Annotated in this window: 65 protein-coding genes (2 of these 65 cut by a window edge); 22 read left to right on the top strand and 43 right to left on the bottom strand. The window is 61.7% G+C overall.

The window, feature by feature from the left end; translation table 11 throughout:
* Together ACP7B7_RS09680 and ACP7B7_RS09675 are read left to right on the top strand one after the other, a co-directional pair.
* A protein-coding gene (locus ACP7B7_RS09680; protein ID WP_308922451.1) for a LytR/AlgR family response regulator transcription factor crosses the window boundary here: on the top strand, positions 1 to 653 show its 3' portion. The gene continues 106 nt to the left of window position 1, outside the view; the window shows 653 of its 759 coding nt (coding positions 107-759); its start codon lies off the left edge, out of view; the stop codon is at positions 651 to 653.
* Between the two features lie 150 nt (positions 654 to 803).
* Complete coding sequence (locus ACP7B7_RS09675; protein ID WP_426076532.1) at positions 804 to 1952, top strand: ATP-binding protein; 1149 nt, start codon at positions 804 to 806, stop codon at positions 1950 to 1952.
* Positions 1953 to 2004: 52 nt separating this feature from the next.
* Here ACP7B7_RS09675 and ACP7B7_RS09670 read toward each other — a convergent pair whose 3' ends face one another.
* The 3 genes from ACP7B7_RS09670 to ACP7B7_RS09660 form a co-directional block, all read right to left on the bottom strand.
* Positions 2005 to 2997, bottom strand: a complete 993-nt coding sequence (locus tag ACP7B7_RS09670) for a porin (protein WP_308922453.1) — start codon at positions 2995 to 2997, stop codon at positions 2005 to 2007.
* Between the two features lie 172 nt (positions 2998 to 3169).
* Positions 3170 to 3820 carry a class I SAM-dependent methyltransferase gene (locus ACP7B7_RS09665; protein WP_308922454.1) on the bottom strand — a complete coding sequence of 217 codons (651 nt, stop codon included), beginning with the start codon at positions 3818 to 3820 and terminating at the stop codon, positions 3170 to 3172.
* Between the two features lie 55 nt (positions 3821 to 3875).
* Positions 3876 to 4817, bottom strand: coding sequence for a CysB family HTH-type transcriptional regulator (locus ACP7B7_RS09660; RefSeq protein ID WP_065306706.1), 942 nt, complete (start codon positions 4815 to 4817; stop codon positions 3876 to 3878).
* A gap of 153 nt (positions 4818 to 4970) precedes the next feature.
* Between ACP7B7_RS09660 and ACP7B7_RS09655 the strand changes: the two genes are divergently transcribed.
* The 8 genes from ACP7B7_RS09655 (at position 4971) to ACP7B7_RS09620 (ending at position 12558) form a co-directional block, all read left to right on the top strand.
* Positions 4971 to 5744, top strand: coding sequence for a sulfite exporter TauE/SafE family protein (locus ACP7B7_RS09655; protein WP_308922455.1), 774 nt, complete (start codon positions 4971 to 4973; stop codon positions 5742 to 5744).
* 54 nt (positions 5745 to 5798) lie between these two features.
* Positions 5799 to 7487, top strand: coding sequence for a nitrite/sulfite reductase (locus ACP7B7_RS09650; RefSeq protein WP_308922456.1), 1689 nt, complete (start codon positions 5799 to 5801; stop codon positions 7485 to 7487).
* A complete protein-coding gene (locus tag ACP7B7_RS09645; protein WP_308922457.1) occupies positions 7480 to 8040 on the top strand; it encodes a DUF934 domain-containing protein in 561 nt (186 codons plus the stop codon). The genes ACP7B7_RS09650 and ACP7B7_RS09645 overlap by 8 nt, the downstream gene beginning before the upstream one ends.
* Positions 8041 to 8061: 21 nt before the next feature.
* Entirely contained in the window at positions 8062 to 8778 is a 717-nt protein-coding gene (locus ACP7B7_RS09640) for a phosphoadenylyl-sulfate reductase (protein ID WP_308922458.1), read from the top strand.
* Between the two features lie 32 nt (positions 8779 to 8810).
* A complete protein-coding gene (gene cysD / locus ACP7B7_RS09635; protein ID WP_133993663.1) occupies positions 8811 to 9722 on the top strand; it encodes a sulfate adenylyltransferase subunit CysD in 912 nt (303 codons plus the stop codon).
* A complete protein-coding gene (locus ACP7B7_RS09630) occupies positions 9722 to 11041 on the top strand; it encodes a sulfate adenylyltransferase subunit 1 (protein ID WP_308922459.1) in 1320 nt (439 codons plus the stop codon). Before cysD ends, ACP7B7_RS09630 begins: the two co-directional genes overlap by 1 nt.
* Positions 11042 to 11052: 11 nt before the next feature.
* Positions 11053 to 11835 carry a uroporphyrinogen-III C-methyltransferase gene (gene cobA, locus ACP7B7_RS09625; RefSeq protein ID WP_308922460.1) on the top strand — a complete coding sequence of 261 codons (783 nt, stop codon included), beginning with the start codon at positions 11053 to 11055 and terminating at the stop codon, positions 11833 to 11835.
* A 75-nt stretch (positions 11836 to 11910) separates the two neighbouring features.
* Complete coding sequence (locus tag ACP7B7_RS09620; protein ID WP_308922461.1) at positions 11911 to 12558, top strand: hypothetical protein; 648 nt, start codon at positions 11911 to 11913, stop codon at positions 12556 to 12558.
* Here ACP7B7_RS09620 and ACP7B7_RS09615 read toward each other — a convergent pair.
* Genes ACP7B7_RS09615 through lptF form a run of 4 tightly spaced genes read right to left on the bottom strand, consistent with a single transcriptional unit; the run spans position 12542 to position 16225 of the window.
* On the bottom strand, positions 12542 to 13516 hold the full coding sequence (locus ACP7B7_RS09615) for a Stealth CR1 domain-containing protein (RefSeq protein WP_308922462.1): 975 nt from the start codon (positions 13514 to 13516) through the stop codon (positions 12542 to 12544). The genes ACP7B7_RS09620 and ACP7B7_RS09615 overlap by 17 nt on opposite strands.
* On the bottom strand, positions 13513 to 13914 hold the full coding sequence (locus ACP7B7_RS09610; protein WP_308922463.1) for a sirohydrochlorin chelatase: 402 nt from the start codon (positions 13912 to 13914) through the stop codon (positions 13513 to 13515). The genes ACP7B7_RS09615 and ACP7B7_RS09610 overlap by 4 nt, the downstream gene beginning before the upstream one ends.
* Positions 13914 to 15083: an LPS export ABC transporter permease LptG gene (gene lptG / locus ACP7B7_RS09605; protein WP_308922464.1), complete on the bottom strand. Its 1170-nt coding sequence runs from the start codon at positions 15081 to 15083 to the stop codon at positions 13914 to 13916. The genes ACP7B7_RS09610 and lptG overlap by 1 nt, the downstream gene beginning before the upstream one ends.
* Complete coding sequence (lptF, locus tag ACP7B7_RS09600; RefSeq protein WP_308922465.1) at positions 15080 to 16225, bottom strand: LPS export ABC transporter permease LptF; 1146 nt, start codon at positions 16223 to 16225, stop codon at positions 15080 to 15082. The genes lptG and lptF overlap by 4 nt, the downstream gene beginning before the upstream one ends.
* Positions 16226 to 16292: 67 nt before the next feature.
* Between lptF and ACP7B7_RS09595 the strand changes: the two genes are divergently transcribed.
* Complete coding sequence (locus ACP7B7_RS09595) at positions 16293 to 17789, top strand: leucyl aminopeptidase (RefSeq protein WP_308922466.1); 1497 nt, start codon at positions 16293 to 16295, stop codon at positions 17787 to 17789.
* A 148-nt stretch (positions 17790 to 17937) separates the two neighbouring features.
* Here the strand turns inward: ACP7B7_RS09595 and ACP7B7_RS09590 are convergent, their stop codons facing one another.
* The 4 genes from ACP7B7_RS09590 to ACP7B7_RS09575 are packed head-to-tail and all read right to left on the bottom strand — an operon-like array spanning position 17938 to position 19587.
* Complete coding sequence (locus ACP7B7_RS09590; RefSeq protein WP_308922467.1) at positions 17938 to 18474, bottom strand: hypothetical protein; 537 nt, start codon at positions 18472 to 18474, stop codon at positions 17938 to 17940.
* An 11-nt stretch (positions 18475 to 18485) separates the two neighbouring features.
* Positions 18486 to 18971 (bottom strand): CreA family protein, encoded by a 486-nt coding sequence (locus ACP7B7_RS09585; RefSeq protein WP_374694211.1) that lies wholly within the window; start codon positions 18969 to 18971, stop codon positions 18486 to 18488.
* Positions 18972 to 19016: 45 nt separating this feature from the next.
* On the bottom strand, positions 19017 to 19205 hold the full coding sequence (locus ACP7B7_RS09580) for a DUF1653 domain-containing protein (RefSeq protein WP_065306721.1): 189 nt from the start codon (positions 19203 to 19205) through the stop codon (positions 19017 to 19019).
* 10 nt (positions 19206 to 19215) lie between these two features.
* Positions 19216 to 19587, bottom strand: coding sequence for a hypothetical protein (locus tag ACP7B7_RS09575; protein ID WP_308922468.1), 372 nt, complete (start codon positions 19585 to 19587; stop codon positions 19216 to 19218).
* 748 nt (positions 19588 to 20335) lie between these two features.
* On the opposite strand from ACP7B7_RS09575, the gene ACP7B7_RS09570 reads away from it, so the two are divergent.
* On the top strand, positions 20336 to 21586 hold the full coding sequence (locus tag ACP7B7_RS09570; protein WP_426076531.1) for a tyrosine-type recombinase/integrase: 1251 nt from the start codon (positions 20336 to 20338) through the stop codon (positions 21584 to 21586).
* A 9-nt stretch (positions 21587 to 21595) separates the two neighbouring features.
* Here ACP7B7_RS09570 and ACP7B7_RS09565 read toward each other — a convergent pair whose 3' ends face one another.
* From ACP7B7_RS09565 to ACP7B7_RS09415, 31 genes are all read right to left on the bottom strand, one after another.
* Positions 21596 to 21880 carry a hypothetical protein gene (locus ACP7B7_RS09565; protein WP_426076530.1) on the bottom strand — a complete coding sequence of 95 codons (285 nt, stop codon included), beginning with the start codon at positions 21878 to 21880 and terminating at the stop codon, positions 21596 to 21598.
* On the bottom strand, positions 21877 to 22272 hold the full coding sequence (locus ACP7B7_RS09560; protein WP_426076529.1) for a hypothetical protein: 396 nt from the start codon (positions 22270 to 22272) through the stop codon (positions 21877 to 21879). Before ACP7B7_RS09560 ends, ACP7B7_RS09565 begins: the two co-directional genes overlap by 4 nt.
* The gene (locus tag ACP7B7_RS09555; protein ID WP_426076528.1) at positions 22269 to 22640 is read right to left on the bottom strand and encodes a DUF6527 family protein; all 372 of its coding nucleotides are present in this window, start codon (positions 22638 to 22640) and stop codon (positions 22269 to 22271) included. The genes ACP7B7_RS09560 and ACP7B7_RS09555 overlap by 4 nt, the downstream gene beginning before the upstream one ends.
* Complete coding sequence (locus ACP7B7_RS09550; RefSeq protein WP_426076527.1) at positions 22637 to 23161, bottom strand: glycoside hydrolase family 19 protein; 525 nt, start codon at positions 23159 to 23161, stop codon at positions 22637 to 22639. Before ACP7B7_RS09550 ends, ACP7B7_RS09555 begins: the two co-directional genes overlap by 4 nt.
* Entirely contained in the window at positions 23158 to 23586 is a 429-nt protein-coding gene (locus tag ACP7B7_RS09545; protein ID WP_426076526.1) for a hypothetical protein, read from the bottom strand. The genes ACP7B7_RS09550 and ACP7B7_RS09545 overlap by 4 nt, the downstream gene beginning before the upstream one ends.
* Before the next feature lie 56 nt (positions 23587 to 23642).
* A complete protein-coding gene (locus ACP7B7_RS09540; protein WP_426076525.1) occupies positions 23643 to 25466 on the bottom strand; it encodes a hypothetical protein in 1824 nt (607 codons plus the stop codon).
* Positions 25467 to 25561: 95 nt separating this feature from the next.
* Positions 25562 to 27766 carry a hypothetical protein gene (locus ACP7B7_RS09535; protein ID WP_426076524.1) on the bottom strand — a complete coding sequence of 735 codons (2205 nt, stop codon included), beginning with the start codon at positions 27764 to 27766 and terminating at the stop codon, positions 25562 to 25564.
* A 3-nt stretch (positions 27767 to 27769) separates the two neighbouring features.
* Complete coding sequence (locus ACP7B7_RS09530; protein ID WP_426076523.1) at positions 27770 to 28942, bottom strand: hypothetical protein; 1173 nt, start codon at positions 28940 to 28942, stop codon at positions 27770 to 27772.
* 116 nt (positions 28943 to 29058) lie between these two features.
* Positions 29059 to 29754: a hypothetical protein gene (locus ACP7B7_RS09525; protein ID WP_426076522.1), complete on the bottom strand. Its 696-nt coding sequence runs from the start codon at positions 29752 to 29754 to the stop codon at positions 29059 to 29061.
* Complete coding sequence (locus ACP7B7_RS09520; RefSeq protein ID WP_426076521.1) at positions 29742 to 30206, bottom strand: hypothetical protein; 465 nt, start codon at positions 30204 to 30206, stop codon at positions 29742 to 29744. Before ACP7B7_RS09520 ends, ACP7B7_RS09525 begins: the two co-directional genes overlap by 13 nt.
* A complete protein-coding gene (locus ACP7B7_RS09515) occupies positions 30206 to 30577 on the bottom strand; it encodes a hypothetical protein (RefSeq protein ID WP_426076520.1) in 372 nt (123 codons plus the stop codon). The genes ACP7B7_RS09520 and ACP7B7_RS09515 overlap by 1 nt, the downstream gene beginning before the upstream one ends.
* Before the next feature lie 9 nt (positions 30578 to 30586).
* Entirely contained in the window at positions 30587 to 30991 is a 405-nt protein-coding gene (locus ACP7B7_RS09510) for a hypothetical protein (RefSeq protein ID WP_426076519.1), read from the bottom strand.
* A gap of 1 nt (position 30992) precedes the next feature.
* Positions 30993 to 32375 (bottom strand): hypothetical protein, encoded by a 1383-nt coding sequence (locus tag ACP7B7_RS09505; protein WP_426076518.1) that lies wholly within the window; start codon positions 32373 to 32375, stop codon positions 30993 to 30995.
* The gene (locus ACP7B7_RS09500) at positions 32375 to 33037 is read right to left on the bottom strand and encodes a hypothetical protein (protein WP_426076517.1); all 663 of its coding nucleotides are present in this window, start codon (positions 33035 to 33037) and stop codon (positions 32375 to 32377) included. Before ACP7B7_RS09500 ends, ACP7B7_RS09505 begins: the two co-directional genes overlap by 1 nt.
* Positions 33038 to 33045: 8 nt before the next feature.
* Positions 33046 to 33456: a Gp49 family protein gene (locus ACP7B7_RS09495; protein ID WP_426076516.1), complete on the bottom strand. Its 411-nt coding sequence runs from the start codon at positions 33454 to 33456 to the stop codon at positions 33046 to 33048.
* A 55-nt stretch (positions 33457 to 33511) separates the two neighbouring features.
* Entirely contained in the window at positions 33512 to 34726 is a 1215-nt protein-coding gene (locus ACP7B7_RS09490; RefSeq protein WP_426076515.1) for a P22 phage major capsid protein family protein, read from the bottom strand.
* 12 nt (positions 34727 to 34738) lie between these two features.
* Positions 34739 to 35572 carry a hypothetical protein gene (locus ACP7B7_RS09485; RefSeq protein WP_426076514.1) on the bottom strand — a complete coding sequence of 278 codons (834 nt, stop codon included), beginning with the start codon at positions 35570 to 35572 and terminating at the stop codon, positions 34739 to 34741.
* A gap of 2 nt (positions 35573 to 35574) precedes the next feature.
* A complete protein-coding gene (locus ACP7B7_RS09480; RefSeq protein ID WP_426076513.1) occupies positions 35575 to 37851 on the bottom strand; it encodes a portal protein in 2277 nt (758 codons plus the stop codon).
* Positions 37851 to 39356 (bottom strand): terminase large subunit domain-containing protein, encoded by a 1506-nt coding sequence (locus tag ACP7B7_RS09475; protein WP_426076512.1) that lies wholly within the window; start codon positions 39354 to 39356, stop codon positions 37851 to 37853. The genes ACP7B7_RS09480 and ACP7B7_RS09475 overlap by 1 nt, the downstream gene beginning before the upstream one ends.
* On the bottom strand, positions 39343 to 39954 hold the full coding sequence (locus ACP7B7_RS09470) for a hypothetical protein (RefSeq protein ID WP_426076511.1): 612 nt from the start codon (positions 39952 to 39954) through the stop codon (positions 39343 to 39345). Before ACP7B7_RS09470 ends, ACP7B7_RS09475 begins: the two co-directional genes overlap by 14 nt.
* Positions 39955 to 40137: 183 nt before the next feature.
* A complete protein-coding gene (locus tag ACP7B7_RS09465; protein WP_426076510.1) occupies positions 40138 to 40629 on the bottom strand; it encodes a hypothetical protein in 492 nt (163 codons plus the stop codon).
* Positions 40630 to 40748: 119 nt separating this feature from the next.
* Complete coding sequence (locus ACP7B7_RS09460; RefSeq protein WP_314607347.1) at positions 40749 to 41000, bottom strand: DUF7220 family protein; 252 nt, start codon at positions 40998 to 41000, stop codon at positions 40749 to 40751.
* The gene (locus tag ACP7B7_RS09455; protein WP_426076509.1) at positions 40997 to 41368 is read right to left on the bottom strand and encodes a dATP/dGTP diphosphohydrolase domain-containing protein; all 372 of its coding nucleotides are present in this window, start codon (positions 41366 to 41368) and stop codon (positions 40997 to 40999) included. Before ACP7B7_RS09455 ends, ACP7B7_RS09460 begins: the two co-directional genes overlap by 4 nt.
* Positions 41368 to 42213: a hypothetical protein gene (locus ACP7B7_RS09450; RefSeq protein WP_426076508.1), complete on the bottom strand. Its 846-nt coding sequence runs from the start codon at positions 42211 to 42213 to the stop codon at positions 41368 to 41370. Before ACP7B7_RS09450 ends, ACP7B7_RS09455 begins: the two co-directional genes overlap by 1 nt.
* Positions 42210 to 42452 carry a hypothetical protein gene (locus ACP7B7_RS09445; RefSeq protein ID WP_426076507.1) on the bottom strand — a complete coding sequence of 81 codons (243 nt, stop codon included), beginning with the start codon at positions 42450 to 42452 and terminating at the stop codon, positions 42210 to 42212. Before ACP7B7_RS09445 ends, ACP7B7_RS09450 begins: the two co-directional genes overlap by 4 nt.
* A complete protein-coding gene (locus ACP7B7_RS09440; protein WP_426076506.1) occupies positions 42449 to 42964 on the bottom strand; it encodes a hypothetical protein in 516 nt (171 codons plus the stop codon). Before ACP7B7_RS09440 ends, ACP7B7_RS09445 begins: the two co-directional genes overlap by 4 nt.
* 1 nt (position 42965) lies before the next feature.
* Positions 42966 to 44123: a tyrosine-type recombinase/integrase gene (locus ACP7B7_RS09435; protein WP_426076505.1), complete on the bottom strand. Its 1158-nt coding sequence runs from the start codon at positions 44121 to 44123 to the stop codon at positions 42966 to 42968.
* 30 nt (positions 44124 to 44153) lie between these two features.
* A complete protein-coding gene (locus ACP7B7_RS09430) occupies positions 44154 to 44795 on the bottom strand; it encodes a DUF6475 domain-containing protein (RefSeq protein WP_426076504.1) in 642 nt (213 codons plus the stop codon).
* Positions 44792 to 45721: a hypothetical protein gene (locus tag ACP7B7_RS09425; RefSeq protein WP_426076503.1), complete on the bottom strand. Its 930-nt coding sequence runs from the start codon at positions 45719 to 45721 to the stop codon at positions 44792 to 44794. The genes ACP7B7_RS09430 and ACP7B7_RS09425 overlap by 4 nt, the downstream gene beginning before the upstream one ends.
* A gap of 157 nt (positions 45722 to 45878) precedes the next feature.
* Positions 45879 to 46085 (bottom strand): hypothetical protein, encoded by a 207-nt coding sequence (locus ACP7B7_RS09420; RefSeq protein WP_426076502.1) that lies wholly within the window; start codon positions 46083 to 46085, stop codon positions 45879 to 45881.
* A gap of 74 nt (positions 46086 to 46159) precedes the next feature.
* The gene (locus tag ACP7B7_RS09415; protein ID WP_426076501.1) at positions 46160 to 46420 is read right to left on the bottom strand and encodes a hypothetical protein; all 261 of its coding nucleotides are present in this window, start codon (positions 46418 to 46420) and stop codon (positions 46160 to 46162) included.
* Between the two features lie 110 nt (positions 46421 to 46530).
* On the opposite strand from ACP7B7_RS09415, the gene ACP7B7_RS09410 reads away from it, so the two are divergent.
* Complete coding sequence (locus ACP7B7_RS09410) at positions 46531 to 46989, top strand: hypothetical protein (protein ID WP_426076500.1); 459 nt, start codon at positions 46531 to 46533, stop codon at positions 46987 to 46989.
* Between the two features lie 116 nt (positions 46990 to 47105).
* Here ACP7B7_RS09410 and ACP7B7_RS09405 read toward each other — a convergent pair whose 3' ends face one another.
* Entirely contained in the window at positions 47106 to 47378 is a 273-nt protein-coding gene (locus tag ACP7B7_RS09405) for a Cro/CI family transcriptional regulator (protein ID WP_426076499.1), read from the bottom strand.
* A 70-nt stretch (positions 47379 to 47448) separates the two neighbouring features.
* On the opposite strand from ACP7B7_RS09405, the gene ACP7B7_RS09400 reads away from it, so the two are divergent.
* The 9 genes from ACP7B7_RS09400 to ACP7B7_RS09360 all read left to right on the top strand — a co-directional run.
* The gene (locus ACP7B7_RS09400) at positions 47449 to 48147 is read left to right on the top strand and encodes a LexA family transcriptional regulator (RefSeq protein ID WP_426076498.1); all 699 of its coding nucleotides are present in this window, start codon (positions 47449 to 47451) and stop codon (positions 48145 to 48147) included.
* Positions 48148 to 48205: 58 nt separating this feature from the next.
* Positions 48206 to 48676: a hypothetical protein gene (locus tag ACP7B7_RS09395; protein ID WP_426076497.1), complete on the top strand. Its 471-nt coding sequence runs from the start codon at positions 48206 to 48208 to the stop codon at positions 48674 to 48676.
* Positions 48677 to 48852: 176 nt separating this feature from the next.
* The gene (locus ACP7B7_RS09390; protein WP_426076496.1) at positions 48853 to 49467 is read left to right on the top strand and encodes a hypothetical protein; all 615 of its coding nucleotides are present in this window, start codon (positions 48853 to 48855) and stop codon (positions 49465 to 49467) included.
* Positions 49464 to 49790, top strand: a complete 327-nt coding sequence (locus ACP7B7_RS09385; protein ID WP_426076495.1) for a hypothetical protein — start codon at positions 49464 to 49466, stop codon at positions 49788 to 49790. The genes ACP7B7_RS09390 and ACP7B7_RS09385 overlap by 4 nt, the downstream gene beginning before the upstream one ends.
* Positions 49780 to 50049, top strand: a complete 270-nt coding sequence (locus ACP7B7_RS09380; RefSeq protein ID WP_426076494.1) for a hypothetical protein — start codon at positions 49780 to 49782, stop codon at positions 50047 to 50049. Before ACP7B7_RS09385 ends, ACP7B7_RS09380 begins: the two co-directional genes overlap by 11 nt.
* Positions 50046 to 50393 (top strand): hypothetical protein, encoded by a 348-nt coding sequence (locus ACP7B7_RS09375; protein WP_426076493.1) that lies wholly within the window; start codon positions 50046 to 50048, stop codon positions 50391 to 50393. The genes ACP7B7_RS09380 and ACP7B7_RS09375 overlap by 4 nt, the downstream gene beginning before the upstream one ends.
* The gene (locus ACP7B7_RS09370) at positions 50390 to 51463 is read left to right on the top strand and encodes a UvrB/UvrC motif-containing protein (RefSeq protein WP_426076492.1); all 1074 of its coding nucleotides are present in this window, start codon (positions 50390 to 50392) and stop codon (positions 51461 to 51463) included. The genes ACP7B7_RS09375 and ACP7B7_RS09370 overlap by 4 nt, the downstream gene beginning before the upstream one ends.
* Positions 51464 to 51617: 154 nt before the next feature.
* Positions 51618 to 52472 carry a DNA adenine methylase gene (locus ACP7B7_RS09365; RefSeq protein WP_426076491.1) on the top strand — a complete coding sequence of 285 codons (855 nt, stop codon included), beginning with the start codon at positions 51618 to 51620 and terminating at the stop codon, positions 52470 to 52472.
* Positions 52469 to 53741: the 5' portion of a DNA cytosine methyltransferase gene (locus ACP7B7_RS09360; protein ID WP_426076490.1), read on the top strand. 275 nt of this gene lie beyond the right edge of the window; 1273 of the gene's 1548 nt are visible here — the first part of the coding sequence; the start codon lies at positions 52469 to 52471; its stop codon lies off the right edge, out of view. The genes ACP7B7_RS09365 and ACP7B7_RS09360 overlap by 4 nt, the downstream gene beginning before the upstream one ends.

Genomic DNA, 53741 nt, shown 5'->3' with positions numbered 1-53741 from the left:
ATGGCGACGAGGCGATCGAACTGGTCGACCAGCTGAAACCGGACTTTACTTTCCTCGATATCCGCATGCCGGGCAAGACCGGCATGGAAGCGGCGCAAGTGATCGGCAACAAGAGCCGCATCGTGTTCGTCACCGCCTATGACAGCCACGCCGTCGAAGCGTTCGAGCGCGGCGCCGTCGATTATGTGCTGAAGCCGCCCGAGCACGAGCGCCTGTTGATCACGGTCGACCGCCTGAAGACGCACCTGAGCAAACCCGCGCTGGACGTCAACAGCAGCGTGACGGCCATGCTGTCGCAGCTGGCCGAGAAGATCACCGCCAAGCCGACCTACCTGCAATGGATACAGGCCAGCATCGGCCAGGACTTGCGCATGATCCCGGTCGAAGAAATCCTGTTCTTCCGCTCGGACGAGAAATATACCTGCGTGCAGACGGCCAAATATGAGGCGCTGATCCGCAAACCCGTGCGCGACCTGGCCGAAGAGCTCGACCCTTCGCTGTTCTGGCAGATCCACCGCGCCACGCTGGTCAATGTCAACGCCATCGAAGGCGTGACGCGCGATATCCGCGGCCGCCACCTGGTACTGATCAAAGGCAAGACCGACAAGCTGGAAGTGAGCCGCAGCTTCTTGCACCTGTTCAAGCAGATGTAAGCGGGCCGCGCAGGCCGGGCCACGCAGGCCCGGTGTGCGCAAGATCAAGCCCCTCCGCCTCAATCAGCCTACGCTGCATGAAGTCCCGCCCGCTCTTCCCCCTGCTCGCCTTTCTTTGATCTGCCGTTGATCCATCCGCAAGGAGCGCCCATGCCCGGCCGTGCAAAAACAGGATTGTTGCGCATGCTGCCGCTGGGCATGGCGGCCGCCGCTACTTATTATCTGTGGCGGCCCTTCAAGGTCAGGCGCAAAGCCGCGCCCACTGCGCCGGCCAGCGAAGCCATGCTGGCGATCGACAGCGAGCAGTCCATCGTGCATGCCAATGCGGCAGCCGCGGCCCTGTTCGGCAGCACGCCGGAGGCCATGCGCGGCATGCCGCTGGGCCACTTCATCTTGCGCGATTTACGCAGCCTGGACAGTAACTTGCCTTTCCTTGACATCGGCCAGCAACTGCGCCTGACAGGCCGGCGCGCCACCGACGCCACCCTGATGGGCCGCAAGGTCGACGGCGCCATGTTTCCGCTGGAGGGTTCATTAACGGCGAGCACCGGGCACGAGGGCGCCGTCGATACCGTCCTGGTGCGCGACATCAGTGCGCGCAAGCAAGTCCACGAACAACTGGCGCGCTCGTTTGCGCAGCTGCGTGAACTGTCGAGTGCGCTGCAAACCATCCGCGAGGAAGAGCGCAAGCATATCGCGCGCGAGTTGCATGATGACCTGGGCCAGTTGCTGGCCACCTTGCGCGTCGACCTGACATTGGCGCGCCAGCATGCCGACATGACGGCGCCGTTGCTGCGCCTGCTGCACGAAATGGATGGCTTGCTGGTGACGGCGATTTCCTCGCTGCGCCGCATCGCCAGCAATCTGCGCCCGCGCGCCCTCGATGAAGGGGGGCTGTATTTTGCGCTGCAAACCTTGCGCCACGACTTCCTGCTGCGCCAGGCCGTGCATTTCGAACTGATGGCTGACGAGGGCGACCTGGTGCTCGACGACGAGCGCAGCACGGCCATTTACCGCATCGTGCAGGAGGCGCTGACCAACATCGCCCGTCATGCCGAAGCCAGCCATATCACGATCGCCCTGCACCGCATCGATTCCATGCTGTCGATCACGATACAGGATGACGGCAAGGGCATTACCGACCGCGACCTGGAAAAAGCGGCGTCGCTGGGATTGCTGGGCATGCGCGAACGGGTATGGGGCTTGAACGGCAGCATACAGATCGGCGCCGACAGCGAACTGGGCGGCACCCGCATCGACATCATGCTGCCCATGCATGCAATCACATCCTCACCATAAAAAAAAGGCGCTCCACGGAGCGCCTTGCTTCACACCACCATGCTGGTGTTGCTTAGAACTTGTGGGTCATGCCCAGCTGGTACATCGATTTGTCGCTGAACTGGTCGCGGCCGGCGTAGCCGTAGACGGCGGTACGCTTCGACAGCGGATAGTCATAGCCCAGGCCGAAGGCCTTGGCGGTTTCCTTGCCGCTGACCAGGCTGCTGTCCTGTTTCTGTTTCACATAGCTGGCCTTGATCGCGCCACCGCCGATGTCATACGCCAGGCCGATCAGGAAGCTCTTGAATTCGCCGTTGACAGCAACGTCGGTGTCGGCCTTCGAGTAGTCGAACGTGACTTTGGCAGGACCGAATTTGTAGCCGCCGCCCACCAGCCACAGAGTTGGTTCGGCAGTGGCGTTGGCCACCGTCTGCACTTTTTTCTGGTAGCCGGCGTGGGCGCTGGCTGGGCCCATGTCATAGGTGGCGACCACGCTGTAACCCGAATCGGCATCCTTGATTTCGCTGGCGACGACCTGGCCGCTGATGACGAAACCGCTGAAGGTCGGGCTGTTGTAGGTCACGGAATTGCTGACGCGCGAAGCGCCCACCACCGAACCGCCGGCGGCAGGGCCGTTTGGCGACTGGCCGCCGCGCATGACTGGCTCATTGATCTTGCCGATCACGCCGTAGGTGTTGAACGGGTCGACGCGGGCCAGGGTGCCGTCCAGCAGATCCTTGGTACGACCCAGGTACACGGTACCGAAGTTGCCGGTCAAGCCTACCCATGCCTGGCGGTCAAACAGGGTGTTGGCCGTGGCTTGCGCGCCGGTGTCAGCCTTGAATTCGCTTTCCAGGTTGAAAATGGCTTTCAGGCCGTTGCCCAGATCTTCCGTACCCTTGAAGCCGATGCGCGAAGCCTGATTCTCACGTTCCACGATGGACGAACCGCTGGTCTTGGCCAGGCCCAGATCGACCACGCCGTAGACGACGACGTTCGATTGCGCCTGCGCCGTAGCGGCTGCGAAAGAAGCGACGATCAATGCTGCCAGAGTAATTTTTTTCACTTGAGATTCTCTACATTAGGTTGGACAAAATTTGGTGCTGCTCAGCTGCTGAACCGAATCATGCCAAGCAAATGCTTCAACAATATGACATCGGCAATCTGTTGTTTTTTGGCACTCTTTTCCTCAAGACGAAAAAAAACCGCCCGCAGGCGGTTGTATGGCGTGGTGCCGCTTACTTCAGGCGGCAGCTCAGCAGCCAGTAATATTCGAGGCGCTTCATGCGGATCTCGCGCGCGGAATGGGCGAACTTCTTGCGCAGGTGGCTGTCCGATGGGAAATTTTTCAGCACTTCATAGCGCTCGCCCGCGTCCGTCGTGCGGAACTGGTGGGTGTTGCCTTCCAGGTCGGTACGGGCGATGACGGTGCTGCTGCCGTCGACATAGGAATTGTCGATCAGCACCAGCATAATGTCCTTGCCCAGCTTGCTGCGCAACTGTTTCAGGTATTTGTCCTGGTCTTCGCGCTTGACATGCGACCACCAGAAACCGGCGAACACGGCAGTGAATTTGCCCGCCAGGTCGTCCGGCAAGTTGAATGCGTCCAGCTTGGCGAAGGTCACGTTGTCGGGCAAGCCACGGGCCTGGGCCAGCGCCAGCATTTCATCGTTGATGTCGGTCGCCAGCACCGATTCGGCCGCGTCGGCAACCACCTCGGTCCAGTAGCCGGTGCCGCAGGCCAGTTCCAGCACGGTATGGCCTTCCAGCACGTCGGCGACCTTGTCGCGCAACACTTCCAGGTCCTCCTGGCGTTCGGGCTTGTCATAGACGCGCTCGTACTGCTGCGCGATGGTGGCGTAATATTGGGCAAGCTGATCGGTAATCATGTTTCTTCTCTTATCTAGTCAGAACCGGGCACTCGCCCGGCTTGGTGCTGCATTGTTATAGTTCGTAGTGCTCTTTATCGCCGCTCATCGCCTGTTCGATCAATTTCCGGTTCAGGGTGGGGGTCAGCAACTCGATAAAGGTGTAAATGTAGCTGCGCAGATAGGCGCCCTGCTTGACGGCCACGCGCGACACATTCATGCCGAACAGGTGGCCGACAGGGATGGCGCGCAAGCCCCGGTCGCGCTCGGCGTCGAAGGCCATGCCCGCTATGATACCAATCCCCATGCCCAACTCGACATAAGTCTTGATCACGTCGGCGTCGATGGCCTCCAGCAGGATGTCCGGTTTCAGGCCGCGCAGCACGAAAGCGTGGTCGATCTTGTTGCGGCCGGCAAACGCGCTGTCATAGGTAATCAGGGGAAACGCGGCGATTTCCTCCAGCGTGACCGACTTCGATTTGAGCAGCGGATGATCGACCGGCACCACCACCACATGCTCCCATTGATAGCAGGGCAAGGTGATCAGGCCGTCGATGGCGGCGATCGATTCGGTGGCAATGGCGAGATCGGCCTGGTCGCGCTGTACCATCTCGGCGATCTGGCGCGGGTTGCCTTGCAACAAGGACAATCTTACCTTCGGGAACTTGATCATGAACGCCTGCACCACCTTGGGCAAGGTGTAGCGCGCCTGCGTGTGCGTGGTGGCAATGGTAAAACTGCCGCTGTCCTGTGCCGCGTATTCCTTGCCGATGCGCTTCATGCTGTCGATTTCCTGCATCACCAGCTCGACCGATTCGAGCACCAGGCGGCCCGGCTCCGTCAGGCCGCGGATGCGCTTGCCGTGGCGCGTGAAGATGTCGACGCCCAGCTCTTCTTCCAGCTCGATGATGGCTTTCGACACGCCCGGTTGCGAAGTGAACAAGGCCTTGGCCGCGTCCGTCAGATTATAGTTCTGCCGAACCGCTTCGCGCACGAAGCGCAGTTGATGGAGATTCATTGCTGGTTTTGCCTTAAAATGTGCCGCGCTTCCGCCCTACCGATGATTTTACATTCATGCTTATACACATATCGCATATAAGCAAATGCATACTTAGTAGTTTGGAATAAACACTAAGTTTATTACTATTGCGGGTACTTTGGGGGTGCAAGCATGACTTTGTCTTATATAGTCTCAGGATTTGCCGTCGGTTTGCTGGTCGGCATGACCGGTGTCGGTGGCGGCTCGCTGATGACTCCGTTGTTAACATTGCTGTTTGGCGTCTCGCCATCGGTTGCCGTCGGCACCGACCTGGCCTTTGCCTCGATTACCAAGAGCGCCGGCACCCTGACGCACCGCCTGCGTGGCACCGTGCGCTGGGATATCGTCAAGCGCCTGTGCATCGGCGCCTTGCCCGCTGCGGTCGTTTCCACCCTGGCCCTGAAGTCGTTCGGTACCCTGTCGCCGGAAATCGGCCAGATCATCCGCTACTCGATCGCCGGCTCGGTGCTGCTGACCGTGGTTGCCCTGATCTTCAAGGGCCGCATGCTGAACTGGATCAACGCCCATCCTGAAAAACAACTGCAAGGCAACAAACTTGCCGCCGCGACCATTATTTCCGGCGCCGTGCTGGGCGTGCTGGTTACCGTCTCGTCGATCGGCGCCGGCGCCATCGGCGCGACCTTGCTGGTGATGCTGTATCCAAGCATGAGCTCGGCCGAAGTGGCCGGCACCGACATCGCCTATGCCGTGCCCCTGACGGCGATTGCCGCGCTGGGCCACTGGTGGCTCGGTTCCATCCACTGGGAACTGCTGATCTCGCTCTTGATCGGCTCCCTGCCCGGCATCACGCTCGGCTCGTGGGTGGCGCGCTCGGTACCGGAAAAATTCTTGCGCGTACTGCTGGCGATGACCTTGACCACCGTGGCAGTAAAGCTAATCTACTAATTCACATACAATCCCAGGCAATCTTCCAGTACCCCGGCTTATTTAGGACTCGATATGTACCACTACGATCAGTACGACCATCTTATCGTCAAAGAACGCATTGCGCAGTACCGCGACCAGGTTGCGCGCCGGCTCGCCAATGAATTGACGGAAGAAGAATTCATTCCGCTGCGCCTGCAAAACGGCCTGTACATGCAGCGCCACGCCTACATGCTGCGCATCGCCGTGCCGTACGGCCTGCTGTCGTCGAAGCAGATGCGCATGTTTGCCCATATCGCGCGCAAGTACGACCGCGGCTATGGCCACTTCACCACGCGCCAGAACATCCAGTTCAACTGGGTCGAACTGGAACAGACGCCCGATATCCTGACCGACCTGGCCTCGGTGGAGATGCACGCGATCCAGACTTCCGGTAACTGTATCCGGAATACAACGTCGGACCCGTACGCCGGCGTGGCCGCCGATGAAATCATCGATCCGCGCCCGTATGCGGAAGTGTTGCGCCAGTGGAGCACTTTCCACCCCGAGTTCATCGCCCTGCCGCGCAAGTTCAAGGTCGCCATCAATGGCGCCGAACAGGACCGCGCCGCGATCGCCGTGCACGATATCGGCCTGACGGCCGTGCGCAACGAAGCGGGCGAAGTGGGCTTCAAGGTGATGGCCGGTGGCGGCATGGGCCGCACGCCGATCCTGGGCAGCGTGGTGCGCGAATTCCTGCCATGGCAACATCTGCTGACCTACACGCAAGCCATCATGCGCGTGTACAACCTGCACGGCCGCCGCGACAACAAGTACAAGGCGCGCATCAAGATTTTATTGAAAGCCATCGGCGTGGAAGAATTCACGCGCCAGGTGGAAGCGGAATGGGTCGACCTGAAGGACGGCGCGGAAACCCTGACGACCGAGGAAATGCAGCGCGTGGCGGACTTCTTCAATCCGCCGGCCTACCTGGAACTGACGGACGTCGATTACGCCGGCGAACACGCGGACAACAAGGCCTATGCCAACTGGATCCTGCGCAACGTCAAACCGCACCAGCGCCCAGGCTATGTGGCGGTGGTGCTGTCGCTGAAGAAAACTGGCGTGCCGCCGGGCGACGCGACGGCCGAGCAGATCGATTTCGTGGCCGATCTGGCCGACCGCTACAGCTTTGGCGAACTGCGCGTCACGCACGAGCAGAACCTGGTGCTGGCCGACGTCGAGCAGTCGAAACTGTTCAAACTGTGGCAGGAAGCCAAGGCGCATGGCCTGGCCACGCCGAATATCGGCTTGCTGACCGACATGATCTGCTGCCCTGGCGGCGATTTCTGCTCGCTGGCCAATGCGAAATCGCTGCCGATCGCGGCCGCGATTGCCGAGCGGTTCGACAATATCGACTTCCAGCACGATATCGGCGAAATTGAACTCAATATTTCCGGCTGCATCAACGCCTGCGGCCACCATCATGTGGGCAGCATCGGCGTGCTCGGTGTCGACAAGGATGGCAGCGAATGGTATCAGGTGTCGATCGGCGGCGCGCAAGGCAACAACGCCGCCATCGGCAAGATCATCGGACCATCGTTCTCCGCCTTGCAGATGCCGGAAGTTATCGCCCGCCTGCTGCATGTGTATGTACGCGAACGCCATGAAGGCGAACGCTTTGTCGACACGGCACAGCGCCTGGGCCTGCCGCCCTTCAAGGAACATGTGTATGCAACGCCGATCACCGTCGGCAACCTGGTCGGAGAAGACGAATATGTTTGAAGTACGCGAAGAAATCATCAAGAACGCCGCAGTAGTGCCGAATGACTGGGGCCTGCTGCGCCTGGACGAGGGCGACACGCCGGAGTCCGTGGTTGTGCCTGAAGGCAAGGCCATCGTGCCGCTGCTGGTGTGGCAAGCCCAGCGCGAGGCGCTCGCCGCCCGCCTGCCGGACATCGGCGTGTGGCTGGCCGGCGACGAGCGTCCGGAAGAACTCGCCGATGTGATCGCCCAACTGGCCGTGATCGCGATCGACTTTCCGAAATTTACCGATGGCCGCGGCTATTCGATCGCTTTTAATCTGCGCGCCCGCCTCGGCTACAAAGGCGAGCTGCGCGCCATCGGCGACGTGCTGCGCGACCAGCTGTTCTCGATGCACCGCGTGGGCTTTGACGCCTATGCGACGCGACCGGACCGCAGCATCCATGACGCACTGAAAGGACTGTCCGTGTTTTCGGAAACCTACCAGGCCTCGTGGGACCAGAAATCGCCGCTGTTCCGCCGCCACCACCGCGAAGGCCAGAATCCCGACCTCGACAACGCGGCCGGCATCTGAATAAAGGCAACGAAGATCACCATGAGCGACCTCTCTACTTTAATTGACGCCACCCAGCAAACGCTGACACGCATCGCCGCGGATTTTTCGCCGGCCGTGTTCGCCTCTAGCCTGGCAGCCGAAGACATGGTGCTGACCGACATGATCCTCAAAGCGAAGCTGCCGATCGGCATCTTTTCGCTGGAAACGGGCCGGTTGCACCAGGAAACCCTGGCCGTGCTCGGCAAGGTCAAGGACCGTTACGAGCATGACATCACGCTGTACCGTCCGCAGCCGGAAGCCGTGGCGCAGTATGTGGAACAGAACGGCCTGAACGCCTTCTACAACAGCGTCGAGATGCGCCGCGAATGCTGCCGTATCCGCAAGGTCGAGCCCTTGGGCCGCGCCCTGGCCGGCAACAAGGCCTGGGTCACGGGACAGCGCCGTGCACAATCGACCACGCGCGCCGAACTGCATGTGCAGGAAGAGGACGCGGCGCACGCGATGACCAAATTCAACCCGCTGGCCGACTGGTCGGAAGAGGATGTATGGGCGTATATCCGCGCCAACGACGTGCCCTACAATGCGCTGCACGACCAGGGCTATCCGTCGATCGGCTGCGAACCGTGCACCCGCGCGGTCCAGCCCGGCGAAGACGTGCGGGCCGGCCGCTGGTGGTGGGAAAACCCCGATTCCAAGGAATGCGGCCTGCACATGGTGGACGGCAAGTTGATCCGCATTAAATCCGTGGCCGCCTGAACCAGCTAACAGAGAACAAGAAAGCATCCAATATGAGCAATATTTTGAACCAGCGCCATCTCGACAGCCTTGAGTCGGAAGCCATCCACATCATGCGGGAAGTGGCGGCCGAGTCGGCCAACCCCGCGCTGCTGTTTTCGGGCGGCAAGGATTCCGTGGTCCTGCTGCGTTTGGCGGAAAAAGCTTTCCGTCCAGGCAAATTCCCGTTCCCGCTGGTGCATATCGACACCGGCCATAACTTCCCGGAAGTCATTACCTTCCGTGACAAGAAAGTGGCGGAACTGGGCGAACGCCTGATCGTCGGCTCGGTGGAAGATTCCATCCAGCGCGGCACGGTGCGCCTGCGCAACCCGGCGACGGACTCGCGCAATGCGGCGCAAGCCGTGACCCTGCTGGAAACCATCGCCGAACACAAGTTTGACGCCTGCATCGGCGGCGCCCGCCGCGACGAGGAAAAAGCCCGCGCCAAGGAACGCATCTTCTCGTTCCGCGACGAATTCGGCGCCTGGGACCCGAAAGCCCAGCGTCCGGAACTGTGGGATCTGTATAACACCCGCGTCCATCCCGGCGAAAACATGCGCGTGTTCCCGATCTCGAACTGGACCGAGTTGGACGTGTGGCAATATATCGCCCGCGAAAAACTGGAACTGCCGCCGATCTACTTTGCGCACGAGCGCCAGGTGATCCCGCGCAATGGCCTGCTGGTGCCGCTGACCGACCTGACGCCGCCGCGCGAAGGCGAAACGGTGGAAACGCAAGTGGTGCGCTTCCGTACCGTCGGCGATATCTCGTGCACCTGCCCCGTGTCGTCCGATGCGGCCACGGTGGACGCCATCATCGCCGAAACGGCAATCACGCAAATCACGGAGCGCGGCGCCACCCGCATGGACGACCAGACCTCCGAAGCCTCGATGGAAAAACGCAAGAAAGCAGGGTATTTCTGATGAACGCAGCAGTTTTGAACACCACTTCCTCCGACAGCCTGGAGCGCGGCATGCTGCGCTTTATCACGGCCGGTTCCGTCGATGACGGCAAGAGCACCCTGATCGGCCGTTTGCTGTTCGACAGCAAGGGCATCTTCGCCGACCAGCTCGACGCCATGTCGCGCTCCAAGCACAAGCGCACGGTCGGCGACACGGTCGACCTGTCCTTGCTGACGGACGGCCTGGAAGCCGAGCGCGAACAAGGCATCACGATCGACGTCGCCTACCGTTACTTCGCCACCCCGAAACGCAAGTTCATCATCGCCGACACGCCGGGCCACGAGCAATACACGCGCAACATGGTTACCGGCGCTTCGACCGCCGACGCCGTCATCATCCTGATCGACGTGTCGAAAGTCAAACTCGGCGACGACGGCAGCGTGGAATTGCTGATCCAGACCAAGCGCCATTCGACGATTGCCCACCTGCTGCAGATCGAGCACGTGGTGGTCGCCGTCAACAAGATGGACCTGGTCGATTACGACGAAACGGTGTACAACCGCATCGTCGCCGCCTACCGCGAATTCGCCCAGTCGCTGGGCCTGAAGGACATCACGCCGATTCCATTGTCGGCATTGACCGGCGACAACGTGGTCGAGCGCGGCGACAAGCTGGGCTGGTACACCGGCCCGACCCTGATCGAGCTGCTGGAGTCCCTGTCCGTCTACGACGAATCGCACGACGCGCCGTTCCGCTTCCCGGTGCAACTGGTGGCGCGCCACAACGGCCACGAAGCGAACGACTTCCGCGGCTACATGGGCCGCATCGAAGCGGGCAAGGTCAGCATCGGCGACACGCTGGTGGTGCAGCCTTCGGGCCAGACGGCCACCGTCAAGGATATCGTCACCCTGGACGGCTCCTTGCAAAGCGCCGTGGTGGGCCAGTCGGTGACCTTGCTGCTGAACGAATACCTCGATATTTCGCGCGGCGACCTGCTGGCCGGCGCCGACCGTCCTGCCACCTTGCTCAAGCAGGTAGTGGCCGACGTCTGCTGGCTGTCGGAAGACGCGCTCGACCTGCGCCGCAAATACTGGATCAAGCACGGCACGCGCCAGACGGCCGCCAAGGTGACGGCGATCGACACCCTGCTCGACATCAATACGCAGCAGCGCCATCCGGCCGAAGGCCTGAAGCTGAACGATATCGCCCGCATCAGCCTGAACGTGCAGCAGCCGCTGGCGGCCGACGCGTATGCCGATATCCGCGCCACCGGCGCCTTTATCCTGATCGATGAAGTCACCCACCAAACCGTTGCTGCCGGAATGATCCGCATCGACTGAGGAAGGCAAGCATGAACCACTCCACATCTCTCCCGGGCAAGGTCTACCTGATCGGCGCCGGCCCCGGCGCGCAAGACCTGATGACCTTGCGCGGCGCGCGCCTGCTGGCGCAAGCCGACGTGGTGCTGCACGACGCACTCGTGACCAGTGAGATGCTGGAGCTGTGTCCGCAGGCGAAAAAGATCCTGGTCGGCAAGCGCTGCGGCCAGCTGTCGACGGCGCAGGCGTTCATCAACAAGCAGCTGGTCGACCATGCGCGCAAATACGCGGTCGTCGTGCGGCTGAAAGGCGGCGACCCGATGCTGTTCGGCCGTGCCGACGAGGAATTGCGCGCGCTGGAAGAAGCCGGTATCGCCGTGGAAGTGGTGCCCGGCATTACCACCGCGCTGGCCGCCGCCGCCGCCACCCAGCAACCGCTGACCAAACGGGGCGTGTCGCGCAGCGTGGCGTTTTTTACATCCAGCACGGCGCCCGGCGAATCCGAGCAGACGGCGGTGCCGGACTGCGACACCCTGGTGCAATACATGGGCGGACGCGAAGCGATCGCCACCGCGCAACGTTTGCTGGCGCAGGGCCGCAGTGCGACGACACCTGTGGTGGTGATTGAAAACTGCAGCCGGCCGGAACAGCGCATCGCGCGCATGACCCTGTCGCAGCTGGCGCTGGGCCTGGGCGACAAGCACGGCCCCGTGCTGGTGATGCTGGGCGAGGCGATGGCGATGCGCGCGCACCAGGCCAGTGCCCCGGATCTGGGTAGCGCCGTTTTTACCGACTTTAAAGTCAGTAACTATTGATCTGATGCAAAACATGGTAGGATGCTCGGGCCGCAATACCGCGCCACCCCTGCATTCTCTACCCTGTCATCACTCATGAATTTTTCTTCCCTGCGCGAAGCGCTGCAGTCACTCAGCCGCAGCAATGGCGGCCTGTTCGCCACGATTTTGCTGGTCACCGTGGGCCAGATCGGCCTGTGGCTGGTGTTTCCCGCCATCGACAATGAAAACCATCTGCTCGAATGCCTGCAGGCGCTGTGCCTGGCGCTCGCTTGCGTGGTGCACGGGCAAAAGGCGTGGACCGAATCGGACCGCGATTCGCTGCGCTTCCTGATCCACGCCGGCCTGTCGGCGCTGATGTTCGGCTTTTTGCTGCGCGAGCTGGAAATTCGCGAGATGGGCGAGTCGTATGCGTGGAACGTGCTGGAAAAAACCCTGCGCGTGCTGGAACTGCTGGTGTTGCTGCGCCTGCTGGTGTTTTTCGTGCCGCGCGCGCGCGCCGTGTTTGCGAATGTGCGCGCCATCTTCGGCATGCGCGTGACCATCATCACCCTGATCGGCGGCCTGTTCATGGTGGCCGGCTGGCCGTTCGACAAGAAAGTGATCCACGCCTTGCCGGAGATGTATTCGGAGCTGCTGGAAGAGGTATTTGAACTGGACGGCTACCTGCTGCTGTTCCTGGCCGCCATGGCCGATACCAGTGCGGCTGCCCGCATCAAGCTGCGTTTCAGGAAGGCTGGCTGACAGCCTGTTCGAAGCGCGACGGCTGCGGCAGCAACTGCCGCAAGGTCGCCGCCACCCGCGCCAGGCGCGGGTCATCATCCTCTGCCTCGTCGCAGGTATCGTTAATGCAGAAAAACGGCAAGCTGCCGAACCGTTCGCGCAGCTGCGCCAGCCGCGCCGGTGCATCCGCGTCGCCACTGGCGATATGCAGCGGATCGAGCACGTCGCTGCGCGCCAGGCCCTGCTCCACCATCCAGCGCGGCACCAGGTCGGGCAGCAGGGCCGGCGCGCGCCAGGAACGGAACACGGTGGAACGCACCTGGGCAAACAGTTCGGGAGCCTGCCGCTCCAGCGTCTGCATGGCACTTTTCAGCATCGGCCGCGGCGCATGCGCAAACAGGCGCGGCTCGTGGCGATAACCAGGGTCGCGCGCACCCAGCCAGTCGCGCGACAGCACCGCGCAATTGACGGGCGCCGCCACGTCAGCGCGCACTTGCGCCGGCAAACACACCACCGCTTCTTCCAGGTACACGCGCAGGCCGTCGCCAAACCAGTATCCGGCGTCGAACGGCTGGCCCAGGAACACATCGTCATTCAGATATAAAAACCGCTCGGCCAGGCCGGGAATATGATGCAGATACGATTCGATATGGGCCGAGTCGAACACGGGCAAGGCGAACGCCGGCATCAGCTGGCGGTGGTCGATCACGGTCAAGCCAGCGCCGGCGCGCAGCCATGATGGCACTTGCCGGTCGGTCACCAGATACACATGGCCATGATCGGGAAAGAAGCGCTCGAGTGCGCGCAGGTTGTAGCGCAGCTCGCCGTTGTCGCGGTAGCGCCCCGCCACATTGCCATGCAGGGCCAGCTGGCCAGGGTGTTGTATCGCCCACTGCGCATAAGCGGCGCGGTGGCGCGCGCGCCAGGCCGGGTCCTGCCCGTCCACCCACAGGTAGACGATATCGACCGGCCCGTTCAAGATTGGCCGGGGGCGGCCACGCAGTAATCGGCAATCGCCGCCAGCACGCTGGCGTTTTCGCCGACCGCCTCGACCACCTTCAGGCGCAGTTGCGGGTGCGCCTGGCGCAATTCGTCCACCAGCAGCGGCAGGTCGCGCAGCACATGGCCGCCCTGGCCCAGGAACACCGGCACCACGGTGGCGTCCAGTACCGCGCCGTCAGGCAGCTCGGCCAGCAAGGTGGCAATCAGTTCCGGCAGGCGCGGCGTCATCAGTTCAAGAAAGGCCAGCTGCACGGCGGTGCCGGGCATGCGTGCCTGGGTCAGCTCGCGCAGGCGTTCGAACGGTGCGGCCCAGGAAGCGGCGCGCGCGCCATGGGCGAACAGGATCAGCGCCTGCCGTGTCGTTGTCGTCGTCATCAGTGCCGCTCCACCCACCACAGCATGATCAAGGCCGCAAACAGATACAGCACGCTCGGTGCGGCCGCCGTCAGCAGGGCCGGCCAGGTACTGAGCAGGCCCAGGTGCGAGAACAGGGTATTGACCAGCATGAAGCTCACGCCGATCATGATGCCGATGAAAATCTTCAGGCTGACGCCGCCGCTGCGCGTATGCATGTAGGCGAACGGCAGCGCCAGCGCCATCAGCACGAAAATGGCCAGCGGGTCGATCAGCTTTTTCCAGAAGGCGATGCGGAAACGCTCGGTCTCCTGCTTGTTCTCGGCCAGGTGGCGCGTGTACACCGCCAGTTCGCTGGCCGACATGCGCTCGGGGTCCGAGGCCGACACCGTCAGGATCTTCGGCGTCACTTCCGACACCATGTCCTTGGTGGCGCTTTTCACGGTGCGCACCAGGCTGGTTTCCTGGCCATAGTAGTTCTGCAGCTTCGGCTCGTAGCCGGGCGTGGTGGCGGCACTGTTCGAGAACGCCGTTTCCGTCACGTCGGACAAACGCCAGACGTTGTTGCCCTGGTAAATCGCGCTGGCGGCCACCGTCATGGTGCGCAGGCGCATGGTGGTGTCGAATTCGTACAGCTTGACGTTTTTCAGCTGGCCGTCGGGACGCGCTTCGCCGACGTTGAAGAAGCGCGAACCGGTGACGGTGCCCGTCAAGCCGTCGCTCTTGATCATGTCCTTGGTCCACAGGCCCGAGCGGAACTCGCTCGACACGGAAGTGCCGCGCGAAGTCAGTTTCAGGCGCTCGGCCAGCGGCTCGGTATAGGGCGTGACGAATTCGCCGAACAAAAAGGTGATCACCACGAACACCACGCCGATGCGCAGCAGGAAGCCGGCCGCCATCGCGGTCGACATGCTCGACGCGCGCATGATGGTAAATTCCGAGCTGGCGGCAAACTGCGCCATCGTGTAGATGGTGCCGATCAGGGCGGCGATCGGCATCACTTCATACACGTGGCCGGGCACCAGCACCAGCACATAGAAAAAGGCGTACTGGATGGTATAGCCATTGCGGCCGACCTTGGGCAGCTCGCCCGTCAGGTCGATGAAGGCCTGCAGCGCCAGAAAGGCGAGCAGCACGAAGAACACCGCCTGGAATATCGAAACCGCAAAATAGCGCTGCAGGATCTTCATTTGGTGTCCGCCTTACTCTGTTTGCCGGCGCAGCGCGCGCGCTTGAAGGACGCCAGCAGGACCAGCGGATGATAGCGGTGATTCACATTCAGGCGCCAGGCGAACAGCGCCACCACGGCCAGCAGCGCCAGCAGGTGCAGCGGCCACCAGGCCATGCCGAAGCTCAGACGGCCCTGCTTCACGCTTGCCTCGATGACCTTGGTCAGGTTGCTGTAGCTGAAGAAGATCAACAGCGCCACGATCAGGTTGGCCGAACTGCCGGCGCGCGGATTGACGAAGCCCAGCGGAATGGCCAGCAGGATCAGCAGCAGCGCGATCAGCGGCGCGCTGACGCGCCACATCAGTTCGGCCATGGTGAACTGGTTGTTGGCGGCGATCAGCGCCATGGTGCTCATGGCGCGCACGCCCAGGTCGGCGCCCAGTTCCTGCTGCTTGCTTTCGATGCGCATGATGTACTGTTCGAATTCCATGGTCTGGAAGTCGGCCTGGGTCGGGATGCCCTGGTAGCGGCGCCCTTCCTTCAGCACCAGGAAGCGGCTGCCGGCGGCGTCGGTATTGATCACGCCTTCCTTGGCGACCACCACCACCGCGCTGCCCTTGGCGTCGACGGTGTTGACGAACACGTTCTGCACCACGTTTTTCTCGCCGCTGACGCCTTCGACAAAGAAGATGCGGTTGCTGCCGGCCGATTCGCGGAACTGGCCGGGCGTGACTTTCTGCAGGTCTTCGCGCTTTTCAAAGCGCGCCACGTAGGCATCGCTTTTCTGCTGCGCCCACGGCGTGGCGTACAGGCTCAGGGCGCCGATGGCCACCACCAGCGGCAGGCCGAAGCTGAGCACCGGCGCGATCCAGCGCGACAGGCTCAGGCCCGAGGCGAACCACACCACCATTTCGGATTCCTTGTAGCTGCGCGTGACGACCATCAGCACCGAGATGAAACCGGTCAGTATCAAAATGGTGGGCAGCTGCATCAGCGAGGAAAACAGCATCAGCGACATGACGTCGGCCGACGCGACTTTGCCGCCGGCGGCCTTGCCGAGGATACCGATCAGCATCCAGGTGAGCAGGATACTGAATAAAACAGTGAAGGTGGCCCCGGCGGCACTAGCCAATTCACGTCGAAGGGCACGTTGAAAGATCATTCGGAGTTTATAATTCGGGTCAGTTAGTTGAGTAACACGTTACTAGTAAATGAAAACGGAGAACCAAATGGACTTTAGCATAAAAGCATTCGATACCAAGAGCACCCTCGGCACGGCCAAAAGCGGATGCATCGCGGTTGCGGTATTCGAAAACAAAAAACTGTCGCCAGCGGCACAAGCGCTGGACAGCAAGGGTGCCATTTCGGCTGCGCTGAAGTCCGGCGACATCACCGGCAAGCCTGGCAGCACCCTGCTGCTGCGCGCCGTTGACGGCGTCAGCGCCGAGCGCGTGCTGCTGGTCGGCATGGGCGGCGATGAAACCGTCAGCGAAAAAAGCTTCGCCACCGGCGTGCAGGCTGCCTTGAAGGCTTTCGGCGCGCTGGGCGCGGCGGACGCCATTATCGCATTACCGCTGGCCGAAGTGAAAGAGCGCGATGTAAATTGGGCCATCCGTTGCGTGGTGCAAGCGGCGCACGACGGCGAATACCGCTGCGACTCGCAAAAAAGCAAGAAAGATCCGGCCCCTGCCGGCGTGCGCAAGATCGTGCTGTCGGCGCCGGCCACGGCCGCCACGCGCGGCGCGCTGGCGCAAGCCATCGCAATTGCCAACGGCTCGAACTTCACCCGCAACCTGGGCGACCTGCCGGCCAATATCGCCACCCCGACCTACCTGGCCAACACCGCCAAGCAGCTGGCCAAGGACTACAAATTTGAAGTCGAAGTACTGGACCGCAAACAGCTCGAAGCGCTGAAAATGGGCAGCTTCCTGTCGGTCACCAACGGCAGCGAACAGCCACCGAAGTTCATCGTCCTGAAACACATGGGCGGCAAGGCCAAGGATGCGCCGGTGGTCCTGGTCGGCAAGGGCATCACTTTCGACACGGGCGGCATTTCACTCAAGGCCGGCCCCGGCATGGATGAAATGAAGTTCGACATGTGCGGCGCCGCTTCGGTACTGGGCACCTTCCGCGCCATCGGCGAAATGAACCTGAAGCTGAACGTGATCGGCGTGATCGCCGCCTGCGAAAACATGCCGTCGGGCCGCGCCACCAAGCCGGGCGACATCGTCACCTCGATGAACGGTTTGACGATCGAAGTGCTCAACACCGACGCCGAAGGCCGACTGGTGTTGTGCGATGCGCTGACCTACACCGAGCGCTTCAAGCCGGCGGCGGTGGTCGATATCGCCACCCTGACCGGCGCTTGCGTGGTCGCGCTGGGCCACCACAACACCGGCCTGTTCACGCGTTCCGACGCGGCGCATGACCAGCTGGCCAACGAGCTGCTGGCCGCCGGCAAGCAGGCATCGGATACCGCATGGCGCATGCCGATCGAGGAAGCGTACAACGAGCAGCTGAAATCGAACTTCGCCGACCTGGGCAATATCGGTTCGCCAGGCGGCGGCGCCGTCACGGCGGCAGCGTTCCTGGAAAACTTCACCAGGAAGTACACCTGGGCCCACCTCGATATCGCCGGCACGGCCTGGAAATCGGGCGCGGCCAAGGGCGCGACCGGCCGTCCGGTGCCCCTCTTGACCACGTTCCTGCTGAATCGCGTGCAGTAATGCATTCTTTTTAACCCAACCGCGAGGACTGGGGTCGGACGGGGACGCCGAGTCCCTGCGGGTCCGACCCCGGCATTTCGAGGTTGGGGTTAAATAAAAAAAGCCGCCACGGTCATCGACCCTGGCGGCTTTTTTCATGCACGGCCGTTTAATAGACGACCGGATCGGGTATCGGTGATGGCACGGGCTTCGGTGGTGCGGGCGCGGTCGGCGGCATGGTGACGGTGGCGGGCTGCGCGGCGACCGGTGCCACTGCCGGCGCAGGCGGTGCGGGCGGCGCCAGGCGCGCCGGGTCCTGCATGATGACGGTCAGGGTGGACGGGTAGTCATAGGCGGCGCCCGTGTCGCGGTCGACGAAATAGCCGACGCCCAGGGTAAAGATGACATTGCTCCAGGCGCTGCCGCCATTGACGGTGGCGTCAAATTGATTGTCCATCACGACGGCCGGCGAGCCGCTCTTCTTGCAGTCGACCTTGAGCGGGGCCTGGCTCTTGCGGATCATGATGCGGCCCGGCGTGGTGACGAACCACTTGCCCATGTCGTTGCTGAGGATGCAGCCGGCGCCCGCCAGCTGGCGGTTGTCGAAAATGGTTTGCACCAGCACCATCTGCTCGGTCGAACCGGTCATGGTGGCGCAGCCGGCCAGGCCGGAGAACAGCATCATGGCGGCGAGAGGACGGCGCATGGCGGACTCGTTTAACGCAGGGGAATCGGCTGGCTGGCGGGAACCGGCACGGCGGTCACGCTGTTTTTCGGACTGCCATCGATCAGGCGGTCGGAATACACCAGGTAGATCAGCGCATTGCGCTTGGGATCGACCATGCGCACCACGCGCACATGCTTGAAGAAGATCGAGGCGCGCTCGCTGAACACTTCCTCCTGGCGCGGCAGCTTGCCGTTGAATTGCAGCGGCCCCACCTGGCGGCAGGCCACCGAGGCGTCGGCCTTGTCTTCGGCCAGGCCGACGGCGCCCTTGATGCCGCCCGTCTTGGCGCGCGACAGATAGCAGGACACGCCGGTGACACGCGGATCGTCATAGGCTTCGACGACGATCTTGTGGTCGGGGCCGATCAGCTTGAAAACAGTGTCGACCGAGCCGACGGTTTCAGCCCGCGCCGAAGCGCAGGCAAGGGCCAGCAGCGTGGCCGATGCCAGCAGATGACGCATGATGTTACTTGGCATGAAGGTTTCCTGGGCACGTGAGGACACGGCCATCAGTGATCAGTATCAGTTAATGGGAGCAAAGCGCTGCACCATGACGCCCTCGACCTCGATCAGCTGAAAGAACACGTCTTTCGGCCGGGTCCAGATCGAGCCGTCGGCGGCGCGGTAGACGATCATCGGGGTCAGGTCCGATTCCAGCGTGGCTTCGCACACCAGTTCATAGATCCCGCCCTTGTAGTGCCGGTAACGCATCGCCGTCTCCTCAGGCCGTCGAATCTTCGCTCTTGTCGCCGGCCAGCACCTTCTGCTTCTGTTTCAGGCCCTGGATCACTTTCAGGATGCCTTCCATGCCGGCGGCGCCGTCGGCGCTGCTGAAAGCGTCGAGCACCTCATTGAGCACCTTGTTGCGCACGGCCGCCTCGTCGGACGACATTTCCAGCGCACGCTGCGCCTTCGCGGCTTTTTCGGCCGCGCTCACGCGCGGTTTCGGCGTCGTCTTGCCATGAGTCAAGGCCGCCTGCCAGATCACCCAGCGCCGCTGGGTTTCGAAAATCAGATATTCGTCCGGCTTGTCTTCTCGTCGCCGAACAATGTGGCCGTCACGCTGCGCCCACGCTTCAAATGCAGTTCGCATTTTCTTCCTTTGCAAATGCTACGCGCAAGTCTCACTATTAAAACTGCAACATTTCCAGATGGTACCATTTCTTAATGAAAAAAAACAATGTTCCCGGAACAGTAACGCAGTTATACAGCAAGACCAGCGGCGCCGAAAACGGAGCTTGTGGTCCGCCTCAGGCGCAATGGTCTGTAATTCAGAATCACGCACGGTGAATTCCGATTATTTCATCTCACGGCTGCCACAGCCTGTATGACATGGCTGTCACAATATGCCATTTTAGTAGTGTTTATCGCGTTTTAGCGAGAAACTTTACACCTTTATCGTGTTTAGCTGCTCTTAAATAACATCAACACAATCAAATTTGGCAAATCAACCATGTGGCTTGATCAATCATACACAAAAACCGAAACCGCATGCGCCACGATTGGTTAAAACTATAGTCTTTTTTGAACCTTATCTTCCCGTAGGGCAAATAAACCACACCCGTCATCTTGCCATGCCGGTACGCCGGCTGGCGCCATGCGGTAAGATTCGCCGCTATCGCCCCCTTAAGGAACCTCTCCCATGAAATTAGCCACCTGCTAGTTTCATTGATGAATCATGGCCGCTCTACCTGTGGCGCGCTCCCCTACGGATGCCCGGCGGAGGTGAAATTTCCGTATCCATCTGTCGCACGTTAACGCATACTGGCGCAATGATAATTTGTAGCCAGATTTGTAGCTAGGGGCGCTTGGCTACAAATTGGGTGAATGGAGGGTGGGTAATGGCAAAGCGGGGCAACAACCAGTTAGATGACATGCAGATCCGCAGATGGGTAGCGGATGGCAGGCCTATCGCCAAAACGGATGGCGGAGGCTTGACATTCACCCTCTCGAAGGCCGGGACGGCGGCCTGGGTGCTGCGGTACATGCGCGACGGCAAGGCCAAAGAGCTGACCATCGGAAACTATCCCGATATCACCTTGGCGGCCGCGCGCAAGATCGCCAGCAGGCGCCGCGTGGAGATCGATGGTGGACTGGACCCGGTGGCGATAAAGCGCGCCGAACGACTGAAATCTCGGGCTGCGTGGCTGGTGGGCGCGCTCATTGATGACTACTCAGTGAAAAACCTCACCCTGGAGCAGTACGTCGAGGACACCATTTATTACCGGGAGTGGGATTTTAAGAAGATCATCCGCCCGAGGCTGGGCCCGATGGAGGTGCGCGCAGTGGTGCCGGCTGACATCGTGCACATGCTGGAGACGTCGAAACGGTCGTGGGCCGTTCAAAAACGCATTTTGACATCGGTTTCAAAACTGTTTGACCATGCCGTGGGCAAGCAGATCATCCCGATCAACCCCTGCGTGGGCATCAAGCTGACCGCGATGCTGGGCCCAAAGCCGCCCGTGAAAAAACGCGTGATGTTGTCGGAGCAAGATTTGAGGGCGCTGCTGTCGGGGATTGATGATATTGGTGCCGAGAACGCGCTGGCGTTTCGGGTAATGCTGGCCACCTGCGTGCGCACCGTCGAACTGGTGAAGGCGCGCTGGGAGCATGTCGATTTCGTTGCGGGAACGTGGTACGTCCCGGACGACTCGGTAAAAACGCGGCAGGGATTTCTGGTGCCGATCACGCCCACGGTCGGCACCTGGTTCCGGCGCCTGCAGGAATTGTCGGACGGATCGGAATGGGTACTGCCAGCCCGAAGCGCGCGGCGCGCCGGCATGTGCGTGGGGCGCACCACGCTATGGGCCGCCCTCACCCGGGCGTTTGAGCGTGGCGACATTGACGTGCAGCGGTTCACGCCGCACGACACGCGCAGTACCGCCAAGAGCCACATGCGCAACCTGGGTGTATCAAGAGATATTTCGGAGATCGCCCTGAATCATGCGCTGAAGGGTATGGAGGGAATTTACGATGTGCGCGAGGAGATCCCGGAGCGCCGTGCGGCGCTGGAATTGTGGGCGGCATTCATCGGCGCATGCGAGTCGGGCCAGCCATGGAATGTCGTGCCGCTGCGCTCGGTGGCGCGCTGAGTCCAGGCGCTACCTGCACCCCTCAATGGTCGCCTTCAGCTCGCCTTCATATCCCCGCCCGAGCAGCCAATCCCGCGCCAGCGCCAGGATGATCTCGCCATCCGTTGCGGTCGGCGGTAGCTTGTCGAACTCGTAGGTCGGGCGCGGTATTTGCACCTTTACACATGGTGTAAAGACTGGAATTTCCACGCGCAACGGCGCTGGCGGCGCGCTGGCGCAACCGGTCAGCAGCACAGCGCACGAAATTGCGAAATTGCGAAATTGCGATTTATCGAAAGTTTTTCGTGTTTTCATCGCAGCCCTTCCAGCATGGTCCGCACAGCCGGCATGGCCTGGTCGCAGGTCGTGGCGCGCACGCCGGCCAGCTGCGCCAGCGCTGCCTGATACTTCTTGCCAGCGACAGCCGCAGCGGCCCGCGCTGCCTCGCCGCGCTGCTGGGCCGCCAGCGTCGCCCGGGCCATGCCATCGACCGCCAGGTTCTGCTCGGCGATCGATGCGCGCAGCGCAGCGCTGACGCCCTGCTCCACCACCAGCGCCGCGCGCGCCAGGTCGCGGTCGCCAGCGGCCAGCCACCAGCCGGTGCCGGTAGCGCTGGCCACCACCAGCAGCACGGCGGCCAGCACGATGGCGGCCACCTTCCAGATGCCGTCGGCGGCGGTGCCGGTCAGCGCGGTGATGGCGCTCACGTCACATCCTCCAGCAAGACCGTATCGAAATCGGGAATGTCGACGGTCTTCCCGGCCAGCTCGTGCGTGCAGTCGCCCAGGAACTGGATGCGTCCATCGACCACGAACGAATGGCACACGAACGGAACGGGCGCTGGTAACGGCGCCTCACCGCGCATCCACGCCGCATGCCCCTCGTCGGCCAGTGGCCGCGTGCCGCGCACCAGGATCGACGGCGAGAACGTCGGCCGCTCAGCGCTGCCGTTCCATGCCCAGCGCGGGCCGGCGCCGGCGCCAACCCATACCCGGTGCGGCACGCCACAGCCCGGGCACTCGAACATGAGGCCGTCGCCCTGCACGCTGCGCAGGATCCGCGATAGCGCGCTCACGCCAGCACCTTCTGTGCGACCTTGAAAAAGGCCAGGCGCTCGGCCAGGCCATTGGTGCCGCCGTTGATCTTCCGGGTCACTGCAATTTGATCGCCAGCGTCAGCCAGGGCATTCAGGCCCCGCGACTGCCAAAACCAGCCGGCCGAGCGGCAGGCGTTGACGGTCTGTTCGAGCAGCGCTGGCTGAGCCAGCAGGTCCAGGCCCAGGGCCTTGCCGCACGCGGCGTAGTTGCTGCGACCGGTCACCTGGATCAGCCCGCGCCCACGGAAGCGCACGCCGTCGCCGGGTTGTGTGTTACCCAGATCCTTACGCCCTTCGTAGGCTGCGCCGCTGGCCAGCTCGCGCACGTACAGGAGCTGGCCGGACTCGTGCGCCAGCTGGGCCAGGAACGATGCCTGGCGTGTCGGCGTGTTGATGCCGAATTCCACCATGGACGCGTTTAACGCAGGCAGGAACGTCACGACCCGGGCGCGCGCCAACGGCATGATGGCCTGCAGCTGGGCCAGCGTGAGCGCGCTCACAGGCCGCTCCGCACGTCACGGACGATTTCGGCCGCATCGCGCGCCAGCTCGCCGATGTCCTTGTCGCGGCGCTTGTCGAGCCAGCGCACACAGGCGCCCAGCACCCACCAGGCCGGCAAGCCGGCCGCCACCATCAGCGGTGCAGCGATGAACAAGAATCCCAAGGCCGGATCGCTGCCATACATCAGTGCCACGTCCTTGGCGTTCTCGAACAGGCTAGGCCACCAGGAGCGCACGGCCACCACCAAGGCCGGGCCCATCAGTACGGAAAACACGATTGTCACGAAAAAGCGGACGAATGCTTCTTTTGCAGATTTTGGCCACATAAACATGAACCCCAAGCTGGTTGCGGCAGCGCCGGCAAGAACCGGGATGCCAAAAATTTTGATCAGTGCGCCGCCGGCGGCGGTTGTTTCGATGGCCATGAATGCCTTTCGGGTGGTGGAAATGAAAAACCCGCCGAGGCGGATAGGTGATGGTTTTATACTTGGGTCAAACGACACCGGACGTTGTACAGCACGTCGGGGCCGGACGGGGTGACATTGAGAGTCAGCCGGGGCAACCCCTCTCCGCTTGCGAACGACAGCCCGTAAGCGACGGCGATGGGCTCGCCGTTGGCGCCGGTATTCGTCCACGCGCTGGAAATCAGCGTCACCGCCGAGGGGGAAAAGCCGCTGTTTCGCGCGCTAATCAGCAACAGGTCGGTACGGTTCAGATTGGCGTTTGTCGATACAGCCATTTCGACAACAACCAGGCTCCCGCCGGTGTCGCCAACCCCTAGCAGGCCGGCAGGGGTAATCGGCGTAACTATGCGGGAAATCACCCCATCCGTACGTGCGCCACCGCCAGGCAGGATCGTCATTCCGCCAATACCGGCGCCGGTAACAACGACGGTGTTGTTATAGTTGTTAATCGTACTGCCACCGGCAACATTTGAGGTGCCGATCAGAATATTTCCATTGCAATTCGTGTCGATGAAAATAGCCTGGTCCAGCAGCCCGCCCGTTTCGCAGGTCCAGCCGACAAACACATTGCTATTGCTGTCCGTGTCAGGTCCGCCGGCTTTGTTCGATAGTTTGATCCCGATACAGCCATTGGCCGCCGCGCCGTGGAAGAACATATTGTTGAAATTATTTGCGTAGGCGCCGCGCAGCCAGATATTCGCCGTCCGGCATTGCCAGAAGTGGCAATTGCTGATGTTGTGAGCATTGGCATTTTCGCCAAAAAAACATCCGATATCAAAGTTCTTGGTATTGATGCCCCGCACTAGGCCAAAATAATTAGCATTCAGCGGAAAACTGATCTGGCCGCTGATAACCGCCCAGCCGATGCTGCCCGCAACACCATTGCCCTGCAGGTCGACATCGCAAAAACGCCAATACCACGCATTGCGCTCATCCGTATTGCTCATGTGGCCCAGCGTCACCACGCCGGTCGGCGAGCCATTGTCAGTCTGGATCAGGCCGCCAGTAAATTCAGTGTAGGAATCCAGCACGTACAGTACCGGGGCGGTGTTGGTCGTGTAGGTGGCACTGCGCCAGAATCGGGCGTTTTTTTCGCACGTCAGGCGCGAACCGTTGCTCAGCAGCAGCGACCCGTCAACCCGGTAATCACCCGTGCCCGCATAGGTCTGTTTGCCCAGGCGCGCCAACAGCACGGCATTGATCGCGGCGGTCTGGTCACCGCTGGTCATGCCGCGTTTAACGCCGTACTGGGCCAGCGACGGGGCGAACGACTGCGATAATTTCCAACGTCCGCCATCGGCGGCAACGATGACCGTGCATCCGTCGTCGGCGCTCACAGTGTCGGCCGCATCTAAATAGTACGGCCCGCCGCCGCCATCGCCTGCCGACCAATAGCCCGTCACAAACGAAGATTTAGACGGCGACGTTTTGAGCAGGCCACGCAACCCGGGGATGGATGAGACGACCTGTGAGGCGCCACCCACCATGGCCGCTCCCGTCGCGCCAGATAGATTTTCCACAACTGAATTGGCGAGGTTGTCAACGCCGTCGGCGCGCCGCGTCCAAACCGTTGTGCTGTCGGCGCGCTTGAGCGCGATGTCGTATACACCCTTACCCAGATACAGCGGCGTCGGCAATTCCCCGCGCGCGTTGAGCGCGATGTATTGGCCGCCCAGGCCATCAGCGGTGTAGGTTTGCGGTACGGTGCCTTCCGGGTCGGTGTAGGCGATCTTCTGCGCGGTGGTGCCGAAGGCATAGGTGTACAGGCGGCCACCGACCAGGGTGACGCCCGCGTCCGTGAATTCCTGGATATTAAATAGTGCTGGCTGGCTTGCTGACATGGGGTGGTCCCGGAAACAAAAAAGCCCCGCGTCGGCGAGGCTGAAACAAAAAAGCCGCCTGGGAAGGCGGCCTGCGAGGGTGACGGTGCTGCGGGTTACTGCTGCGGGATCTGGACCGGCACGAGCGGCGGCAAGCTATTGGCGCCTGCGGCGCCGCCCAGCACGCCGACGCGCGTCGACAGTTGCAGGTTCTGGTCGTTGATGCGCTGCACCAGCGCGGCCAGTGCATTCATTTCACGCTGGGCGTCCGGGCCGCGCGAGAGCAGCATCTGGCCCATTCGGTTGCGCACGCCTTCAGGGGTGGCCACGCGGTTCCAGTAGTTTTTGGCAGAGCCGACAGCGGCCAGGACATTGCCGCTTTTGGCTCCGGCCACCGCGCCGGCTGCGTCCTTCATGGCCGACATGTCCATATCCCCCATTGCGGCCAGGCGTTCGGCCGTTTTTGAGTTGCCAGCAATTCCTTGCAGTTGGCGGAATTTTTGTTCGCGGTAAACGTCGCTGGTGAACTCGCGGAAGGCCCGCTCGGTCCCGAAGATGGGCTTGAGGCGCTCTCGCGTCGACTGGTTTTTCCACATGCTCATCACGTCGGTTCGACCGCCCTGCATGCCCAGTTTTCCGCGCAGGCCCTCGAATGCACCAATGCGAAAGGCCTGCTTTTCGTTGTCGCTCATGCCGCGGATTACCGAATTGATTGCGGCCTCATCCTGATTGATGGCCCGCTTTCCGGCATTGGCCGCATCAATTAATTGCGAAGGACCAGCATAGGCGCGCCGGGCATTCGCATACAGCGATTGCCCGGTAGTGGCATTGGTGGTGGCGGAATCAAGGTGTTTTAACAGGTCGTCCTTCAGCTCCATGTAGGCACGGCCAAGCGGTGTCATCGTCCCATCTGCCAGCGTCGCTTTACGGCTGCTTAGTACTTGGTCGATTCCCTGCTTGACGTGATCGAGGTCACCCATGTTCCACCTTGCTGGTGACGTATCGACCGTGAAGGGCAGTTGGCGCGCCATGGCAATTTCCTTGCCCAGCGCGGTCACGCCGAGTTTGTCGGCGTTCTTCATCAGTTCTTTCAACTGATCCGAAGGCATGATGTCGGTGCGGCGCAGCTCGGCATAGAGCGGTGCGGAATCCAATGTGCGGCGGGCAATCAGTGAATCGACGGTAGTGGGGAGGCGCTGGCCCGCAGTGTCGAGCGCGCCTTCGGCGGCATTTCGCAGGCGATCGCCTTCGGTCGCCATGCGCTGACGTTGCGCCACTTTGACGGCCTCTTTTGTTCTGCCGGGAAGAATTGCCAGCGTGTCGAGTAACTGCTGGGTATTGGAGCTCCCTGCATCGACGATTCGCCCTTCAGGCCCCAGCTTGCTGAACCGGTTGGCGATTTGCGTCAAGGGATTCAGCACACCGCCGGTGTACAGGTCGCCAGTGGCATCGCGCGCAAAGGCCTGCGCCACTTTCTGTTTGGCGTATTCGGCAGCCGCCGTTTCCGAAACCCGGCCCTTGACGTTGCGCGCGATGGCACCCAGTCCGCTCACCACTGGCGATGAAAGGCCGCCAAACGCGGCGGCGGTGGCGGCCGATGTGGCCGCGTCGCCCAGTGAGCCGCCGAAGGTATCCGCATTGGAGTTGGTGGCGCCCATGACGCCGCCGTAGGCAGCGCCCACGCCGGCGGCCTGTGCCGCCCGGGGCAACGCACCAATGACCTTGCCGGCCCGCTGCGTGATGCCGGCCATCTGCATCAATTTGGCGCCGCCTTTCACCAGGGCGCCACCGACCGGTAGTGACGCGAGGATATCGCCGCTCACCTCACCCGCCAGGGCCGAGAGCGGGTTTTTCTCTTTATACGGCGCCATGTCGGCGGCCAGCCGTGCCCGGCCAGCGTCCGCATCCTGAACCAGCCAATTACCTGCACGGCCCAGCAAGGACGTGGGTTTCTTTCCTGCGACCAGGTCGGAGATGGTCGGCGCATCTGACGTCGCCCGGCCGAGGCCTTCCAGCCCTTTCCCTACCAGGCGCTGCGCGCCCAATACGAATCGCCCGGCGCTCGATCCTGCGCCGGCGGCGGCGGCCGTCACGCCATCGAGGAAACTACCACCCTTATCCTGAGGCGCTGCTGGCTGGGCGGCCGTCGGCTGCGCGCCACCAACAAGATGGCTGACAATTTCTTCGGGCTTGTAGCCGGCGCCGGTCGCTGCCTTGATCTTCTCGCCATACTCGGGCATGGCCGCCAGGTAGCTGGCGATGTCGGTATCGCTGTAGCCGGCGGCTTTTGCCGCGGCGATTTTCTCTTGAACGGTGGCCATGGTTTATTTGAAAATATCGTTGAGGGATGGCTTTGCGGCGCCAGCGCCCACGTCGGCCGTGAAAGCGGAGTTGCCCGCGTTGCGCTTCAGGCCCTGAATGGTGATCTTGCGGTTATTCGCTTTTTGCTGAATAACCGCTTTGCTGTCGCCTGGCTGCGGGAAATACTGCTTTTCCGCATTTTCGAATTCGGACGGGCCGATCGCGGCGCCGGATTCCTGGCGCAGCACCGCATTGATGAAGTCGCGCTGGGCCTGCTCGGCCTGCTGGTCGGCATCGCTCAGGCGATTATTTGCGATCGTGCCGAGCGCGCCGCCAACCAGGGGGGTGTCTGCCATCGACCGCTTTATATTGACGGCTGCGGGGCTGTATTTAAGCTGGCTGAGGATTTTGTCCGCTTCCTCGGCGCGCGCGCCGAAGATGGCCGATTTGCCCTCGAACTCGGTTGGCTTGCCTTTGACGATTTTTGGATCGGCTGGGCCGCCAGGGATCGGCGCCAGTGTGCCGTCAGGGTTGGCGCGGTAGCCAGTGGGAATGCGGCCCTGGCTTAAGGCCTCACTAGCGCGTGCATCGGCCTTGTTTTGGCCGGCAATAGTCACGCCACGATTTGCGTCGCCTTCCGACTTGATGCGCTGGTCGGTGATGCCGAACTGGCGTACTTGCTCGCGCTGCTTCAGCTGTTCGAGTTGCTGCTGGAACTGTTCGGTGACCGATTGCCCGCCGCGCATTGCATCAGCCTTCCACTGCGCGAAGGCCCTTGGATCTTGCGCGGCAGCCTGGATGCGCGCGACTCCCTGCTCGTACTGTCCAGGCTTCGAAAACAAGCCCAGAGCGGCGCTTTCGTCGGCCCAGGCCAATGCATCAGCGGGATTTTGCACGGTGGCCAGCTTTTGCGCCTGGAAGTTGTGCAGCGCAGTCGCCTGCGCCAGTTTCTTCACGGCAGTCTCGGCATCATCCTTGTCGGCGGCGGCCGTGCCCTTGCGGCGCTCGATCAGCGACTTGTCCAGGGCGTCGGCAGCGGCGAAGCCTTCCGGTGATGCCGTGCCGCGCATGGCCTGGATGCGCTGGTCGTCGGTGGCGCCCTGTGGCAACCCCATCAGCGCCTGGCGCAGCTGGTCGGCGCGTTGTCGAGACTGCACGCCGTCGGCGTACTTCTGCTGGCCGGCGGCCAGCTCCAAGGCGTTTTGCCCCAGCGCCTGCTTGCGCGCGTCTGCAGCATCGTATTCGGCCGCGTAGTCCATGACCGACTTGGGCGCGCGCAAGTACTGCTGGAAAATATTGTCATCTGCCATTCTTATCCTCCGCTCAATGCTTGTGCGTTGATTCGCGCCATTTCGTCAGCGTATCCGCCTGCTGCCGATCCGGTTCCGGCACTGCGCCCATACAGCGCGGCGATCTGATTACCTGCATTGCCCCAGATATTGCCCTGCGCCAGCGTTGCGGCACCGGCATTGTTAGCGGCGGCGCGCGTCAGGGCGTTGTTCGATGCGGCAGTCTCCGCTCCCAGGGCGCTGACGTTCTGCGTGCTCGTCTGGCCAATCTGCGCAAGCGCCGCCAGGCGGTTCAGGCGGTCGCTGCGTGCTTGGTTTGCGCGGCTGTAGGCCGCGCTGTAGCCGCTGGTGGCATAGTCGGTGCCGTACTGCGCTGCAGCTTTCAGGGCGGCTCCGGAAATGCGGCCACCAGCGGCCGATGTCTGGCGGTTGATGGCCTGCTGGCCCTGGCTCAGGCCGAACTGGTAGCCGGGCTCGAGCTGCACCTGGCTCTGGTCGAGTGGGGTATCGTTTTCGGTTGCGAACGTGCCGAGCGCCTTGGCGCCGGCCTCGCGGTACGGGGCATAGTCGGCACGGGTTTGGTCGTACTGACGGGCGTTTTCCGCCAAACCAGCCGTCGTACCCTCTGCCTGCTGATTCGCCGCCTTTCCCGCCGCTTTCGAGGTGATAAGGGCACCACCTACCGTGCCCCCTACAACTGCTACCGCTACCCAAGACATGGCTTTTCCTCCGCGCTGAGCGCTTCATGGTTCTCGTAAATCAAGTCGCCCTCGATGAGCGCCAAATCGGTTACGTCGGTCCGAAAGACGTTGATAAAGATGGTGTCCTCGTGGGCGTAGCCGATTTTCTGGATACCGGCTGGCGATGTCACCGTATAGCCAGCCTGCACCCTCATGTAGCCGGTTTCCGTCATGATGGTGATATCTCCCTTGGCAACGATGTTCACGCAGGGTCGACGGTGAATTTTTCCCACCAGCTCGCACCCCTTGGGAATGAGCACCGTACGGGTGTAAAGGCCGTCGACCAGCGTTTCCGTGAATGGCAGGCTAACCAGATTCGGACTGGTCAGCATTTCAGCCTGGCGCTGACATATTGCCGCCCTGGTCGCCTGGCGATCGACGCCGGGCATAAATGGCGCCACGCTGCAGTCGATCACTTGCTCGATCTGCATCAGCCAGCCACCCCGATCTCACCCTCGCCGGAAATCGTCAGCGCGCTGGCCGTGCCGGCGCCGCCGACCAGGAACTCGCCGGCATCCAGGCGCAGCATGCCGTACCAGTCGTAAGACTGGTTGGCCGGCACCTGCTGGCCGGCGCCGATCACCTCGGTGCCTGCGACGTTTGCGCCTGTGGCACCCAGGAACATCGAGAATGCGGCTGCGGCCGCCGTCTTGTTGGTCACGCGGAGGTGTTTGAGCACGATGTACTGCGACGAAGCGCCGGCATTCACGCCACCGGTCGCTGTTGGCGGGCTGAGCAAATTGGTGGTCAGCGCGGCGCTCAATGCGATCGGGCCGAAGCGGAAGGTTTTGTTCGAGGCCATGATTGTCTTTCAGTTGGATTTGACGGGCCAGAAAACGTCATTCGTTTCTGACTCTTGCAGCATAAAAATCGCAGGGCCGGGTTGGCCCGGCTCGCCAGTGCGGCCTTGAGGCCCGGGGATGAATTCGACATTGCCGCCCTCATCGCCCAAAATCACGGCCGGGCCGGTGGCGCCAGTACCGCCAGGCGGGCCGGGTGGACCGGGTGGTGGCAGGATCGAATCGGGGCCGTCTCCGCCCTCGGCCAGCAGGCCCATGAAGGCGCCGGTGGCGAAGTTGTTGAAGCTCTGCAGCGTGCTGTTCGACTGGCTGTTCAACGATTCGAAGTAGCGCGCCCATTCGACTGTCAGGAAGATTTCAAGCTGCTTGCCGTTGACGATGACGGTACCGATGGCAATGCGGGTCGGTGGCGGCACGTTAATCATCAATGGCCACCGCATGGATATTGAACGGTACCGGATCGGAACAGCGGATGCGGAACACGCGGTCGTGCGCCGTGCCCAGCATCTGCCAGCGTACCTTTTGCATCCAGCGGCCGACGGCGCCCAGCGAGCGCATCAACTTGGGACCGAAGGTGAAGCCGCCATCGTTGGACAGTTCGAGCGTGACATTACCGCCGTGGCCGGTGGTGCAGGCCATTTCCAGGCTGTTGAACGTAATCGGCTCCATGCTGGACTTGACCAGGTGCGGCCAAGTGCGCTCGCGCACCAGCGGGTCGTCGCCCAGCGTATAGGTTTCGTTGTCGACTTTATAGATCTTGCCAGCGGCATCGCCGGCGTATTGCGCACCATTGGTAAAACACACGCTGGTGGTGCGCAGCGGCGCCCAGCCATCGACCCATTCGGCGCGCTCGTGCCATTGCTGCATGGCTGCGTCGTAGACCAGTGTGGTATTCATGCCTGGCGCGGTGATGCCGATGAACTCATGGCCCTCGACCTGATATGTCCACATGGTGGCGGCGGTCAGGTCGCTGGATTTGGCCAGCAGCTCTTCCATGGCGCGTGTCGATACACGTTGGGCGGCGTGTCCGGCCATACGGTAGACGATTCCGGTGCCTTTGCGGGTCTGGCCGATCCAGAAAATCGACTCGGTGGCGACAATGGCGGCGCCACGGCCGACGCAGCCGATATCGATCTGGACGCCGTTGTAGCGCGCGAACGGGAACAGCGCGCCGCCGCTGTTGATCCAGATCTCGGTGGTGTAGGCCCCCAACAGGATCAACTCGCGGCGCAGCACAAGGGTAGCGACGATGTTGTCAGGTTGGGCGTCGGCCGAAGTGAAATCCAGCGCATCGATCGTGCTGGCGTCATCGATAGCCGTGATGTAAAACTGGTCGGCATCAGGGGCAACGAAGATCATGTAGCCGTCAATGAAGTCGACCGTATAGGATCCGCGCCAGCCTGCCGATGTAATGGTGCTGAGCGCATTGCTGGCCAACGTGAAAATCTGACCTATGGCGCCGGCCACGATCACCAGCTGCGTGTTGTTGTGTGCCATGCCGACCGTCCCACTGGATGTGATCAGCACGCCGCGGCTGACGGCGGCGCCAGCCACGATCTCATACAGCACACTACCAGCCACCACAAACCAGCGGCCCTCAACATTGCGCTGACCACGGATCTCGGCGCCCAGGTCGAGGTATTGCAGCAGGCCAGGCGCTGAAACCTGCGTCAAGATGCGCGTTTCGCCCAGGCCCTCGACCTGCTCCAGATAGCAGTTGATGGCTGTCTGCACGGCCGCCTTGCGGTCGTCCAGGTGATAGCTGGGACCGATGGCGGCCACGTAGTTGCGGCCGGCCATCAGTTCCAACCCTGCAAAATGTTGCCGCCGCAGTTCGGGGTGAGCGGACTGGTGCTGATGATGGCGGGATTCACGTTGGCATTCTCGATGCGGAACATGGCGCGGCGCTCGGCCATCACCAGCTCGTTCGTGACCTTGCCCAGCAGCGCCGGCGCCATGGCCACGGCCAGGGCTGCGGCGAACGCGCCCCGGTAGCCTGCGGGTAGCAGATAGGCCGTGTCCAGGTCGGCGAACTGCGAGAACGGCACGCGCGACAGGGCGTTGATGGTGTTGCCGCTGGCGGCCGGGTGCAGGTAGATGGTGGCGAGTCCGTCGTAGGCCCACAGCTCCGGACGGCCGGGGCCCACCTTTTCATAGATGTTGTTGTACTGCGCCATGGTGATCGGCGTCATAGGGTAATCGTCGGCCTGCAACTGGGCGACTTCGGTCCCGGCCGGGATGCTGGCGAACGGGCCCTGGCCCAGCGTCATGCTCTGGCCTGTGACGGCGCCGGACACGATCTGCTGTTGCGGCGGCATGGCGCGGCCGACCGACCAGTCATCAGCGATGCTGTTGAGGCGGCGCAGGCACGCGGCGGCCAGGTCAGCATCGACCGTTTCGCCGGGCGACAGGCGATTCATGGCTTCGAGGGTCAGGCTGAGGATGGTGCGGGCGGTAACCATCGTCTTCTTTATTTCGGCGACGCATCGAACTTGACGCGGCGGTGAAGATCAACCTTCAGTGCATAGCCCAGTAGCGGCCAGATCTTCTCTTCCGCGTTTTTCCGGGCGATCTTGCGGCCGATTTCGGCGTCGAAGTTTTCAGGGCTTGCGCATGCCGATTCGCCAGTGACGGTAAAGCCATTTTGCAGCTCCAACACGCAGAAAGTCAGCGTGCTCAATGGTCCAGTACGATCCGGCTCGCCTTCGACTGGCTTCGGCGCGGCCGGGTCGCTATCGGCCCAGTAAGCCAGCTGAGCGCCTTGCCACGCCGTGAAATAGTGGGCCTGCAAAACAGCGGCTTGGATATCCGCTGGCGTGATACGAGGCGCAGTCATGTTTTTAGCTTCAATCATGGCGCCGATTGTGTCTTGAGTGGCCATACATTTCCTTGTGGATGTCGAAAAGAGCGAGCGCCCGAAGGCGCCCGTGCATTTGTTACTCGGTCACGCGGCTAGCATGGTCCGTACGGACGCCGGCGAAGCCGTACAGCACGTCGATACGCGTGCTGGAGGTGTCTGCCGTGAACGAGCCGCCCGACATCACGCGCACGCCGAAGCCATCGACCATGGCGGAATAGCCGACGGTGCCGGGGATCAAGCCCAGGTTGGCGAATGCCGCTGCGAAGGCGTTTTTTTGGAACACCAGGTTCTTGCGCAGGATGACGCCGGCACCGCCTACCAGCGTGGCAACACCAGCGGCTGCCGGCAGCTTCGATACGTTTCCGATCTCGGTCGCAGTCGTCGGCACCATGGCAGGGGCGAATGGAACGGTCGTGGCGCCGACAGCGCAATCGGCGGTAACCACAAACTGGCGCGGCTCGGACGCGCCCAGGGTCTGGCCGGTGATCGGGTGTACCGCATTGACAGTGGCCACGGTGAACGTCTGGCCGGCGAGCAGCGTGCCGGTGAGCGCCGTGACAGTCAGCGAAGTGGCGCCAGAGGCAGGCACGCCATTGAGCGTAAAGGTATTTGCCTGGGTGCCGTTGGTCAGTGATGGGAGGCTTTGGTTCTCGAAGAACGACATGCCTTGCGCATCACCCAGCACGCCGGTTTTGTACTGCTCGGCGATAGCCTTATTCGGGTTGAACAGTACCTTCGACGTATCCACCATTTCCGTATTGGCGTCCGACGAAAACATGCACGAACGATCTGCGGGCGGCGCCAGGAACTTCTGCAGCTTGGCGCGGGCCTGGGCGTAGGTGCGCATGGTATTCGGGATCGTGCCGGGCGTGCCGACGCTATTCGAGGTGGCCAGCACCGCGCGCATCAGCAAGTCGGCCTGAACGATCGACGCCAGCGACTGCATTGCCGGGCGCAAGATGCGCTCGCGCTCGGATTCCAGCTTGAGCGCCTTTTCGACGCTGGTGATGGTGACGGCGGTGTGCTTCTGCGTATTGAGCTGCAGGCGCACCTTGGTTTCTTTTACCGCAGGTGCAGCGTTGCCGCCTGCGAATACTGGGCCATCGAAGACGACCGGCACGAACGGTACCGAGATATCGACGAAGTCGCCTTTGGCATAGCCTTCAACGGGCTTACCGAAGTCCGAGTCGCGGCCGCGGTTGATCTGGCCGAGGAATGATGCTTCCTCTTTCAGGATTTCGGCGCCTTCTCGGGCCAGCATTTGATGCACTGAAAAAATATTGTCTGCCATGATAGTTCCTGGTTAGGATTTGCTTTTCCGCTGCGCCGCACGGTATTCCGTGTATTGCGCATCGGTCATTTTTGAGGTGTCTTTGGTCGCGGCGATGCCGGCCCCGCCACCACGTGGCGTTTCCAGCGGTGCTGCCGCGCTGCTGGGTTTCGGCTTGCCTGCCTTACCGGCGGCGGAGATCTTGTCTTCGATGCGAGCGATCGCGCGGCCGGCCTGGGTGGGCGACATAGTTGCGATGCGTTCGGCTTCTTCGACGTTGTCCGGGTCGGTGAGGTACTCGATCAGGCCTTTCGGGTTGTCGGATTCGAAGATCGCGTCGGTGGCGGCCTTGGGCGCGCCGCTGCGATCTGCCAAACCGTCGAACACATCGTCCAGATCGGACGCCAAAGTGTTGAACTTTTCGGCACCCCATTCCTTCTCCAGCGAGGTGACAATCCCCTGGCGGCGATCGGCCAGGGCCTGCTGTTGCGTCAGTGCTGGTGCAAGCTGTTTGGCTCGCTCTGCGATATGACGGTCCAGGTCAGCCCGGGTCATCGATACGGGTTCGTCGTCGCTTTCGTCGGTGCGCTGCTGTTGCTGCTGCGATGGCTGTACGGCCGCCATCAGCTCATGCTTCTTGCGTGTCAGGTTGTCCACCCGGCGGCGCAGGCGCTCAATTTCGCGCTGCTCGAAAGTCTTTTCCTTCTTCGGCGGATCGCCGGCAGCGCCACCTTCTTCGCCACCTTCGGCGCCAGTCGTATTTCCAGCGTCATCCTGGTGGTGATCGTGTTCGGCGCCGGTGTGATCGTCGTTATTGGCGCCCGCCGCGGCGTTGTCGCCTTGTGGCAATGCGTTTTCAGTGGTCAAGGTCATGCTCCTGGTTGTGGTTCAGGCAAAGAAAAACCCGCACTTGGCGGGTTCGGTGGGGCCTGCATCGCGGCAGGGTCGTTCGGGTCTGGTAGGCCAGGCGGCGCTTGCGCGTCCATCTGGCCGGGGTCGTTCGGGTCTGGCTCTGGTTGCGCATGCTCCTGCGGCGCCGGCTGCTCGACCGGCGTCGTGGCCGGGTCAATTTGTTGCGGCGCTTCATTCGGCAGCGGCGTCGGGTTGCTCAACATGGCCTCGACGGTTTGCGCCACCATCAGCTGGATTTGTTCCGGCGTCATGGCGGCGCTCGTCAGCTGCAAGCGCTTCGTTTCAGCGTCGTACGCCTTGATGTTAAGTTCGCGTGCCTTGGCTTCGTTTTCCTCGCGCTTGTTGTGCACTTCTTCCATGGCCTCATCGGCCTCGGCCTGCGCGTCGTGCGCATGCTTCAAGGCCTCCTTGAGTGATTCTTCCATTTGCTTCATCTGCTGCATCAGCTGCTCGGGCTTCGGCGTCTTGTTGGCTTCAGGGTCGAGGATGGCTTGCACCGCCGGTGGCGCCATGGCGGTCAGCACCTGCGCCAGCTTGTCGGCGTGCGGAATGTCCAGGTTGCGCGCCCACAGCGGCGCGATCGCGGGTGTCAGGTCCGGGTTGGTGCGCATCACCTCGCCCAGGGCGGTTTGCGCCTGGCTGCGCTGGGTCGAGAACGATGAGCCCACCACCACACGCACGTCGTAGTCGCCGACATTCGGGTTGATGATGATGCCCTCGTCGGTGTCCTGCATCGCCTCGGCCTGCTCAGGGTCGATGGTGATCGTGCCGGGCTTCATGTCGATACCCATGATGCGCTGCTGGCGTTTGGTGTCGATCAGCTTGGCCGACATCTGCACGGTGATACGACCCACCTGGCCCAGCGAGAAAGCGAGGTTCTGCGGGAAGTGGCTCGTGCTGGCCTCACCCTGCTGTTTGCGCGCATCGATGGCCACGCCACTCGATTCGTTGCTGGGCGCACCCAGGTTGGCCTGGTACATGCCGATACTCGCTTCCAGGTCGTGCAGGGCTTCGGCTGCGCCCACCACATGGTTTTGCAGGTTGACCGATACATTCGGCCTTGTCGGCGCAGTAATGGGCTGCCCACGCTCATCGAGATCGTTGTAGGGCAGATAAGCGCGGGAGTCGAGCGAGGCGCGGTCCCACAATGGCTCAAGTCCGGCAATCGCGCGCCGCGATGCGACCCATGGTGCTTTTGGTGCACTGCCCATGTAGGCCAGCTGCTCGCTCTTGTGATAGTTGTAGGCCCGTTGCGGGTTCATGGCGCGGCGCGGGATGCCGCAGTAACGCATGACGCCGTTCTCGACACCCCAATAGCCGTACACCGGCACGATGCCAATCGAATCGGCCGGGTATAGTCCCTCGCTGCCGTCCGTGTTCTTCGGCGCCTCCAGGATGCCGGCGCCGCTCATCGTGCGCCATTTGACGCACTCGTATTTGTCTTTGTAGACGCGGTGCAGGGGAAGCTGCACGCCAGCGGCCTGGCAAGCGGCCCAGTATTCATCCTCGGTGCCGGCCTGATCCTCACCATCGGCACCGGTCCAGATGCTGACGTGTCGCGTTTTCTCTTCCTTATACCACTGCTCGGCCACGATGATCGACTGGCGCTGCCCTTCGCAATGGGCCTGGCGCTCGCCGAAGCTCTTCTTCTCTGCCTTGGCGCCATACTTGCGCTCGAACTCGCGTTCGCTCACAGCGGTCAGCAGGTAACCGAATCCGGCGTCGCTACCGTCGAGCTGCACACTCCACGGGTCGAACACCACACGCAGCGGGTCGGCAATGGCACTGATGCGTGGCTCTTGATAGCCCAGCGCGCGGTCGACATATTCGGGGCGCACCACCAAGTAGCCGACGCCGGTGCGCGCGGCCGAGGTGAGAGCAATGCCGTAGGCGGCCTGGGCGCGGCTGGCGTATTCGATATGGCGCAGCATGCCGTCCAGCTGCTCGGATACCTTCACGTCGGCACCCGAACCGACTGGAACGGTATGGATGGCCGGCGGGCTCTTGGTGACCTGGCCGGCCACGTTTGCCACGTACTGGCCGACGTGGTCCATCACCAGGCATGGCCGCGCGCCACCAGGATCCTGTTCACGCGATCGCTTGACGGCCTCGTCCCACTGCTGCGGGTTCGACGGGTCAGAAAAGCGCAGGTCTTCCTCAATCTGTAAACGCTGCTCGCGAGTCGCGTTCAGCGCGTCCTCGTACAGATCCTGCGCTTCCTGGAATTCGTCCATTAAATTGCCCTTGCTCCTGATGCTGCTGAGTTTGAAAAATCGTACATGGCGCGCTTCGGGCCGCCTTTCACGACGGCAAAGCGGCGCATCATGTAGGCATAACGCGTGGCTGACATCAAGTCATCGTCCAGCTTGACGATCTTGCCGTCCTTGCGGTGGTACATGCGGAACTCTTCGAACCAGTCGTTCAGGTGCGCAAACACCTTGAAACGCCCGGTCAGCATGCGATCCAGCATTTCGATCACGCCAGCCTCGACACCGTTGCCCCCCGTGCCTTCCTCTTTGCCGACGGCTGGCGGGTGTGTTGCCTTGTCCTGCAGCATCAGCAGACCTTGCGCCGCGTACTGATCCTTCAGCGCCTCTCCTGATCCTTTGTCGTGCTGCAGTCCATCGTGTGGCCAGGCCCATGGCAGCCAGTCGCCCCATGGTCGGATGGTGCCAGCAAACATCAGCGGCGTTTGCTCGCGCTGGCGATGTGCTGCGGTGACGTAGATCACATCCTCATCCCGGTCCCAGGCAATGCGCGCAGCGCCGCTCGGGTGGTCCCAGCCGAAGTCGATACCGCCCAGCTGCACCCAATGCGCCGGAATCTCGAACTGGGCCACCTTGAGCGTTTCCTCGTCCACTGGGAAGATTCGGCCCGATCCCAGCGTCGGCGTGCCGTTCGTGCGGGCCTCGCGCTCGTGCGCCGGGTAGCTGGCGATAATCGATGCCCGCTGCTCCGGCGTGTAATGCTCGGCGTCGTGGATGGTCATGGAGGTCACGTTGGTCCCGGCCGGCTTATCGACCACAAAGCGCTTCACGACGTTGGACATGCCGAGAAGCGGGGTAAAGGTAATAAAGGTGATGCCCGACATGCCCTCGGCGCCATTGGAGCCAACGTTGGTACGTGTCAGGCCCTCTGTATATATATCCTCGGGCGGCTCCTCGTCGAACCAGACAAAGTCCAGGCTGGGGCCCTGCCACTTCTCCCGGCCCTTTTCGTAGGCCTTGAACGACACAATCGAGACGCCGCCGCTCATGTGGCGCACCTTGATCGAGTCGACCGCATTGGTCACGCCGTGCGATGCGCGCGAGATGCTGATAATGTCGGCTGCCGGAATGCAACCAGTTCCCCAGTCACCAGGCTGGCCCAGCAAAATGCGCTGCGGATTGTCGCGTGTCGACTCGCTGGTGATGCCTGACGCCCAGCCGATGGTCGGGCGATCCCATCGCTTACCTTCCCACCAGTCCGGATACTTGCCGGTCAGGTGCATGGCCACTTCAAAGCCCGCGCTGTAAGTCTTGCCCAGCTGATTTCCAGCCATCAGCAGCCGCTCGCGCACGCCGTAGATGCCACCCACCGCGTGGAACATCTTCTGTTTCGCGTAGGGCACGTAATCGGCGAGCTTGTTTTCGCTCTTGAGCTTGGCGCGCAGCGTCAGCAGCTCCAGCATCCTACGGCGCTCGGCTGGCGTCAGCCTGGAGAGGTCGAGCCCCGATAAATCTAGTTCAGTGACCGCCATTGCGGGCTTTTCCTACCAGCGCCGCCAGCTCGTCTTCTACCTGGTCCTGCGATTGCGGCGGTTCGTTGCCACCATGGTCGTCCAAGCCGAACGCCTGGCGCTCCAGGCCTACCCATGTTTTCGTGGCGTTGGCCAGGTTGACGGCGATGGTGGAGTGCGAGGCGAGCGACACGGCGCGCAGCATCGCGTTGCGGCGCCGGCCGTCCATGTCGCCCTTGCATTCGGCTTCAATGTCTTCTTCCAGTTCGTCACGATTGCTGGCGGCGTCGAGCAGCTGGCCGGTGAGCAGTTCCACCAGCGCGCTGCCCTTCTTGATCCGGGTGCGATGCGAGCGGACGACATGCACGACAGTGGCCGCAGCCTCCTCGACAATCTCACGCTCGGTTTGCGGGTTCGCAGTGCGAACTTCGCTGCGAACCAGGTCGCTGCGAACCTTCTCGGCGACCTTGGCTGACAGGTCGCGCTGCCAGTCGGCAGCCTTCGCTTTCTTGCGGATCGCGGTGTCAGAAACGTCGTGCGCCTTGCCGATTTCACGGATCGACAGCACGCCGGCGCGAAACTGGCGCTCGATCGACTCCCAGTCCGTTGCGATCTTCATGGCGCCTCAAATAAAAATGCCGCTGTCGCAGGAATGCGGGCAGCGGCGAAAGCCAGGGATGGCGGAGAAAATGGAGTTCAAAACAAAGAAGCCCGCGACCGTAAGGTGGCAGGCATCAATATTTTCAGGCGCAAAAAGCCCCGATGAACGAATCTTACATGATCCTAACGGCGTACGCAACAGTCAGCATGCGACACGCGCCTTGAGGATTTCGTACAGGCTATGCACGGCCTGGTCGAAGACGGTGTCGAACTGGGCGCGCCACACGCCACGGGTATTCAGGCCGAAATGGATCATCACCGCCTCGCGCTGCATCACCGACAACTCCCATACCGCCGTCTGCACCTCGCGCACCAGGCGCTTATTCACCTCGATCTCCATGTCTTCGAAGGAATGGATGCGAGCATCGGGTGCGCCCACGCATTGCCGAGGGGCGCCTTCGGCCAGCGACTCACTGGTCCGCATCCACTCGGCCCAGCGATCGAGCAGCAGCAGTACGTTGTCGTGGTGCTGTTCGATCACCGTGCGCGGGCGTGCCGGCGGCAGCGTCAGCGCGCGCGCTGTGGGTGCTGGCTGCAGCGGTGCGGCCGCAGGCTCAATATAGTCGTCAAATATGACATCGGCCACCGGTGCGCTCTTGCCGGTCCATCCCAGCGTAATTTTTTCTCGTTGCATTTCAATCCCTGTTTGGTGGTGCTGGAAAGTTCTAACCGATGATTCACAATAATCATGAAAGTGAGGAAATATGCGACGTTGCGGGGTGGTCTTCGCCACTTTCCCGCCAACGTTTTCGCTCAATTCCTCTTTATCGCCGTGGCCGCCGCTTGCGCCATCATGTGCAGCTTTGCGTTGAACCAGCGGCGAATGCAGTACGACCGCGCCACGCTGATCACCGTGTAGATCAGGCCCAGCAGCAGGTTATCGCGCGCAGTAATGTGAAAGCCAAACAGCGGGAAGATCAGCATGTTGGCGGTGAAGTTGATGGCGAAGCCGATCACCACATTGATGATGGCCTCGATCAGCGAGCCGAGCCGGGTCTGGTTCATGGTTGCAGCTCCTTCGTCGGGCGGTCGTCACCCTCTTGATAAATGGTTGCATAGAGCGTGAGCATGCGCAGATTGCACATCGCATGCGCCAGGTGAGGCAGGCCCGATTCGGCGTCGCACTCTTCGCCGGCCTGCCATGCCGACATGTGGCGCATCAGGCAGGAAAACGGGATCGACCAGGCCATGCCCTTGGTCCAGTTCCAGGCCGTGTACTTTTCCTTGCCGTAGGCCCATACTCGCGCCTCGTCGGCCATAGTGGTGAGCGGGATCAGCGAATAGTCGGGCTTGCCGTAGTTGAAACGAGCGCCGCTCCCTTTTGCCTGGCTATTTACGTCGCCAACAACGACATGGATATCTCCGCTAGCCATCACGCGCCCGCCTCGCTGGATGCGACTAAGGCGCGGTCGATGCGCTCAATCTCAGCGATCAGTAGCGCAGCCGCTTTTACGCAGTTCTGCCTTGGGTTCGTTGGCTTCCACCAGATATCTGCCCAGGGCCAAGCTGTGGGCGCCCAAGTAGGATCGTTGTGCAGGGCGTAGCATGTTGCAGCCAAAGGAAGTTGCTGGTGAGTGTATTTGTCGTCGCTCTCCACCGACCATCCCTCGCCGACCTGCTGGCGGCGGCGCTCTGCCAGCACATCGGCGGCGGCCGACGTGGAATAGCGCAGCCTTGCCGGCGCGACTTGTGCTGCAGCGAAAATGCGATCCTGGGCTTCGAGCATTAGCTTGAAGTGATCGCCGACGCTGTAGCGCGAATCGAGTATCACTTTGCGAAAACCGTTCACAGCTGCGACAAGCGCAAAATGCGGCGACGGCGACGGCGACAGCACAGGCAGATCACTCGCAGCAGGCTGCACAGCTGCATTCAGTGCGTCGCCCTGCTCGGCCGCAGCTACAGGCCCTGGCCCGCTGGCGTCCGGCATACAAACCACCACGCGGCGCGGATCGACGCGAACCCCGTCTACCATGAATGAATGGCCATATCGCATGGCGTCCCAGTTGGCCAGCCTCGACTGTTCATTCTTTTCATCTTCCGTGAGATGTCCTCGCATACCGGGTGACTCAAGCAGCTGCGGGCACATAACTAAGATATCGCCCGCAACGCGCCAGGCCGTGGCGTGGTCAAGAACGGTCGTCGTTGCGAGGTGCTGACCGATCGATGCGCGCATTGCGGCGCCCATTGTGTTGTTGCGCAGATCCGCGTTGTTGGTCATTCTGCTTGCTCCAAAAAAGTGATTTCGCTGGGCTGGCGCGGTGTCGCGTCGCCCATCAGGTAAATAATTGTCGAGATCCCGCCGCCCAGCACTTGGGGATACATGCTGTGCAGGTGGTGCTGCCGGCCGGCGAACAGCACGGGCTGGCATGTGTAGAGCGCGCGCAGCAAGGCGCGATCGCGCTTGTACGCCGCCTCGGCCGGGGTCTCCGGCGCCGGCGCTGGACTGCGGCTGCTCATGGCACTGGCGCCGCCGGTGGCGCGCGGCGAACCCAGCAGCAGGCCGGCCCATCCTCGGTGTCGCTGATCGCCAGCAAGAACCAGTCGGCGCCCGCTGGCGGCTCAGGTTCCCACGCGCTGAAGTCGCAATTCGCATCTTCGAATACCGCCTTGTAGGCCGGATGATCCTCCGGCTCGTCGCCGAGTTCCGCCCGGCTCAGTTCCAGGCCTTGCGCCAGCAGCCAAGCTTTGAACTTTTCTCCGTCACCGTCATCAAAAGGCGGCATGTCCGGATGCCACCAGTTGCCGGTTTCGTCGCGCAATACAGGCGCGGCCTGGATATGCGCCACATCGAGGCCGAGCCAGCGCAGGCTCCCACCAGCAGCGTGCGCCGGTGTCGCCGCCAATTCTTCGAGCAGCGGCGCCAGCGCACCGCGCAGCCGCTCGCGCAACTGATCGGTGTCGTGAAATTTAAGGGCGATGTCGCGCAAGTCGTTCACCACTTCGCGCAGAACGTGATCTTGAGGTTTCAATTTATTCTCCTGGGGTTGGTGCTGCTGGCGTCGAATCGGCGCCCGAACTGCCATCAACTGATGACTGATGATAATCATCAACATGTCTATCCATGCGGGTTTGCGGGGTGGCGCTCGCCACTTTCTCGCCACGCCCGAAACCGATTTTCTCGGCGATATCGTTCTGCGCCTGCGCCGCCGTGTCCCGGTTTTTCTCCAGGTAGGCCATGGTGGTCATCGGGCTCTTGTGCCGCATTACCGCCTGGATGGTCTGGATCGGCACGCCCTGCTCCGACAGCATGGTGGCGAACGTGCCGCGCAGCCTGTGCGGTGTGATGCCCTTGATCTTGCAGGCCAGGTTGGCGGACTTCATGGCCTTGCGCGCGAAGCCGGGCGGGTGCTGCTGGGCGCCGCCGCGCTTGCCGGCGATCAGGCCTTCCACCTGGCGGTGCGGCGCCAGCTGCTCGATCAGCCAGGCCGGTACCGGCACCGGCTCTGCCTCGCGGCCCTTGGTGATGCCGGGCGTGTAGGTGGCGCGCTGCCAGTCAAGCCATTCCCAGCGCGCGCCGGCCGCTTCGGATTCGCGCAGGCCCAGGCCGAACATCAGGCGAATGGCCGTGGCCACCGACGGGTCGGCGCGCGTCACCTGGTCGACCGCGGCGAACCACTCGGCCACCGCCGCAATCGGCAGGATCGAGCGCGGGCGCTTCTGCACCTTCAGCATGCGTACCTGCCACGGGATCGCGCGGATGATCTCGCGCTTCACGGCCCAGTTGGCGATCAGCTTGAGCACGCGCAGCCAGTGGTTCGCGCTGGCCTTGGCGTGGTCGACCAGGTGCAGGTTGCGGGCCTGCTCGACGAGGCTGGTGGTGATCTGGTTCAGCGGCAGGCCGCCCAGGTCGTAGAAGTGCAGCCGAGCGGTGGTCTCGACGCTGCGCTGGTGCGCGGCGCTGCTGATCGGGCCATTCACCTCCAGCCACTCCTGCGCCATAGCCGCCAGCGTCGGCACCACCTTGCCGCCGTTGGTCAGGGTCAACGCCTCGTCGTACGCGCGCTGCGCCACCACGCCGGCTTTCGCCTTGATGCTCTCGCGGGTGCTGCGCTGCACGCGCGCGCCAGCGATCTGGAAACGGTAGTGGTAATTCTTGGCCTTGCCGGTGCGGAATAAGTGAAAAGTCATAGATTTCCTGTTGGTCTGGTTTTCGTCGCCTTAGCCAGCAAGGCGCGGCGCGCTGGCCGGTGCGGCCAGCTGGCCGGCCGACGTCATGGCGATCAGCGGCTGCATGCTGCCGGCCAGCATCACCTGCTGGGCCTTGGTAGCATCGCCGATCAAAATCGGGGGCTGGCTCTTGAATCCAGCGTTGCTATTGCCCGATTCGACAATGCCGATCAGAGTGGGCGGATATTCGGGAATCTCACTGCGAGCGCGATAGCCGCGGTAGCGCGTCACAAATTCATTTTTCAGGAACGGCCACTCTTTTTCCTCTTTCATGCCGAGCGCCACCCATCCGCCCATTTCGGTCAGCACGCGATGGATCAGCGGATCATCGAACACCACCGAGACGTGCGTGCCGGCATAGCGCACGGCGCGGTCGACCTTGGCCCACGCCGCTAGGGCCGTGTCAGCAGTCGAGCCCTGCAGCATGCGCACAATGTCGGCAGGCATCGGCGCGAACTGGCCATTGTCGGGATTGACGCAGTGTCGATTGAGCGCATCAGTAACGGCCGCAAAGTCGTAGACCTGCATCGCCTGCCACCAGATGTTGCCAACAAACGGTGAAAAGTCCCGGCGGTAGAACGCATGCACGTCGGCGATCAGCGCGAAAAACTGTTTTCGGTCCTTGTCAATCATGACGGCTCTCCAGCAAGCTCGGCAGCTATGGCCCGGTTCTTCGCTTCAAGCGATTGCTGGCGATTTGGCACCTCGCCCTTGCGCGTTTGCGCCATCTTTTTCATGAACGACGCGGGGTCGGCCGGCCTGGCGATTACGGCCTCGCGTACCACTTCGACCACGATGGCGTCGCCGTAGTCTTTGCACAGCTTGCCAACGAAACTGCCGCACTGCGAGCCGGGCATGCCGGCATTGATCAGCAGCGACTTGCCGACCGACCAGATTTCATCCTTGGTCATGTCGGTGGGCGACTTGGCCGGCGGAACGCCCGTACCGCCAGGTACGGAATATATTCCCTGTCCCTGTCCCTCTCCCTTTCCTTTTCCCTCTCTCTTTCTCTTGGATTCAGCGACAGACTCTGTGGTGGACTCTGTGACAGACTGCAATTCCTTCTGTGACAGATGTTGAGACAGTTCTTGCAGCACAGTCTGTATGCTCGTTTCCATACCAGCAATGTCAAGCATGTCACTCGACTTGGACAGACGGGAAAGCAGCGCACCAAGCCGCGCCTTGGCCGTCTTGGCGCGCTGCGCCTTCTTGCCGGCCAGCGCCTCGGCAGCAGCGGCGGCCACCACGGGATGGTAAAACCGGCCATCGGAACATTTCACCCAGCCGTATAGCGCCTGTTCCTTGATCTTGCGGAAGCCCTTGACGTCCTTCGCCAGTTCGGCCAAGCGCGTCAGCGAGATATCGTCGTCGGGCAATGATCCCGACGGCACCTGGTGAAAGCTCTTGAGCCATAACGTCACACCAGCGCGCCACGCCGCGTCGCTGACGCGCGCGTGAAACTCCGAATTGAACAGGCGCTGTATATAGATCGGCATGAACGGGAATTCGCGCAGGTCGCAATCAGGTGGTGATAGTGGTGCAGGCAATGAATCAGCCATCACGCCCCTCACCGTCGTTGTTCAAAATCATGTCCAGCCTTCCATCCAGCCGTGAATGGGGACGGGGCGTGACCGGCGGGCTGGAATCGCCATGTCGCAGCTGCGCAGCCGCTGCCCCGTTTGAAACTGTTGCCAGCGGGTCGCTGGCTTTGTCTTGCTATGGCGGCTTATCCGACTTCGCCATCAATACGTCGGCCGCGCCGCGCAGGATCACCAGATTCTGGTGGTTGCGCTTACCGGCCCCGCGCCTGGCCGGGTCGCCCGGCGGGCCGCGTTGCGCCATCAGCGCGCGGTCGCTCTGGCGCCATACGCAGGCGGCCTGGATCAGGTGCTCTTCCGGCGTCAGCTTGGTCGCTTCGTCCATGTGCTGCCTCCTCGTTCGGTACCGGCACTGGCCGGCTTCTTGGTCTGATTTCGTACATATCGGCCTCTACTCCGTTAAACCCGCATGTGCATTTTGGGAACCACACCGAAGCTCGGGCGGCACGGCAGCAACTGGGACCTACGCTTGCCGCCACTGGGCCCTTCACGGTGGCCGATCGGCGCGCGATGATGTTGGTTCTGTCGAGCCCAGTGCAGCAGGGTCGTGCGGGCCTGGTCGCTGCGCGTGACGCCGGCAGCGGCGCAGGCCTGCAAGATCGTTTTTTCCTCATCGGGGTCGAGGTAGGTCTTCAACAGCTTGGTGCGGGTGGTGCTCATGGTTTTTCCTGGTAAAAGTGAATCGGAACTACGGGTACTGCAAATGGGCGGGAGCCGCCAGCGTGTAAAATTGTTATTTCCACACAACAACTATGCACAAGGCGACTCCCATGGAATCTACGGAGCAAATTCACGACATCCTCACTGAACTCAAAAAAATGAGACTAAAGCGCAGTGACGAAAGTCAGTTTTCATCAAAGGCCGCCTTTCAGGAATGGGCCGATGTGGTCGATGCACTTTTAGCCAACTACCCCGATGTGAGAAATACATTCCGGGCAAAAGTTGACCGGGTTGAATCCTGCTATCGACTACGTATTCCTGCGGCAGATGCCGAAAACGACGCTATCGGGGTACTCAACAAACATGTGCTGGCGTTGGATCTAAACCCAGTAGTGCAAAGCGATGTGGCCAAGCAGCCCGCCGGCAACCATGCAAATAAACATGCCGGCGGGCTGCGCGATGTTCCGCCGCCAACTGCATATCCCTGGTTCCAGCGGCCAGTTGGCTACGTCTTGTTGTCGGCTGTTGCGGGCCTGCTGGCGACATACATCGCAACGAAATTTGGGTGACTTGCCCAGGACGCCAGCGGCATAGGGACCACCCTCCACCTTGATCAGCACGCCGAACAGCTTGGCGACCAGGTGGACGGGGAGCATGCGCCAGCGCGCGTGTGATGGGATGTCGCTCATGGGGTCGCTTTCGGGGTGGTGGGCAGCACGATGCTGTGGCCTGGGATGGTGTCCAGGATGTTGGTCGGGGATGGGGGTTGGCGGCCGGGGTGGCCATTCAGCACAGGCGGTGCGGCAAAAATATCAGGCCGGGCCAAAGTCAAAAACATCAAACGCGCGCGTGGAATTCCAGAGCGAATCCATTGCGAGACTGCGCTGGGAGTCACGTTACAAAGGGCCGCCGCCTTGGCCGTGCCGCCTAAGCGAGTGATGATTTCTTGAGTATCCATCCCGATACTTTAGCGTACTAAAGTATTTCGCACAAGCACGTTAAAGCAAAAATAATTTAGACTGCTAAATATGAATACTCTTGCAACAAGACTGGCTGAAGTGATGGCCGAACTAAAAATCACGAAGAGCAAGGACTTCGCCGTTTTTTGCGGCGTGTCGGATGGTCTCGTAACGCAGTGGTTTAGCGGTCAGACTAAGCTTGGTCCGAAGCCACTAAAAGCCTTGGCTCGAACACGCTTCAGTCTGGACTGGATCGTGGAAGGGAAGTTGCCGAAATATCGTCAACAGATGCCTGAAGGCTTGCCAAATGCCAATGACCGTAATCAGGAAGACAATTCTGATATTATCGAAATTCCACAATACAGGGATATCGGAGGGGGGATGGGCAATGGTGTAATGCTGCGCGACCAGCCCGGCGCTATTCAAGGTTGGCGCGTCACGCCAGAGTGGGTTGCAAAAAATATAAAAAGTCATAGCGGCTCTGGAAATCTGTGCATTGTTACCGGATTTGGAAATTCAATGCAGCCACTTTACAATCCGGGCGATCCTTTAATAATTGATCGTGGTATTAATAGTGTTGATTCCGACGCGACTTATTTTTTTCGGGTAGGCGACGAAGGTTTTATTAAAATTCTGCAAAGAATACCCGGCGAGGGAATTCGTGTGATATCCAAGAATAAAGATTACGAAACTTGGACAATTAAGCCAGGAATGGATTTTGAGGTGTTTGGCCAAGTCCTCAAGGCATGGTGCGGCACAGATGTATAGTTGCGCGATGGAAATTTTCTTGGTTGCATAAAATAAAACTTAAAGAGGTAAATTTTGCATGGCCTTCCTTTTGGTTATTCTCATTGTTGTTGCATATTATGCAGGTCGTCCAAAACAAGATTTTTACTTAATAGAGGTTCGGTATTGGAGTACTCAATTACTTAAGCCACATGCTAGAAATTATATCGGATATAGCAAGAAATACCAGAAAAAGACTACGCTGAAAATTTACAGCAAGGGAAAAAGTCATGTCGTGCTAATGCATTCAAACCAAGGAATGATTAAGATAGAGCAGTTTGTATTCTCATCTCTCCCGGCAGCTCAAATTTATTTTGAGTCACTTAAGCCGCGCGCAACAAATCCGGCTGTTGAGATGTACTTATGGCGAACGGTCGCAAGATCACGCAATCAAGCATTTATCCTTCCCCCATCCCCATATGTTGGCAGAGGGACGGTTCTGCTCTGCAGTCACCGCCATAACTTTGTCGAGGAGCCCCCGCAATTTGGAGCTGAGTTTTCTAGAGTGTAGTCATCTGCGCATCCACAGCGAACCCCTCCCCCTTCAGCCCGCACCAAGCGGGTTTTTTTGCGCGATGAAAATTCATAAAAATTTAGTTTGCTAAAATTTTCCTTGCATCAAAATATTTAGTAAGCTAAAGTTTCACTTGAGACGGCTCAACCGGGCCGATACCAAGTGGAGCAACCATGTCACACACCGCCAGCGCAGCACCAACAACCTCCCTTGCCAGCACGCACGTCGCGTTACCCATCTACTCGTATCCGGTCCTCGTCGCCGGCAAGAACGGCAAGGCCGACTACCACCTGTTCCTGATGGCCGGCGCCATCAAGAACGCCACATGGGAAGACGCCGCAGCCTATGCCGCCGGCCGTGGCGGCGCGCTGCCGACGCGTGCGGAGATGGACCTGATCGGCGAGCTCGATAGCGAGATCTACTCCGGCCCGTACTGGACGGCCGATCGTGCCGATGGCAGCCGTGCGCTGGCCTACAGCTTTTCCAGCGGCATCGAAGGCTATTCGCACACCTCCAGCGAATTCATGGCGCGCGTCGTGCGCCGTGATCCGGTCGAGGTGTGGGCTGATACACCCGTCGCCCTGCCCGCCAAGTCGCCCATCATCCTCGCCGCCAACGACGGCGCCCTGCTCGACGCCGAACTGTGGCCGATCGACTGCGAACTGCTGGCCGAGATCCGCGCCACGTTCCTGAAACACTGGGGTATGAGCGCCGCCCAGGCCGATATCCGCATGGCGAAATTCAACTACCAGGCCGCGTGCGCCGCGCTCGAAGGCGGTGCAGCATGAAATTCAAGTTCAACCTCTACCTGGTGATCGCCGTGGCCATCATCGGCACCATCACCGGCAGCCTGGCCGCGAGCCTGGGTTCGGTCGAGCCAGCGCTGACCGCCGCCATCATCCTGCTGTCCGTGCTGGTCCTGGGCTGGGGCGCCGGCACCATGTCGTCCTGCGCCGAGATCGAGCGCCTGACCGGCATCGAGGAAGCGCACCGCATCCGGGCCAACTGCCTGATTACCGCGCGCAGTCGGCTCGAAGGCGATCTGGAGCAGCTGCGCGACGTGCGCGGCGCCGTGGGCGACCTCGCGAATGGAGGCGGCCATGCTGCATAGGATCGTGATCGAGATCGACACCGATGCGCGCTCGCTGATGCACGTCACCGACAGCTATCTGGCCACGGCATGGCGCGTCGCGCAGGCCAACCCTGCCCCTCACGGCGACCGGGACGCAGGCAGGCTGGCAAAGGCCGTTGGCGACGAGATCGTGCGCCGCTGGCTGGCAGCAGTTCCTGCGGATCAGTTTGTCCACCAGGAGGCGGACCACTACATCAAAGCCATCGCAAATAAAACTCACGTCGGGAGCGCCGCATGAAGCGCCTACCCCTGCCAAAACCAGATAGCCGCTCGTACGCCCTGCTGCAGGCGCTGATCGCCGGCCCCGGCACCTTCTACCAGATCGCCGAGCGCGCTGGCTTCGATATCGAAGAAGCTGGCATCGAGCACCGCCTGCGCATGATCTTCGCGCGCGGCATCCAGGGCCACGTGCGCGTGTCCGGCATCCTGTACGAGCTCAAGGACGCGTCACGCGACGCCATGCTAGGCATCAAGCCGCCGCCGCAGGGCCAAGTGGCCGCGCCGCACTTCCGCGGCGTGGCGGGCGCCATGCCGGTGCTGGTGGTACGTCGGTCGAAAACTGCTATGCGAGGTGCTGCATGAAGACCATAGGACGTATCAATCGAGCAGGCACCATCACCTTCGGCGATGCCACGCTGAGCATCTATGAAGATGGCATTTCGGCCGCGCGCGCCGCCGGAGGGTGGCCGGCAGAAAAAGCCTGGGAGCGCCAGTTCAAGCGCGACGTCTTCGCTCGCATCGTGCAGACCCTGCACCGGATCGGCTGGACCGTAGGACCTTGGGACAAGGCTGATCAGTACAAGGCGATCGCGCTCGGGCACCGCACTTGCAGCAAGGGCGACCTCAAGGGCGAGCTCGACGTGTCCGGCCGCTGCATCAAATTCGAGATGTGGCAGGACGTGACGCCGCCCGAGAATAGCAACGGTGGCCGCTATGACTTCGGCAAGGAAGCTCGCATGCCTTACCTCCTGCGCATCGAAATGGAGCGCACACGCCGCCGCATCCGCGATTACCTGCTGAATGTGCTGACCGACTACGAGTTCAAGCCGTCGGCCCCGAAGTTGGGCATCGGTGGGGCTACAGCAATCGAGGTTGCTGCGCACGCCCGCCGTACATGCTGCCACTACGTCCAGGCACTCGATCGCGCCAATATCAGCAACAAGGAGCAAGGTTTCTCGGCTGATGGTGTGGCACTGGAGAACGGCAGTAAGGTCTTTGCATTCGACCACGCCGGCCGCGTGATTTGCGGTACCGCCTTCTATAGCCTCAACGGCAACTGGCAAATCGTCACCGGCCGCTACGGGCTAACGTATGCATGGCACACGGGAGTCTATGCCGAATGCCCGGGCGACCCGCGCGTGAAGCGCAACAGCGATCAGCGCCGCCGGCGGCTGGAAGGTGAACTGGCGAAGGCGATCAAGGCGATGGACTTTGAGCGGGCGACCGTGCTGCGCGACATTCTCTTCCCAGGCAATCCGCCGCTGTTCGCCATTTGGCACGCCGAGAGCAACGTGTACCACCGGGCGGGCTGCCGGGGCTACACGAGCGACCTGTCGCAGGCCGGAAAATTCACCTCCGACGAAGTGCGTGGCTGGGATCGTGCGCCGAACAAGGTGATCCGGATCACCGGTGATGAAAAGGCGGCGGCATGATGTACGACCTGGCCCGCGTTGAACGCCAGCACCTGGCCAACAAAAAGGGGCCTGTGTTTTCTTTGATCCGCAAGCGCTGCGCCTGCGGCAAGTCCAGCACCGCGCGCCAGCTGCGCCAGTACGGCCGCTGCATCGCATGTGTCCGGAGCGCGCCATGACGACGGTGATCAATCCCGCGCTGCGCTACCACGGCGCCAAGTTCCGGCTTGCGCCCTGGATCCTGTCGTTCTTTCCTGAGCACACATGCTACGTCGAGCCCTTCGGCGGCGCGGCCGGAGTTCTGCTACAGAAGCCCAGGGTCTATGCCGAGGTGTATAACGACCTCGATTCGGCAGTGGTGAATTTCTTCACCGTGCTGCGCGATCCGGTGCTGCGCCAGCAGCTGATCGACGCGCTGGTATGCACACCATACGCTCGTGCCGAGTTCGAGCAAGCCTGGATGCCGACGGCCGACCAGGTCGAACTAGCGCGGCGCCTATGCATCCGGGCGCAGATGGGCTTCGGCAGCGCCGGCGCCACCAAGGGCCACACCGGGTTCCGCATCGACACCAAACGCGAGTATGGTACCGCGCAGCACCTGTGGGCTACCTATCCAGCGTCGATCGCAGCAGCTGGACAGCGAATGTCTGGCGTGCTGATTGAAAACCGGCCGGCGCTTGACGTGATGAGGAAGCATGACACCTCGAGCACGCTACATTTTGTCGATCCGCCATACATGCACGAGACCCGGGTGATGACTGGCAGCCGGCGCACCTACAACCATGAGTTGACGAACCTCGACCATGTCGAGCTGCTCGACGGTCTGCTCGAGCTGGAAGGTTTCGTGGTCCTCAGTGGATACGACTCGCCGCTGTATCGAGGCCGTCTCAATGGCTGGATCTGCCACACGACGAAGGCACGCATCTCCGCCGGGCGCGGAACGGCCATCCGCGAGGAAATCGTCTGGTTAAATCCGCGCTGCGCAGCCGCGCTCAGTCGGGAAGCAATACAAGGAAGGATGTTTGCATGAAACGCGACAATTTCACGATTCCACTCGATCTCGGCAGTGAGCTGCTGATCGACAACTTTGCCGGCGGCGGAGGGGCATCCGAAGGGATCGAGCAGGCGTTTGGGCGCCCGGTCGACGTCGCAATCAACCACAACGGCGAGGCGCTGGCCCTGCATGCCGCCAACCACCCATACACAGCCCACCATCAAGAGGACGTGTACGCGGTGCACCCAGGCTTTATCACTGGCAATCGCCCTATCGGCTTGGCGTGGTTCAGCCCCGACTGCAAGCACCATAGCAAGGCCAAAGGCGGTAAGCCGCGGGAAAAGAAAATCAGGGGCCTGGCCTGGGTAACGCTCAAATGGGGCGCATTCCAGATGCCCCGCTGCATCGCACTGGAAAACGTCGAGGAGTTTCTCGACTGGGGGCCACTTGACGACGAGGGGAACCCGATCGCCAGCGCAAAGGGCCGCACCTTTGCGGCATTTATCGATGCGCTGTCGACAGGCCTCGCCGCCGATCATCCGGACGTACCGGAAATTTACGAGGCGCTGGGCGCCGACTTCCCGATGGAGTGCCTGTATCGCGGTCTTGGCTACAAGGTCGAGTACAAAATCCTGCGCGCCTGCGACTTCGGCACCCCGACTATCCGCAAACGCCTGTTTGTGTTCGCGCGCCGCGACGGCCTGGCCATTCGCTGGCCGGTGCCGACGCATGGCAATCCGAAGCTGAAGGGCTTCGCCCAGTCAGGCCTGAAGCCATGGCTGACGGCCGCTGATTGCATCGACTGGTCCATCCCTTGCCCAAGCATTTTCACGCGCAAGAAACCGCTGGCCGACAAGACGCTGGCGCGCGTGGCCAAGGGTGTGATGAAGTATATCGTCAATGCCGAAGACCCTTTTATCGTGCCGTCCGGCGGAGCGCCGTTCCTGACGGAGCATGCCAACGGATCGACCCAGCGCAACTTTAGCGCGGCCGAACCACTCCGCACGCAATGCGCCGAAATCAAGGGTGGCCACTTCGCTTTGGTGAGTGCGATGCTGGCAAAGCACTACAGCGGCGTCGTCGGCACGGCGGTGACGGTGCCGTTCGGCACGGTCACCACATCGGATCACCATTCCGTTGTGGCCAGCACCATCGTCAAGCTGCGAAACAATCAGTTCGGCCAGGAAGTGCTGCAGCCCATCCCAACGCTGACGGCTGGCGGCGGCCACGTGGCCGAGGTCCGCGCCTTCCTGATCAAGTATTACAGCGAAGGTGGCCAGGATCAGTCGCTGACCGATCCGATGC

The organism is Janthinobacterium sp. PSPC3-1, assembly GCF_049896105.1.
Lineage (GTDB): Bacteria > Pseudomonadota > Gammaproteobacteria > Burkholderiales > Burkholderiaceae_D > Janthinobacterium.
The sequence above is the reverse complement of the archived record's forward strand: the minus strand, read 5'-3'. Positions and strand labels throughout refer to the sequence as shown.

What these genes read in the sequence shown, in the direction of transcription:
- ACP7B7_RS09675 (WP_426076532.1), top strand. Translation starts at nt 804, where the DNA reads ATGCCCGGCCGTGCAAAAACAGGATTGTTGCGCATGCTGCCGCTGGGC.
- ACP7B7_RS09665 (WP_308922454.1), bottom strand. Translation starts at nt 3,820, where the DNA reads ATGATTACCGATCAGCTTGCCCAATATTACGCCACCATCGCGCAGCAG.
- ACP7B7_RS09660 (WP_065306706.1), bottom strand. Translation starts at nt 4,817, where the DNA reads ATGAATCTCCATCAACTGCGCTTCGTGCGCGAAGCGGTTCGGCAGAAC.
- ACP7B7_RS09655 (WP_308922455.1), top strand. Translation starts at nt 4,971, where the DNA reads ATGACTTTGTCTTATATAGTCTCAGGATTTGCCGTCGGTTTGCTGGTC.
- ACP7B7_RS09650 (WP_308922456.1), top strand. Translation starts at nt 5,799, where the DNA reads ATGTACCACTACGATCAGTACGACCATCTTATCGTCAAAGAACGCATT.
- ACP7B7_RS09645 (WP_308922457.1), top strand. Translation starts at nt 7,480, where the DNA reads ATGTTTGAAGTACGCGAAGAAATCATCAAGAACGCCGCAGTAGTGCCG.
- ACP7B7_RS09640 (WP_308922458.1), top strand. Translation starts at nt 8,062, where the DNA reads ATGAGCGACCTCTCTACTTTAATTGACGCCACCCAGCAAACGCTGACA.
- cysD (WP_133993663.1), top strand. Translation starts at nt 8,811, where the DNA reads ATGAGCAATATTTTGAACCAGCGCCATCTCGACAGCCTTGAGTCGGAA.
- ACP7B7_RS09630 (WP_308922459.1), top strand. Translation starts at nt 9,722, where the DNA reads ATGAACGCAGCAGTTTTGAACACCACTTCCTCCGACAGCCTGGAGCGC.
- cobA (WP_308922460.1), top strand. Translation starts at nt 11,053, where the DNA reads ATGAACCACTCCACATCTCTCCCGGGCAAGGTCTACCTGATCGGCGCC.
- ACP7B7_RS09620 (WP_308922461.1), top strand. Translation starts at nt 11,911, where the DNA reads ATGAATTTTTCTTCCCTGCGCGAAGCGCTGCAGTCACTCAGCCGCAGC.
- ACP7B7_RS09610 (WP_308922463.1), bottom strand. Translation starts at nt 13,914, where the DNA reads ATGACGACGACAACGACACGGCAGGCGCTGATCCTGTTCGCCCATGGC.
- lptG (WP_308922464.1), bottom strand. Translation starts at nt 15,083, where the DNA reads ATGAAGATCCTGCAGCGCTATTTTGCGGTTTCGATATTCCAGGCGGTG.
- lptF (WP_308922465.1), bottom strand. Translation starts at nt 16,225, where the DNA reads ATGATCTTTCAACGTGCCCTTCGACGTGAATTGGCTAGTGCCGCCGGG.
- ACP7B7_RS09595 (WP_308922466.1), top strand. Translation starts at nt 16,293, where the DNA reads ATGGACTTTAGCATAAAAGCATTCGATACCAAGAGCACCCTCGGCACG.
- ACP7B7_RS09590 (WP_308922467.1), bottom strand. Translation starts at nt 18,474, where the DNA reads ATGCGCCGTCCTCTCGCCGCCATGATGCTGTTCTCCGGCCTGGCCGGC.
- ACP7B7_RS09585 (WP_374694211.1), bottom strand. Translation starts at nt 18,971, where the DNA reads ATGCCAAGTAACATCATGCGTCATCTGCTGGCATCGGCCACGCTGCTG.
- ACP7B7_RS09580 (WP_065306721.1), bottom strand. Translation starts at nt 19,205, where the DNA reads ATGCGTTACCGGCACTACAAGGGCGGGATCTATGAACTGGTGTGCGAA.
- ACP7B7_RS09575 (WP_308922468.1), bottom strand. Translation starts at nt 19,587, where the DNA reads ATGCGAACTGCATTTGAAGCGTGGGCGCAGCGTGACGGCCACATTGTT.
- ACP7B7_RS09570 (WP_426076531.1), top strand. Translation starts at nt 20,336, where the DNA reads ATGGCAAAGCGGGGCAACAACCAGTTAGATGACATGCAGATCCGCAGA.
- ACP7B7_RS09565 (WP_426076530.1), bottom strand. Translation starts at nt 21,880, where the DNA reads ATGAAAACACGAAAAACTTTCGATAAATCGCAATTTCGCAATTTCGCA.
- ACP7B7_RS09545 (WP_426076526.1), bottom strand. Translation starts at nt 23,586, where the DNA reads ATGGCCATCGAAACAACCGCCGCCGGCGGCGCACTGATCAAAATTTTT.
- ACP7B7_RS09540 (WP_426076525.1), bottom strand. Translation starts at nt 25,466, where the DNA reads ATGTCAGCAAGCCAGCCAGCACTATTTAATATCCAGGAATTCACGGAC.
- ACP7B7_RS09535 (WP_426076524.1), bottom strand. Translation starts at nt 27,766, where the DNA reads ATGGCCACCGTTCAAGAGAAAATCGCCGCGGCAAAAGCCGCCGGCTAC.
- ACP7B7_RS09525 (WP_426076522.1), bottom strand. Translation starts at nt 29,754, where the DNA reads ATGTCTTGGGTAGCGGTAGCAGTTGTAGGGGGCACGGTAGGTGGTGCC.
- ACP7B7_RS09520 (WP_426076521.1), bottom strand. Translation starts at nt 30,206, where the DNA reads ATGCAGATCGAGCAAGTGATCGACTGCAGCGTGGCGCCATTTATGCCC.
- ACP7B7_RS09515 (WP_426076520.1), bottom strand. Translation starts at nt 30,577, where the DNA reads ATGGCCTCGAACAAAACCTTCCGCTTCGGCCCGATCGCATTGAGCGCC.
- ACP7B7_RS09505 (WP_426076518.1), bottom strand. Translation starts at nt 32,375, where the DNA reads ATGGCCGGCCGCAACTACGTGGCCGCCATCGGTCCCAGCTATCACCTG.
- ACP7B7_RS09500 (WP_426076517.1), bottom strand. Translation starts at nt 33,037, where the DNA reads ATGGTTACCGCCCGCACCATCCTCAGCCTGACCCTCGAAGCCATGAAT.
- ACP7B7_RS09495 (WP_426076516.1), bottom strand. Translation starts at nt 33,456, where the DNA reads ATGGCCACTCAAGACACAATCGGCGCCATGATTGAAGCTAAAAACATG.
- ACP7B7_RS09490 (WP_426076515.1), bottom strand. Translation starts at nt 34,726, where the DNA reads ATGGCAGACAATATTTTTTCAGTGCATCAAATGCTGGCCCGAGAAGGC.
- ACP7B7_RS09480 (WP_426076513.1), bottom strand. Translation starts at nt 37,851, where the DNA reads ATGGACGAATTCCAGGAAGCGCAGGATCTGTACGAGGACGCGCTGAAC.
- ACP7B7_RS09475 (WP_426076512.1), bottom strand. Translation starts at nt 39,356, where the DNA reads ATGGCGGTCACTGAACTAGATTTATCGGGGCTCGACCTCTCCAGGCTG.
- ACP7B7_RS09470 (WP_426076511.1), bottom strand. Translation starts at nt 39,954, where the DNA reads ATGAAGATCGCAACGGACTGGGAGTCGATCGAGCGCCAGTTTCGCGCC.
- ACP7B7_RS09465 (WP_426076510.1), bottom strand. Translation starts at nt 40,629, where the DNA reads ATGCAACGAGAAAAAATTACGCTGGGATGGACCGGCAAGAGCGCACCG.
- ACP7B7_RS09460 (WP_314607347.1), bottom strand. Translation starts at nt 41,000, where the DNA reads ATGAACCAGACCCGGCTCGGCTCGCTGATCGAGGCCATCATCAATGTG.
- ACP7B7_RS09455 (WP_426076509.1), bottom strand. Translation starts at nt 41,368, where the DNA reads ATGGCTAGCGGAGATATCCATGTCGTTGTTGGCGACGTAAATAGCCAG.
- ACP7B7_RS09450 (WP_426076508.1), bottom strand. Translation starts at nt 42,213, where the DNA reads ATGACCAACAACGCGGATCTGCGCAACAACACAATGGGCGCCGCAATG.
- ACP7B7_RS09445 (WP_426076507.1), bottom strand. Translation starts at nt 42,452, where the DNA reads ATGAGCAGCCGCAGTCCAGCGCCGGCGCCGGAGACCCCGGCCGAGGCG.
- ACP7B7_RS09435 (WP_426076505.1), bottom strand. Translation starts at nt 44,123, where the DNA reads ATGACTTTTCACTTATTCCGCACCGGCAAGGCCAAGAATTACCACTAC.
- ACP7B7_RS09430 (WP_426076504.1), bottom strand. Translation starts at nt 44,795, where the DNA reads ATGATTGACAAGGACCGAAAACAGTTTTTCGCGCTGATCGCCGACGTG.
- ACP7B7_RS09425 (WP_426076503.1), bottom strand. Translation starts at nt 45,721, where the DNA reads ATGGCTGATTCATTGCCTGCACCACTATCACCACCTGATTGCGACCTG.
- ACP7B7_RS09420 (WP_426076502.1), bottom strand. Translation starts at nt 46,085, where the DNA reads ATGGACGAAGCGACCAAGCTGACGCCGGAAGAGCACCTGATCCAGGCC.
- ACP7B7_RS09415 (WP_426076501.1), bottom strand. Translation starts at nt 46,420, where the DNA reads ATGAGCACCACCCGCACCAAGCTGTTGAAGACCTACCTCGACCCCGAT.
- ACP7B7_RS09410 (WP_426076500.1), top strand. Translation starts at nt 46,531, where the DNA reads ATGGAATCTACGGAGCAAATTCACGACATCCTCACTGAACTCAAAAAA.
- ACP7B7_RS09405 (WP_426076499.1), bottom strand. Translation starts at nt 47,378, where the DNA reads ATGGATACTCAAGAAATCATCACTCGCTTAGGCGGCACGGCCAAGGCG.
- ACP7B7_RS09400 (WP_426076498.1), top strand. Translation starts at nt 47,449, where the DNA reads ATGAATACTCTTGCAACAAGACTGGCTGAAGTGATGGCCGAACTAAAA.
- ACP7B7_RS09395 (WP_426076497.1), top strand. Translation starts at nt 48,206, where the DNA reads ATGGCCTTCCTTTTGGTTATTCTCATTGTTGTTGCATATTATGCAGGT.
- ACP7B7_RS09390 (WP_426076496.1), top strand. Translation starts at nt 48,853, where the DNA reads ATGTCACACACCGCCAGCGCAGCACCAACAACCTCCCTTGCCAGCACG.
- ACP7B7_RS09385 (WP_426076495.1), top strand. Translation starts at nt 49,464, where the DNA reads ATGAAATTCAAGTTCAACCTCTACCTGGTGATCGCCGTGGCCATCATC.
- ACP7B7_RS09380 (WP_426076494.1), top strand. Translation starts at nt 49,780, where the DNA reads ATGCTGCATAGGATCGTGATCGAGATCGACACCGATGCGCGCTCGCTG.
- ACP7B7_RS09375 (WP_426076493.1), top strand. Translation starts at nt 50,046, where the DNA reads ATGAAGCGCCTACCCCTGCCAAAACCAGATAGCCGCTCGTACGCCCTG.
- ACP7B7_RS09370 (WP_426076492.1), top strand. Translation starts at nt 50,390, where the DNA reads ATGAAGACCATAGGACGTATCAATCGAGCAGGCACCATCACCTTCGGC.
- ACP7B7_RS09365 (WP_426076491.1), top strand. Translation starts at nt 51,618, where the DNA reads ATGACGACGGTGATCAATCCCGCGCTGCGCTACCACGGCGCCAAGTTC.